38 protein-coding genes, 1 other RNA gene and 13 pseudogenes (2 of these 52 cut by a window edge) are annotated in these 57,671 nt (G+C 60.9%); 40 read left to right on the top strand and 12 right to left on the bottom strand.

From position 1 onward, the window contains the following. Window positions 1-780: the 5' portion of an alpha/beta hydrolase gene (locus P6U16_RS19470; RefSeq protein ID WP_277701855.1), read on the bottom strand. 168 nt of this gene lie to the left of the window's left edge; only the first 780 of its 948 coding nucleotides appear in the window; it begins with the start codon at window positions 778-780; the stop codon falls past the left edge of the window. Between the two features lie 168 nt (window positions 781-948). On the opposite strand from P6U16_RS19470, the gene P6U16_RS19475 reads away from it, so the two are divergent. The 4 genes from P6U16_RS19475 to metF all read left to right on the top strand — a co-directional run bounded on the left by P6U16_RS19475 (window position 949) and on the right by metF (window position 5,578). Next, window positions 949-1,734 carry a ribonuclease gene (locus P6U16_RS19475; RefSeq protein ID WP_277701856.1) on the top strand — a complete coding sequence of 262 codons (786 nt, stop codon included), beginning with the start codon at window positions 949-951 and terminating at the stop codon, window positions 1,732-1,734. Between the two features lie 92 nt (window positions 1,735-1,826). Next, on the top strand, window positions 1,827-3,476 hold the full coding sequence (gene ettA / locus P6U16_RS19480) for an energy-dependent translational throttle protein EttA (RefSeq protein ID WP_277701857.1): 1,650 nt from the start codon (window positions 1,827-1,829) through the stop codon (window positions 3,474-3,476). 145 nt (window positions 3,477-3,621) lie between these two features. Continuing rightward, window positions 3,622-4,650, top strand: coding sequence for a metalloregulator ArsR/SmtB family transcription factor (locus tag P6U16_RS19485; RefSeq protein ID WP_277701858.1), 1,029 nt, complete (start codon window positions 3,622-3,624; stop codon window positions 4,648-4,650). A gap of 1 nt (window position 4,651) precedes the next feature. Then, entirely contained in the window at window positions 4,652-5,578 is a 927-nt protein-coding gene (metF, locus tag P6U16_RS19490) for a methylenetetrahydrofolate reductase [NAD(P)H] (RefSeq protein ID WP_277701859.1), read from the top strand. Between the two features lie 521 nt (window positions 5,579-6,099). On the opposite strand, the pseudogene P6U16_RS19495 reads toward metF, so the two are convergent. Next, window positions 6,100-7,046 (bottom strand): annotated as a pseudogene (locus P6U16_RS19495) (DMT family transporter). A gap of 193 nt (window positions 7,047-7,239) precedes the next feature. On the opposite strand from P6U16_RS19495, the gene P6U16_RS19500 reads away from it, so the two are divergent. Beyond that, complete coding sequence (locus P6U16_RS19500; RefSeq protein ID WP_277701860.1) at window positions 7,240-8,550, top strand: cation:proton antiporter; 1,311 nt, start codon at window positions 7,240-7,242, stop codon at window positions 8,548-8,550. Here P6U16_RS19500 and P6U16_RS19505 read toward each other — a convergent pair. The 4 genes and pseudogenes from P6U16_RS19505 to P6U16_RS19520 all read right to left on the bottom strand — a co-directional run bounded on the left by P6U16_RS19505 (window position 8,537) and on the right by P6U16_RS19520 (window position 12,740). After that, window positions 8,537-9,757, bottom strand: coding sequence for a lytic murein transglycosylase (locus tag P6U16_RS19505; RefSeq protein WP_277701861.1), 1,221 nt, complete (start codon window positions 9,755-9,757; stop codon window positions 8,537-8,539). The genes P6U16_RS19500 and P6U16_RS19505 overlap by 14 nt on opposite strands. 151 nt (window positions 9,758-9,908) lie before the next feature. Further along, a complete protein-coding gene (locus tag P6U16_RS19510) occupies window positions 9,909-10,688 on the bottom strand; it encodes a GH25 family lysozyme (protein WP_277701862.1) in 780 nt (259 codons plus the stop codon). A 134-nt stretch (window positions 10,689-10,822) separates the two neighbouring features. Further along, complete coding sequence (locus tag P6U16_RS19515; RefSeq protein ID WP_277701863.1) at window positions 10,823-11,494, bottom strand: class I SAM-dependent methyltransferase; 672 nt, start codon at window positions 11,492-11,494, stop codon at window positions 10,823-10,825. Continuing rightward, window positions 11,491-12,740: pseudogene (locus P6U16_RS19520) on the bottom strand (DUF3419 family protein). Before P6U16_RS19520 ends, P6U16_RS19515 begins: the two are co-directional and overlap by 4 nt. Window positions 12,741-12,886: 146 nt before the next feature. On the opposite strand from P6U16_RS19520, the gene P6U16_RS19525 reads away from it, so the two are divergent. The 3 genes from P6U16_RS19525 to P6U16_RS19535 all read left to right on the top strand — a co-directional run bounded on the left by P6U16_RS19525 (window position 12,887) and on the right by P6U16_RS19535 (window position 15,955). Beyond that, a complete protein-coding gene (locus P6U16_RS19525; protein WP_277701864.1) occupies window positions 12,887-13,309 on the top strand; it encodes a hypothetical protein in 423 nt (140 codons plus the stop codon). Then, entirely contained in the window at window positions 13,230-14,462 is a 1,233-nt protein-coding gene (locus P6U16_RS19530) for a bifunctional diguanylate cyclase/phosphodiesterase (RefSeq protein ID WP_277701865.1), read from the top strand. The genes P6U16_RS19525 and P6U16_RS19530 overlap by 80 nt, the downstream gene beginning before the upstream one ends. A 125-nt stretch (window positions 14,463-14,587) precedes the next feature. Then, on the top strand, window positions 14,588-15,955 hold the full coding sequence (locus P6U16_RS19535; protein ID WP_277701866.1) for a serine hydrolase: 1,368 nt from the start codon (window positions 14,588-14,590) through the stop codon (window positions 15,953-15,955). A gap of 42 nt (window positions 15,956-15,997) precedes the next feature. Here the strand turns inward: P6U16_RS19535 and P6U16_RS19540 are convergent, their stop codons facing one another. From P6U16_RS19540 to P6U16_RS19555, 4 genes and pseudogenes are all read right to left on the bottom strand, one after another. Next, window positions 15,998-16,924, bottom strand: a complete 927-nt coding sequence (locus tag P6U16_RS19540) for a transglycosylase SLT domain-containing protein (protein ID WP_277701867.1) — start codon at window positions 16,922-16,924, stop codon at window positions 15,998-16,000. 116 nt (window positions 16,925-17,040) lie between these two features. Further along, entirely contained in the window at window positions 17,041-17,676 is a 636-nt protein-coding gene (locus P6U16_RS19545) for a LysE family translocator (protein ID WP_277701868.1), read from the bottom strand. 93 nt (window positions 17,677-17,769) lie between these two features. Next, window positions 17,770-18,982: pseudogene (locus tag P6U16_RS19550) on the bottom strand (pyrophosphate--fructose-6-phosphate 1-phosphotransferase). Window positions 18,983-19,083: 101 nt separating this feature from the next. After that, complete coding sequence (locus P6U16_RS19555; RefSeq protein ID WP_277701869.1) at window positions 19,084-19,959, bottom strand: DMT family transporter; 876 nt, start codon at window positions 19,957-19,959, stop codon at window positions 19,084-19,086. A 434-nt stretch (window positions 19,960-20,393) separates the two neighbouring features. Here P6U16_RS19555 and P6U16_RS19560 point away from each other — a divergent pair, with 434 nt between their 5' ends. The 26 genes and pseudogenes from P6U16_RS19560 (at window position 20,394) to recN (ending at window position 49,926) form a co-directional block, all read left to right on the top strand. Further along, window positions 20,394-20,882 (top strand): hypothetical protein, encoded by a 489-nt coding sequence (locus P6U16_RS19560; protein WP_277701870.1) that lies wholly within the window; start codon window positions 20,394-20,396, stop codon window positions 20,880-20,882. A gap of 247 nt (window positions 20,883-21,129) precedes the next feature. Beyond that, window positions 21,130-21,837 (top strand): DnaJ family molecular chaperone, encoded by a 708-nt coding sequence (locus tag P6U16_RS19565; protein WP_277701871.1) that lies wholly within the window; start codon window positions 21,130-21,132, stop codon window positions 21,835-21,837. Beyond that, window positions 21,834-22,598: an N-acetylmuramoyl-L-alanine amidase gene (locus P6U16_RS19570; RefSeq protein ID WP_277701872.1), complete on the top strand. Its 765-nt coding sequence runs from the start codon at window positions 21,834-21,836 to the stop codon at window positions 22,596-22,598. Before P6U16_RS19565 ends, P6U16_RS19570 begins: the two co-directional genes overlap by 4 nt. Window positions 22,599-22,825: 227 nt before the next feature. After that, window positions 22,826-23,356, top strand: coding sequence for a lytic transglycosylase domain-containing protein (locus tag P6U16_RS19575; RefSeq protein ID WP_277701873.1), 531 nt, complete (start codon window positions 22,826-22,828; stop codon window positions 23,354-23,356). A gap of 136 nt (window positions 23,357-23,492) precedes the next feature. Continuing rightward, complete coding sequence (locus P6U16_RS19580; protein ID WP_277701874.1) at window positions 23,493-24,683, top strand: FAD-dependent oxidoreductase; 1,191 nt, start codon at window positions 23,493-23,495, stop codon at window positions 24,681-24,683. Window positions 24,684-24,754: 71 nt separating this feature from the next. Continuing rightward, window positions 24,755-25,154: RNase P RNA component class A (gene rnpB / locus P6U16_RS19585), an RNA gene on the top strand. Between the two features lie 419 nt (window positions 25,155-25,573). After that, complete coding sequence (gene mraZ / locus P6U16_RS19590; RefSeq protein ID WP_277701875.1) at window positions 25,574-26,014, top strand: division/cell wall cluster transcriptional repressor MraZ; 441 nt, start codon at window positions 25,574-25,576, stop codon at window positions 26,012-26,014. A 14-nt stretch (window positions 26,015-26,028) separates the two neighbouring features. Next, window positions 26,029-27,084, top strand: a complete 1,056-nt coding sequence (gene rsmH / locus P6U16_RS19595; RefSeq protein ID WP_277701876.1) for a 16S rRNA (cytosine(1402)-N(4))-methyltransferase RsmH — start codon at window positions 26,029-26,031, stop codon at window positions 27,082-27,084. Beyond that, window positions 27,057-27,440, top strand: coding sequence for a hypothetical protein (locus P6U16_RS19600; RefSeq protein WP_277701877.1), 384 nt, complete (start codon window positions 27,057-27,059; stop codon window positions 27,438-27,440). Before rsmH ends, P6U16_RS19600 begins: the two co-directional genes overlap by 28 nt. After that, window positions 27,440-29,215, top strand: coding sequence for a penicillin-binding protein 2 (locus P6U16_RS19605; protein ID WP_277701878.1), 1,776 nt, complete (start codon window positions 27,440-27,442; stop codon window positions 29,213-29,215). The genes P6U16_RS19600 and P6U16_RS19605 overlap by 1 nt, the downstream gene beginning before the upstream one ends. Window positions 29,216-29,281: 66 nt before the next feature. Further along, window positions 29,282-30,742, top strand: a complete 1,461-nt coding sequence (locus P6U16_RS19610) for a UDP-N-acetylmuramoyl-L-alanyl-D-glutamate--2,6-diaminopimelate ligase (protein WP_277701879.1) — start codon at window positions 29,282-29,284, stop codon at window positions 30,740-30,742. 1 nt (window position 30,743) lies between these two features. Continuing rightward, a pseudogene (locus P6U16_RS19615) lies at window positions 30,744-32,176 on the top strand (UDP-N-acetylmuramoylalanyl-D-glutamyl-2,6-diaminopimelate--D-alanyl-D-alanine ligase). Window positions 32,177-32,299: 123 nt separating this feature from the next. After that, a complete protein-coding gene (gene mraY, locus P6U16_RS19620; RefSeq protein WP_277701880.1) occupies window positions 32,300-33,400 on the top strand; it encodes a phospho-N-acetylmuramoyl-pentapeptide-transferase in 1,101 nt (366 codons plus the stop codon). A gap of 7 nt (window positions 33,401-33,407) precedes the next feature. After that, entirely contained in the window at window positions 33,408-34,799 is a 1,392-nt protein-coding gene (gene murD / locus P6U16_RS19625; protein ID WP_277701881.1) for a UDP-N-acetylmuramoyl-L-alanine--D-glutamate ligase, read from the top strand. A 95-nt stretch (window positions 34,800-34,894) separates the two neighbouring features. Next, window positions 34,895-36,049 (top strand): putative lipid II flippase FtsW, encoded by a 1,155-nt coding sequence (ftsW, locus tag P6U16_RS19630; protein ID WP_277703913.1) that lies wholly within the window; start codon window positions 34,895-34,897, stop codon window positions 36,047-36,049. A 3-nt stretch (window positions 36,050-36,052) separates the two neighbouring features. Next, window positions 36,053-37,177 (top strand): undecaprenyldiphospho-muramoylpentapeptide beta-N-acetylglucosaminyltransferase, encoded by a 1,125-nt coding sequence (gene murG / locus P6U16_RS19635; protein ID WP_277701882.1) that lies wholly within the window; start codon window positions 36,053-36,055, stop codon window positions 37,175-37,177. Further along, window positions 37,174-38,588 (top strand): annotated as a pseudogene (murC, locus tag P6U16_RS19640) (UDP-N-acetylmuramate--L-alanine ligase). Before murG ends, murC begins: the two are co-directional and overlap by 4 nt. Beyond that, a pseudogene (gene murB / locus P6U16_RS19645) lies at window positions 38,585-39,560 on the top strand (UDP-N-acetylmuramate dehydrogenase). The pseudogenes murC and murB overlap by 4 nt, the downstream one beginning before the upstream one ends. Before the next feature lie 210 nt (window positions 39,561-39,770). After that, a pseudogene (gene aqpZ / locus P6U16_RS19650) lies at window positions 39,771-40,455 on the top strand (aquaporin Z). 338 nt (window positions 40,456-40,793) lie between these two features. Then, window positions 40,794-41,720, top strand: a complete 927-nt coding sequence (locus tag P6U16_RS19655; RefSeq protein WP_277703914.1) for a D-alanine--D-alanine ligase — start codon at window positions 40,794-40,796, stop codon at window positions 41,718-41,720. A gap of 20 nt (window positions 41,721-41,740) precedes the next feature. Next, window positions 41,741-42,655 carry a cell division protein FtsQ/DivIB gene (locus P6U16_RS19660; protein WP_277703915.1) on the top strand — a complete coding sequence of 305 codons (915 nt, stop codon included), beginning with the start codon at window positions 41,741-41,743 and terminating at the stop codon, window positions 42,653-42,655. After that, window positions 42,652-43,980, top strand: a pseudogene (ftsA, locus tag P6U16_RS19665) (cell division protein FtsA); the annotation flags it as partial. The gene P6U16_RS19660 and the pseudogene ftsA, both read left to right, overlap by 4 nt. Window positions 43,981-44,094: 114 nt before the next feature. Next, the gene (gene ftsZ, locus P6U16_RS19670; RefSeq protein ID WP_277701883.1) at window positions 44,095-45,900 is read left to right on the top strand and encodes a cell division protein FtsZ; all 1,806 of its coding nucleotides are present in this window, start codon (window positions 44,095-44,097) and stop codon (window positions 45,898-45,900) included. 325 nt (window positions 45,901-46,225) lie between these two features. Next, window positions 46,226-47,188 (top strand): UDP-3-O-acyl-N-acetylglucosamine deacetylase, encoded by a 963-nt coding sequence (gene lpxC, locus P6U16_RS19675; protein WP_277703916.1) that lies wholly within the window; start codon window positions 46,226-46,228, stop codon window positions 47,186-47,188. Window positions 47,189-47,371: 183 nt separating this feature from the next. Further along, window positions 47,372-48,233: pseudogene (locus P6U16_RS19680) on the top strand (outer membrane protein assembly factor BamD). A gap of 20 nt (window positions 48,234-48,253) precedes the next feature. Then, window positions 48,254-49,926, top strand: a pseudogene (recN, locus tag P6U16_RS19685) (DNA repair protein RecN). Here the strand turns inward: recN and P6U16_RS19690 are convergent. Then, entirely contained in the window at window positions 49,923-50,639 is a 717-nt protein-coding gene (locus P6U16_RS19690) for a hypothetical protein (protein WP_277701884.1), read from the bottom strand. The pseudogene recN and the gene P6U16_RS19690 overlap by 4 nt on opposite strands. 150 nt (window positions 50,640-50,789) lie before the next feature. Here P6U16_RS19690 and ligA point away from each other — a divergent pair. The 3 pseudogenes from ligA (at window position 50,790) to P6U16_RS19705 (ending at window position 54,699) form a co-directional block, all read left to right on the top strand. Continuing rightward, a pseudogene (gene ligA, locus P6U16_RS19695) lies at window positions 50,790-52,948 on the top strand (NAD-dependent DNA ligase LigA). 107 nt (window positions 52,949-53,055) lie between these two features. After that, window positions 53,056-53,699 (top strand): annotated as a pseudogene (locus tag P6U16_RS19700) (DUF47 family protein). Continuing rightward, a pseudogene (locus P6U16_RS19705) lies at window positions 53,699-54,699 on the top strand (inorganic phosphate transporter). The pseudogenes P6U16_RS19700 and P6U16_RS19705 overlap by 1 nt, the downstream one beginning before the upstream one ends. A gap of 19 nt (window positions 54,700-54,718) precedes the next feature. On the opposite strand, the gene P6U16_RS19710 reads toward P6U16_RS19705, so the two are convergent. After that, a complete protein-coding gene (locus tag P6U16_RS19710; RefSeq protein WP_277701885.1) occupies window positions 54,719-55,648 on the bottom strand; it encodes a LysR family transcriptional regulator in 930 nt (309 codons plus the stop codon). Between the two features lie 268 nt (window positions 55,649-55,916). On the opposite strand from P6U16_RS19710, the gene P6U16_RS19715 reads away from it, so the two are divergent. The 3 genes from P6U16_RS19715 to panC all read left to right on the top strand — a co-directional run. Next, window positions 55,917-56,516 (top strand): NAD(P)-binding domain-containing protein, encoded by a 600-nt coding sequence (locus P6U16_RS19715; protein WP_277701886.1) that lies wholly within the window; start codon window positions 55,917-55,919, stop codon window positions 56,514-56,516. Between the two features lie 184 nt (window positions 56,517-56,700). Beyond that, complete coding sequence (locus tag P6U16_RS19720) at window positions 56,701-57,429, top strand: 2-keto-4-pentenoate hydratase (protein ID WP_277701887.1); 729 nt, start codon at window positions 56,701-56,703, stop codon at window positions 57,427-57,429. Between the two features lie 181 nt (window positions 57,430-57,610). Next, on the top strand, window positions 57,611-57,671 hold the start of the coding sequence (gene panC / locus P6U16_RS19725; RefSeq protein WP_277701888.1) for a pantoate--beta-alanine ligase. The gene runs 815 nt beyond the window's last position; only the first 61 of its 876 coding nucleotides appear in the window; it begins with the start codon at window positions 57,611-57,613; the stop codon falls past the right edge of the window.

The following is a 57,671-nucleotide window of genomic DNA, read 5'->3' on the forward strand; positions in this document are numbered from 1 at the left end:
GCGGGTTTCGCGCGCGCGGTTCGTCGCCGGATCCTCTCCGCCGCCGACCAGATGGATGGGGAGCGACGGCGAGAGTTTTGCCAGTTGCACCCGGCTTGCCCCGCGATAGGCCATGTGAAAAAGGTCGATCCACAGCGAGACGCTCGATTCGAAGCCGCAGAGGGGATCGGCGATATATTTCGCGACCCCGGCCTCATCATGCGACAGCCAGTCGAAATCGGTCTTTCGGTCGGGGATCGATTTGCCCCAGGCCGCAAAGGTCAATTGCGACAGCAGGCCGCTCGGCACGTCCGAGCCCTTCAGCATCTTCTCGATGGCAAGGATGGCCTGTCCACCGCGACCTGCAATGCCGGGGTTGAAGTTCGAGTTCCAGACGGCAAGACCGTCGAACAGAGCGGGCATGGCTTCCGCGGCATTCAATGCAATCAGCCCGCCCATGGAATGGCCAAACAGGATGACAGGCAGGCCCGGATGCTCAGTGATGGCGAGGGCGCGGATCGTGCCGACATCATCAAGCACTTTTGCAACGCCGTTGCGCGCTGCAAACCTTCCAAGCGGCGCATCCGGGGCTTTCGTCAGTCCATGCCCGCGATGATCATGGGCGTAGACGTGAAAGCCGCGGCCGGCCATGAAAATGGCAAAGCGGCCATAACGCCCCGCATGTTCCCCCAGTCCGTGACTGATCAGCAGGATGCCCTTTTCCGGCACTGACGCCGGCAGATGCCGAAGCGCAAGTCTCGCCCCGGTCGGGCTCGCCACCGGCCTGAATTCTTCGAACATCTCGCCCTGCCTCCCGTGTGGCCTCTCCGTTATGAACTTGATTTGTCAGCGAAAGGCAATTGGCGGCTGATGATGCTTTTGCATGGGTTCAGAAAAAGATCTCGCAGGATCTCGATTCAGGGTTGCATTTTTCCCGCTTATGTTGGTTAATATTCTTGTTTTGTTCTCTTGTGGAGAAGGGCGATGAAAGCAAATGCAGGAAGAGTGCAAAGGCTGATCCTTGGTCTGGCGACCATGATCTTCTGTAGTTTTGGCGTGATGATCGCACAGGCGGCGGAGGACACGAAGGTGAGCCCGGGCAAGGGCAAGACCGAATATATCCTGGCCGTCAGCTGGCAGCCGGGCTTTTGCGAAACGCGGCCCAGTCGCAAGGAGTGCGCCAGCCAGACCACTGACCGGTTCGATGCCACGCATTTCTCGCTGCATGGGCTCTGGCCGGTGAAGAAGAGCTATTGCGGTGTTTCCGCCGATATCAAGGCGCGCGCCCAGAAGGGCAACTGGCTCGACCTGCCGCAGCTTGCGGTCGCCCAGGAAACAGCCGACCGCCTCATGGTCGCGATGCCGGGAACCCAGTCCGGCCTCGACCGCCATCAATGGCTGCGCAGCGGCACCTGCCAGTCCGGCACGGCGCAGGACTACTTCTCGATGCAGCTTTCCTTTCTCGACCGGCTGAATGCGTCTTCCGTTCGTACGCTGTTTGCCGGGCGGCTGGGCAAAACGGTCACAGAGACCGAGATCAAGCAGGCTTTCGACGAGGGCTTTGGAAAAGGCGCCGGAGACAGGGTGCGTATGCGGTGCGAGAAGGACGGCGATCGCAGCGTCATCACAGGGCTCACCATCGGCCTGTCGGGTACGCTTGCGGGTGGGAGCGATCTTGCCGCGCTCATTCAGGCAGCCGCGCCTACGGATTTCAAATGCGCCAGCGGCGTTGTCGATGTGGCCGGCATTCAGTGAATGAACGCGGAAATACCGGTTTCTTCATTGCTCCGACGGGATAATTCGCCTACATAGCGGGCAAAATCCCATTCCGTCGGAGCAGTCTCTCTATGGCACGTCAATTCATCTATCATATGTCGGGGCTGAGCAAGTCCTACGGCGCAAAGAAGGTTCTCGACAACGTCAACCTGTCTTTCTACCCGGATGCCAAGATCGGTATTCTCGGCCCGAACGGTGCCGGTAAGTCGACCGTGTTGCGCATCATGGCTGGCCTCGACAAGGAATATACCGGTGAAGCCTGGGTCGCCGAAGGTGCGACTGTCGGCTATCTGGCGCAGGAGCCGCAGCTCGACCCGACCAAGACGGCGCTCGAGAACGTCATGGAAGGCGTTGCCGACAAGACGGCGGTGCTTGAACGCTACAACGAACTGATGATGAACTATTCCGACGAGACCGCCGAGGAAGGCGCCAAGCTCCAGGATATCATCGATGGCCAGAACCTCTGGGATCTGGAAAGCCAGGTTGAGATGGCGATGGATGCGCTGCGCTGCCCGCCGGGCGACTCAGACGTCACGACCCTTTCAGGCGGTGAGCGTCGCCGTATCGCGCTCTGCAAGCTGCTTCTGTCGAAGCCGGACCTGCTGCTGCTCGACGAACCGACCAACCATCTGGATGCCGAAACGATCGCCTGGCTCGAAAATCATCTGCGCCAGTATGCCGGCGCCGTGATGATGATCACCCACGATCGCTACTTCCTCGACAATGTCACCGGCTGGATTCTCGAACTCGACCGCGGCCGCAGCATTCCCTATGAAGGCAATTATTCGGCCTACCTACTTGCCAAGGCCAAGCGCATGCAGCAGGAAAATCGCGAGGATGCATCTCGCCAGAAGGCGATCAGCCGCGAACAGGAATGGATTGCTTCCAGCCCGAAGGCCCGTCAGTCGAAATCGAAGGCCCGCATCAAGGCTTATGACGAGCTGGTGGAAGCAGCCGACAAGATGCGTCCGGGCGATGCCCAGATCATCATTCCGGTCGGCGAGCGTCTCGGCCAGGTGGTCATCGAGATGGACAACATCACCAAGGGTTACGACGATCGCCTGTTGATCGACGGCCTGACGCTGAAACTGCCGCCGGGCGGCATTGTCGGTGTCATCGGCCCGAACGGCGCCGGCAAGACGACGCTGTTCCGGATGATCACCGGCCAGGAAACACCGGACAGCGGTGCATTCCGCATCGGCGATTCCGTGCATCTCGGTTACGTCGACCAGAGCCGCGATGCGCTGGATGGGAACAAGACCGTCTGGGAAGAAATTTCCGGCGGTGCCGAAATCATCAAGCTCGGCAAGTTCGACATGAACAGCCGCGCCTATTGCGGTGCCTTCAATTTCAAGGGTGGCGATCAGCAGCAGAAGGTTGGCAATCTCTCCGGCGGCCAGCGCAACCGCGTGCATCTGGCCAAGATGCTGAAGGCCGGCGGCAACGTGCTGCTGCTCGACGAACCGACCAACGACCTCGATACCGAGACACTGGCGGCTCTCGAAATCGCGCTGGAAAATTTTGCCGGCTGCGCGGTCATTATCAGCCACGATCGCATGTTCCTCGACCGGCTGGCGACCCACATCCTGGCCTTTGAAGGCGATAGCCACGTCGAGTGGTTCGAGGGCAACTTCGAGGATTACGAAAAGGACAAGATCCGTCGTCTCGGCGCCGAATCGGTCAATCCGAGCCGCGTCAGCTTCAAGCGTTTGACGCGCTGACCCCACTGTCACGATTTTAGAAAGAAGCGGCTTCCGGGCCGCTTTTTTATGCATTGCGCCGTAGCTAGAGCCGTGTCGCGATTTGACACTTGCGTGCCGCCTGCAAATCACATAAAGATATCTTTATGTGTTGATGGGGTTTTGAATGGCAGACGCGCGCGGCCTAGGTCTGGAAGAATTGGTGGATGTGCTGAAGGCTGCAGGTGAGCCGACGCGCATGCGTCTGCTGGCTTTGCTTGCAGCCGGAGACCTTACCGTTACCGATCTTACCGAAATTCTCGGTCAGTCCCAACCCCGTATTTCCCGCCATCTCAAGCTTCTCGGCGAGGTTTCGCTGATCGATCGTTATCAGGAAGGGGCCTGGGCCTATTTCCGTCTGCGTGGCGAGGGCGAAGGTGTGGCGCTGGTTCGTAAACTCCTGTCTTCTTCTGCTGCCGGCGATGCCGTTCTTCAGAGGGATGGCGAACGGTTGCGGGCCTTGAAACAGGCGCGCTCGGAAAAGGCGCAGGCCTATTTCAGCCGCAACGCCGCCGAGTGGGACGCCCTGCGCCAGCTGCATGTCAGCGAGGCGGATGTCGAGGCGGCCCTGAAAGCGCTGGTCGGCGACGACGCGGTCGATGGTCTGCTTGATCTCGGCACCGGAACCGGCCGCATCCTGCAATTGTTCGAGCCGATCTATCGGCGCGGTGTCGGCGTCGATGCCAGCCGCGACATGCTCGCGGTTGCGCGCGCCAATCTCGACCGGTCGGGCATCACCAAGGCGTCGATCCGCCATGGCGACATTTTCAACCTGCCGCTCGACGGTCAGGTCTTTGATCTCGTGACGATCCACCAGGTTCTGCACTTTCTGGAGCAGCCCGAGGCGGCGATCGCCGAGGCGGCGCGCATGCTGTCGCCGGGCGGGCGGCTGGTCATCATCGATCTGGCGCCGCACACGCTCGAACATCTGCGTGATGATCACGCCCACGTACGCCTGGGCTTCTCGCGACAGACGATGAAGGATTGGCTGGAAAAGGCCGGACTTGCCGTCGAGCAGGTCGTCGATCTCGCGCCGGATACGGCCGCAAGCGGACAGTTGACCGTGACCCTTTGGCTTGCACGCGACCTGCGGCAGGCCGCCTGGGTCGGTGGACCTGAGAAAACACGCATCTTTGCCCAAGCCGGGAGGACATGACATGGCGATCCACACTCTTTACCCCGCCGAACGCGGCAATCTGAGCCTGTCCTACGAATATTTCCCGCCGAAGACGGACGAGATGGAAACGCAGCTTTTTCAGACCGTATCGGACCTCTCGGTCTTCTCGCCCTCCTTCGTGACAGTCACCTATGGTGCCGGCGGCTCAACCAAGGCGCGCTCACTGACGACCGTTCGCCGCATGATCCAGGAAACCGGCTTGAGCAATACCGCCGCGCATCTGACCTGCGTCGGTGCCACGCGCGCCGAGGTGGATGCCGTGGTCGCGGAGTTCGCAGCCATCGGCGTTCGTCATTTCGTCGCCCTGCGCGGCGATCCGCAAGGCGGCATCGGTTCGGCCTACACGCCGTTTCCGGGTGGCTACGACAATGCGGCAGCGCTGGTTGCCGGCATCAGGGCGGCGGGCGATTTCGAGATCTCCGTTTCGGCCTATCCGGAAAAACATCCCGAAAGCGCAGACGTGGATGCAGACATCGATACCTTGAAGCGCAAGGTAGACAATGGCGCGACACGCGCGCTGACGCAGTTCTTCTTCGACAATGACGATTTCGACCGTTATCTTGAGCGTGTTCGCCGTGCCGGGATCAATATTCCCGTTGTTCCCGGCATCCTGCCGATCAACAATCTCGCGCAGGTCCGCAAGTTTGCCGGTCTTTGCGGCGCCCGCGTGCCGGACGCCATCATCACCCGGCTCATCCATTTGGATGAGATGCCGGAAGAGCGCATCAAGGAAGCGACCCATATCGCGGCCGAACAGATCGTTGATCTTGCGCGTCGGGGGCACCGCAATTTCCATCTTTACACCATGAACCGCTCGCCCCTGATCGAAGCCGTCTGCGATCTGGTCGGTTTCGAGCGACAGGTATCAGCCAAGCAGGATAAAGTTCCGGCGGGCGCGGCGGCCTGAACCATCGCCCCGCAGACAAAGAAAAGCCCGTGGCTCCTTATTGAGGCACGGGCTTTTTCATTCTCCTGGCAGCTTATAGGCCTTGGCCGCTCATCCGAGCGTTTTTACCTTTTTCGTCATGCTGCAATTGCTTTGCGGTATTAAAGTCCGATTTCACCGTCTGGACTGCTCGGTTCCTGATGCTAGATGAAAAGCATTGTCGCCACAAACACGAACGCTGCACTGATCATGAGGACATTCAACGAATGTGTAAGTCCCATAACTGACCCTCCTTGCCGCTAACGGTTAAAAAGATAGGACCAAAATGCCACGCACGAAAGGAAAAATTGTGCTGCGCTGCGGCAAAGATTGCCGTCAAAAGGGTTATGCACAGGCCTAACCAGATGAATAATAACTGTTTTCAGCTTGCCACAATTTTTTCACAATCGATTAAGACTGGTTAATGTGACGTGGTGAAATAGCGCGTGATGTGACCGTAAAGACACAAGATGTGGGGCGGTTCTCCCTTGCGCCCGATTCTGTCAGCCGCGACTATCGCGCCGTTGTCCCAGAATGCGCCCGTCCAGAACGATAAGCCCCGCCGCGATCAGCAGCATGCCGGCAATGTCCGTTGGTTCGAGCGTTTCGCCGAGGAACAGGAAACCGAGAAGGATGGCGCTTGGCGGCACCAGCAGCGTCACGAGCGAGGTGTTGGTGGCGCCGGCCAGCGTCATGATGCGGAAATAAAGAATATATCCATAGGCGGTGGAAATGAGCGCCAGCGCAAGGATCGCAAGAATGGCCGATGTCGGCGGCATGGGCAGGTGCCAGGGTGTATCGGCCATCAGCGAAACGGGCAGCATGATCAGCGTCGATGCCGTCAATTGGCCTGCCGCCGTCACAGGTGCTGCCAGCCCTTTGAAGCGCTTGCCATAGGTTCCTGCAAAACCATAGGAGATCGCGGCGGCGACCGGGAAGGCCAAGGCCCAAGGGGAATGGCGGCCGTGCCCTGGGCGAACAATCCGGGCAAGGCGCTAGGGCCGATCAGCACGATGGTGCCGGCAAGGCCGAGCAGGCAGCCGGCAATCTTTATGGCGCTCAGCTTTTCATCCTGCGTCAGCGCATTGGCGATCAAGACGGTCCAGACCGGCGTGGTGGCATTCAGGATCGCCGCCAGCCCGGCGCCGATCTCCGTCTGGCCGAGAAAGATGAAGGTGTGCGGAATGGCGTTGTTGAGCAGGCCGAGAAGCAGGAATTGCCGCCAGCGGCTGCGCAATTGCCGGTAGATGTCGTAGCGCCCGAAGACATAGAGATGCAGGGCAAGCGCCGCCAGCGCGACACGCAGGAAAACCAGCGTGAAGGGCGGTACATGGGGAATGGCGACACGCGCGAAAAAGAAAGATCCGCCCCAGATCAGCCCCAGAAGCACCAGCAATCCCCAAGTCTTGATCGTCATGCGGTTTGCATCGTCCGTGGTTTTTCCCTGCATGTGCCTTGACCTATCCCGCCGCATTTGGATCATGCACCAGGGGTAGGATGATTGCGTCGAATGATCCACCCGATTCTTGGCACGTGTTGCGTTCATCCGAAGGAAAGTCTGCTGGAGCCGTTGATTGTTCATTCCACTACCGAGGCCGCCCATCACGGGCAGGGGCTTGTTTCTATCGCGGTGGTTATCGCAGTTGCCGCCATTCTCGGGCTCGGTTTTCTGCGTTTGCGCCAGCCCCCTCGTCGGCTTCATCCTTGCAGGCGTGGCGCTGGGGCCGACCGGTTTCGGACTGATTTCCAACAGCGGTAATGTCACCCTGCTGGCCGAAATGGGCGTCGTCGTCCTGCTTTTCTTCGTTGGCATGGAACTGTCCATCAAGGCCTTCGTGCTCAGCCTGCGCCAGGCGCTGCTGGTTGCCGGCAGCCAGGTGGTTGCGGCTCTTATGGCCGCAGCGCTGATCGCGCTCATCACCGGCGCCACCATGGCAGAGGGACTGATCCTCGGTTTCGTCATTGCCATGTCGTCAACGGTGGTCGCCATGAAGATGCTCGACGACATGGGCGAGCTTCGCAGCGAGACCGGCCGCATTGCCGTCGGTGTGCTGATCGCGCAGGACATCGCCGTCGTGCCGATGCTGATCCTCGTTTCCAGCCTCGGCGGCGAAGAGCTGCACATGGGCACGATCCTGTTCAAGATGGTAATCGCCATCGGCATTCTCGCCGGCCTGCTCTGGTGGTTCGGCCGTCACGGCAAGCTGCGCATTCCGTTCAGCGAGGATGTCGAGGACAAGGTCGAGATCCTGGCGCTTGGGGCGCTGGGACTGTGTTTCGCGGCGGCTGCGATCTCTGGCCTTGCCGGCATGTCGCCAGCTTACGGTGCCTTCCTGTCGGGCATTGTGCTGGGCAATTCGACGCTGCGCAGCCGGATCATTCCGGTGATCGAGCCCATCCAGAGCGTCCTTCTGGTCGTCTTTTTCCTGTCGATCGGCCTTCTGATCGATCTCAATTTCATCGGCGAAAATGTCTGGTCGGTGCTCAGCGCGGCGATCATCGTCATCGCCGCCAAGACGGTGCTCAACATTTTTCTCCTGCGCAAGACGGGGTCATCGCCCCAGACCGCGTTGATCGCCGGCCTGTCCATGGCGCAGGTCGGCGAGTTCTCGTTCGTGCTGGCGGCAGCGGGTTTAAGTGCCGGGGCACTCGATCTCGATATCTACCGCGTGGCGATCGCGGTCACCGCGGTCTCGCTTCTGGTGTCGCCGATTTGGGTCAGCCTGATGCACCGGCTGGAGAATATCGCCTCGGAGCATCTCTACAGCTATCGCCAGGCCTTTGCCGTGGCCTATGCGCGGGAGCTGCAGGAAGTGTCGAAGCAGGGGGCCGCCCTTGCCGGGGCACGCTGGTCGATCAGATTGCGCTACCGCGCGTTGCGGCTTGCCCGCCACCACCGGCGGCGGGTCAAGGCCGAAGCTGACGCGGCCAAATCAACGCCTAGAGAGCATTGAGAACGGCCGGTGTCGCCCAGCCGTCCGCCGGCATGCCCAGCCGCAGCTGTTCCTTCTGGAGTGCGGCGCGTGTGCCTGATCCGAGAATGCCGTCGATCTTTCCGACATCATGGCCAAGCCCCTGAAGCTTGGTCTGCAGCGCCTTCATCTCGTCGTCGCTGAGACCCTGTTCCGGGTTGCCGCCTTCATAGGGCGGTGCGCCGTTGAGGCGGGTCGCGAAATAGGCGGCAGAGGTCGTGTAGATGAACGACTGGTTCCATTCGAGATAGATGTTGAAGTTCGGATAGGTCAGGAAGGCCACGCCCTTGCGCCCCTGCGGAATGACCACGGAAGCCGCAAGCTGCGGGAAGGCGGTATTGCCGTCACGCGGCGTGACGCCGAGCGCAAACCAGTCGCCGGCGGTCATGCCCGGTTGGAGACCGGTCTTTTCCCAGGGCAGATTTTCCGGCAGCGAGACTTCCTGGATCCAGGGTTCGCCGGCCTTGAAGCCGAGGCTCTGGATGAACTTTGCCGCGGTCAGGATCGCATCCGGCGAGCTTTCCTTGAGCTTTACATGGCCGTCGCCATCACCATCGACGCCGAAGGCGATGATGTCCTCGGGCAGCATCTGGACCTGGCCGATTTCACCGGCCCAGGCACCGGTCGTGCTGGCCGGATCCAGATCGCCGTGCTGGACCATTTCGATGGCTGCAATCAGCTGCGGGCGGAAAAGCTCCGGCCGGCGACAGTCATGGGCGAGCGTTACCAGCGCGTTGCGTGTGTTGAAATCGCCCTGGACCGCGCCGAAATCGGTTTCCAGTGCCCAGAAGGCGGTGATGACGGCCGCAGGCACACCGAATTCAGACTGCGCCCGATCGAAAACTGCCGCATATTCCTGCATTTTCTTTGCCCCGATATCGAGGCGGGCCTTGCTGACCGTGCGCTTGGAAAATTCGGCGAAGGTCTGCTTGAACACGCCCTGGGCACGGTCGCGACTTAGCACCTTCTCATCGATCGCCGCGCCGGCCAGCGCGCGGTCGACAGCATCAGCCGGAATGCCCTTGGCAAGCGCCTCGGCTTTCACGCCTTCCAGAAAGGCGCCGAGATCGCCGCCGCAGGTAACGGTCGGCGCCGCCGCCTGGGGTGTCGTTTCCTGTGCAAGCGCCGTGGACGCCAGAAGCGTGAAAAGACCGAACGAAAGCAGGGAGTGCCGTGTGCCGCGTGTCATCGCAAATCCTTGTTGTCATGCCGATTGCGGCCATCCTCCTGGTCAGGCGGCGCAATCCTTGAAGATCGGAAATTAGGAAAGCTGCTGTCTCAGAGCAATGGGGCGGAATGAAGAAGAGCGGCGCAACCGCCGCCATCCTTTTCGTGCCTGACTATTTCGAAACGGCCGCGACCCATTTTTTCCAGTTCTTGGCGGATCCGGCAAAAACATTGATGTCCGTGTCGCCCGTGATGCCAGGGATTGTTCCCGTGCTTGTATATTGCCAAAAGGCCCAACGGCGATCGGGATAGATTTCGAGCGGGTGCTGGGCGACCGCACGCACCCAGTAGTGGTAGTCGTTGAACTGGCCGACGAGATTGTCACGGTGGAAATCCACGGAAGTATAGATGATCGGCCGCTTGCCGTAGTGTTTCTCCAGCCGGTCCATGAAAACCTTCATTTCCGACTGCACGGTGAGCGGCGAGGGGCGATACGTGCAGGTCTTGGATTCGCCGTTCCATTCGACGTCGAGAACGGGCGGAAGCATGACTGCGCTTTTCGGCACGTTGGCGATGAACCAGTCGGCCTGCTGGTCGGCCGTCGAGCAGAAATAGTAGAAATGATAGGGCGCATAGGGCAGGCCCACGGCCCGCGCGCCCTGCCAGTAGTCCTGGAAGCGCCTATCGACAATGTCCTTGCCTTCGGTCGCCTTGATAAAGGCGAAGGAGACGCCGGATGTGCGCACCGTCTGCCAGTCGATATCGCCATTCCATTTGGATACGTCGATGCCGTGTACATTGTGGTGATGCGGCGTGCGCGCACCGAAATCCTGCGGATCCTTGTCATGGAAGCGCGGCGGGATGGACGCCGTCTTGACGAGGTCGTAGTCGGTCGAGGTGCAGGCGGATATAAGCGTCAAGAGTGGCATAAGAGCCAGGAAAAGCCGGCGCATGGAATATCCGTTTCGAACCGATCTAACGTCCTGCCTCACACGATGATGTCCGTAAAAGTGCTGACCCCCGGGAGGCGTGAACCTCCTTTTCACCATATCATCGTAAAAATTGCGTTAGTTTCAAGCAGGAATTGCTAATTCGGCGATATTCGCCGGTAAATCGCGATCCAGGCATAACCTCGGCCGATGGACGAAAGCTTGGCTTCAGCACCCGTTTCCCGCGCTTTTACTTGGATAACCTCGAAAAGCCTTGCACGCGGGCTGACATGGAAACGCCGAAGCCATCCCTGCAAAGCCCGATGAAAGCCCCGTGGCAGGCCTTCCTGCTGGCCGAAATCGGCGATGTGCAGCGAGCCGCCTGGGTTGAGTGCGGCGATAGCCGAATCGATTGCCTTCTCCCAATCGGGGATCATCGACAGCGCGTAGGAAATGACGATCCGATCAAAGCCCTTTTGTCCACACAGCTCCGGCGTGAAATCTGTGGCGTCGGCAACGCGCAGGACGGCCCGGCTCTCACCCTTGCCGGAAAGCTTGGCCTCCGCTGAGATCAGCATTTCCTCCGAGATGTCGAAGCCGAACAGCCGCGCATTGGGATAGCATTTGCGGATGAGCGCAAGGTTGCGCCCGGTGCCGCAGCCGACTTCGAGAACGCTGCCACCCTTCGGCACATCGAGTTCGCGGATCAGCGTGTCACGGCCAAAGAGGTAATATTTGCGCGTCAGGTCGTAGACGTGCCGCTGGTAGCGGTACATCCGGTCCATGCGCCGGGCGTGGCTGTTGTCGGTGATCGGGCTTGCAGAAATCATGCCGTCTTCCTGTAGATGTGGAAGCCGCCGTAGATCGCCGAGCGATCCTTCCGCCCAAGTTCGCTCGATTGATGAGCGTCGTAGCTCCACTGGTCGAGCAGGATCGGGGAAACGCGCCCTTCGAGAATGCTGGCCTCGGCTGCTGTGCGGAAGATGACCACGGCATCATCGGCAGCTGTGCGGGTAATCTCGCTCCAGAGATCGTTGAGCTGGCGGTCGTTCATCCAGTCTTGCGCATCGAGCAGCACATAGCGATCGACCGAGCCTGCCGTCTTGCGGGCCAGAAGCTCAGTAAAGCTTGCATGATGCACGTGGACGCGCTCCGCATTGGAGCGGATCGCTTCATGGCGGCCAGCCTGCAGATAGACCGGCAGGTCGCCTTCATGCGGGAGCGGGTAGCGGCGGGCGAAGGCCTGCCAGGCGAAATAGTTCTCCCGCAGGGGAAAATGACAGGTCAGCTTTTCCAGGCGCTGGCGCAAAACGCCGGCAAGCGATTTTTCAGCGCTCAGGCTCGCCAGTTCGTCGAATTGCTGCGGCGGGATACCGAGGCCAAACAGCGAGCTCTTGCGGCTGGTGATCCAGCGGATGAACGGCCGGTCGAACAGCGGCGCCAGGCGCTCGTCGAAGAACTGCCGTTGTTCGCGCATCGAGCGGGTCTTGGCGAAGTCTGCCGGATTGACCCCGTGCAGGCGTGCAAGAAGGTGACCCGCCGTGATGAAGCGGCCGAGCAGGCCGGTGCGGTAGATGTTCTTGCCGAAGACCGAAATACGACGGCGGCCGGTGGCGGTGCGCGCATTCCAGTAGGCGCGGGTCGCGGCGTCGAGCTTCGGCGCGATGAACAGGTCATAGGCCCGGACATTGGTGGCGGTATCGGGGCGGGCTAGAAAGCGCACGATGTCGGCATGGCCGGGCAGGTACCGGAATGCGGCAAGCTTCAAGCGGTTCAGCGCCACGTGATGCCGGTTGAGGTCCACGACATCGATCCGCTCGGGCCGGGCCGAGAGATAGGCGAGCATATTGCAGCCGCCGGATGCAATCGTGACGATGTGATGTTCGGGCTTGATCTGCATCGCGGCCATATCGACATCAGGGTCTTCCCAGATCTGCGGATAGACGAGGCCGGAAAAAGCAGTCCGAACAGCCGTTCCGAAAGACCCTCGGCGGTGAACGGCTTGTGCTGGATCAGCGCGGTTTTCAGTTTGGCGTTCTTTTTGCCGTAGGTGGCATTCGGTGCAAGATCGGTCATGTCAGCCTGTCGTCCGTTGCAAACTGGGACGCTTCTAGGAGGTGACCGCAACACTTTGATGACGGGCGATTTCTATGATTTCTCATCCATAAGAATTGATTAAGTTTGTCCATGTTAGGTAGAGGCTTCTTTCAGGGGCGGCTAACATGATGTTAAATGCATTTCTGCCGAAATCGGAGCAGCGGTATGCTGTTGCCGGTATGGCGTTCGGTGTTGTTTTTTCAGTAATCTGCTTATCGATTGATCGGTTTTTCGATAACAAGAACAGCCTCTTGGACGATGCACTGGTTGCGCCGACCTCTGCTGCCGTGCTGCTGATGCCGTTGGTCTGCGGCATGCTGTTTTATCAATGGGGCCGGTCGCGCAGCCGCCTTGTCTCCGAGCTACAATTGCGTCAGCGGACAGAAACCCAACTGATCATGGCCGTGCATCACGACCGGCTGACCGGGCTTTCCAACCGATTCTGCGCTGGAGCGAGACATCCGCTCTTTGTTGCCGCAGGACGGCACCGCAGGCGATCGTGGCGCGCTGTTGCTGCTCGATCTCGACCGCTTCAAGTTCGTCAATGATACGATGGGTCACGATGCCGGCGACCAGTTGCTTGTGGCGCTCGGGCAAAGACTGAAACATTCACTTTCAAGCACAGCCAGTGTCTACCGGCTGGGCGGTGACGAATTCGTCATACTGGTTGCCGGCTCGCCATCGCACGGCAAGGTCGAGGATATCTGTCTGACTGTTCTTTCGTTGTTCGCCGAGCCATTCCAGCTTTTCGAGGGACAATTCTGGACCGGTGGCAGTATCGGCGTCACCTTTATCGAGCCGGACGACCGGTCGATGTCAACAGTGCTGAAGCGTGCTGACCTTGCGCTGTACAAGGCCAAGGACGTGCCCGGCAACAGCCATCGATTTTATGAGCTGGAAATGGCCACGGAAGCCTGTGTCAAGAGCGAGATCGAACACGATCTGAGCCGGGCGCTGGAACAAGGGCAGTTCTATCTGGAATATCAGCCGATCGTCGGGATCGAGAGCCGGGCAATCCGCTCGTTCGAGGCGTTGATCCGATGGAACCACCCATCCAAGGGGATCATACAGCCCGATCTGTTTATCGCGGCGGCCGAAAAGACCGGCCTCATCCTGCCGATCGGCAACTGGGTCGTTAAAACCGCTTGTCTGGAGGCCGCCCGCTGGCCGGCGCCGACAGGCGTCGCCGTTAATGTCGCCGGTGATCAATTCAAGGACCGGGCGTTTGTCGGCTACATCAAGGCCTGTCTGGCAGAGGCCGGCCTGGCACCCGGACGATTGACGATCGAGGTGACGGAATCAATATTTTCCATTGATCCGCTGATCATCTGCGAGAGCCTTACCGAACTGCGTGCCCACGGCATCCGGATTGCGCTTGATGATTTCGGGATTGGATTTTCCTCGATCAACAATCTGCGGCGCTTTCCGCTCGATCAGCTGAAGGTCGACCGGTCGTTCACGCAGGCGATGCTTGGCAACCAGCGCGATGCAGATCTGGTCGATATCATCCTGAAACTCGGCACGACGTTCCAGGTCGCCACTACGATCGAAGGCATCGAAACCGAGGGTCAACTGGAGTTCGTACGGGCATTGGGGGCCTCGGAGGCCCAAGGCTTCCTGATTTCCCGTCCGGTGTCCGCGCGGGATGTAATGGGTATTCTGGCGCGGGAGACGGTACAGGCCGGATCGCTCTCGGCCTGACGTTTTGCACGCGCGGTAGGTCTGCGGCGTTTTGGAAGGCTGCTCTAAACAAATCGTGTCGTTACAAGCCCTTCCAAAAACGATGGAATCCTGTTTCTCTCAAGTCGCGAAGCAGGAGTTACTGAATGCGTAGAGTTCTGATCTGGCTGCTCGGCCTGGTGACCGCCGGCATAGCCGCGATCGTCGCATGGCTTGCCGTCGCGCCGCCCGAGCTTCTGCGCGTCGGTGACGGCTATGCCGCAAAGATCGTCTGTTCCAATGTCTTCATCGCCGGGCGGGATGCCGACGTCGTGCTGGCGCAGGATGTGCAGGCGCCGGGACATCCACTTTTGCGTTTCGTCCGCGTCAATGTCGATGAGGTCCGCAAGACGGTCACTGCCCGTATGTTCGGCTTTGCAGCGCCCGGTCACGCCGTCTACCGCGAGGGCCTTGGCTGCACGACACTGAGCGACGACAGGTTTGCGGCCTTTCCAGGCATACAGCGCGAACGGCGACGGCTCGCGCCGGCGGAAGACGCGATGTTCTGGCCCGAAGGTGCTGGCATCGTCAGGAATGCCGCAGTCCAGGCACTGATCGAGGATCCCGCGTTAACCGGTCCGGGAATGCGGGCAACCGTTGTCGTCAGGCGCGGGCGCATCATTGCCGAAACCTATGGTGAGGGCTTTTCACAGTGGACCCCGCTTCTCGGCTGGTCGATGACCAAGTCCGTGACGGCGGCGCTTGTCGGGCTGCGGATCAAGGACGGCCGCATGGCGCTCGATGCCACCGATCTTGTTGCGGAATGGCGCGATGACCCGCGCAGCGGGATCACGCTTGCCGACCTGCTCGGCATGCAGAGCGGTCTGGAATTCAACGAGGACTACGGCGCCGTCGCCGACGTGACGCGGATGCTCTATCTGGAGAGCGATATGGCCGGCTTTGTGGCCGACAAGCCGCTTGTCGCAAAGCCCGGCGAACGCTTCAGCTATTCCAGTGGTACATCAACGCTTCTGTCGCGCCTGTGGATGGACACGTTTTCCAGCCAGCGCACCGCCCTGACATTTCCGCGGGCCGCACTTTTCCGGCCCTTGGGCATGTCCAGTGCGGTTCTGGAGACCGATGCCCACGGAACCTTCGTCGGCTCCTCCTATATGTATGCGACGGCGCGCGACTGGGCCCGGTTCAGCCTGTTCCTGCTGCAGGGCGGACGCTGGAACGACGCCCAATTGCTGCCCGATGGCTTCGTGTCCTACATGGCAAAGCCGACCGCGGCGTCCGGTCGGCGCTACGGTTCAGGGCAGGTGTGGACGGAGGCGGGCAGGGCAGCTGTCGCGCAAGCAGACGGCGAGGTGGCTTTGCCGGACGACGCATTCTGGATGCAAGGCCATGACGGCCAGATGGCCTTGATAGTGCCGTCGCTTGAGTTAGCCGTGCTGCGCATGGGGCTCACCCCGTCGCGGCTCGGCTATGATGTGCGGCAACTGCAAGCCAAAATAATTGAGGCGGTCCGATGACGGCCTCTGAAATCGACTGATATCTGACCCGGCAGCGCCGCGTTAGCGCATGTCCAGCATGTCCAGCATGCCCTTGCGCTTGGCGTGGTAATAATAGCCGCTGGCATAGAGCTTGACCGCATTGTCGTTCTGGTTGTCTGCTACCATCCAGGCGCCACGCAGATATTTGGTCGCATACTTCAGGTTGGTTTCCGCATCGAACAGACCTTCCGCCGGGCCTTGATAACCAAGACCCTTGGCCGTGTTGTAGCGGATCTGCATCAGGCCGTAATTGCCCTTGCTGTAAGCTTTGGGATTGTACGTGCTTTCACGCTTGACGACGCGGTGGACGAGCGCTTCCGGAATGCCGTTGAGCTTGGCGTAAAAGCTGATGAGACGGTCGAGTTCCGGGCGGGAGCTTGTCAGCTTTTGCGTGACGCCGAAGGCTGCGGGCGTTGCAACAGCGCTGGCATAGGCAACGGCGCCGCTTTCCGGCTTCGGCATCGGTACGATCATGCGCTTGGCGACGAGCGTTTCAAGGCCAACCGGCTCGCCCGTATCGAAGTCTGAATCCATCGCCGCCATTGAAACCATGGTTGTCGACATCTGCGGTATACGTGCGGTCTTGGTTTCGACCATCGCATTGGCAGTGACCGGCAGGGCGGATGACGCAGTCGTTGCCGCCACTTCAGCATTCCCTGGCTGAAGCTGTACCGTTGCAACGCCGTTTGCAGTGTTTTCTGCGGGCTGCATCATCGCCGTTTCGGCAGCAAGAGCTGCGACGGTCGCGGTCGGTGTGCCATCCGGTGTCGGAAGGGCATAGGCGGTGAGTTCTGTTCCGGGCTTCGGCAGGGGCGTGACAGTCTGTGCGGCCATCAGTTGTTCCAGCGGTGTACGTTCGACGCTCGAGCAACCGGTGCCGAGCGCGGCCGCGATCAAAGCACACGCGGTAAGCGTATGTTTCGGATTGGAAAAACCGATTTTAGCCATGCTGTCGCTTTCGTGCTTTCAGGCCCCGCAGCCCCCGCAAATCAGCAGCGCGAAGCTGCCGGATGTGAAACTCCATTAACCTATTGGCCATTCGATCGCAAGCGCGTAGCGCCTTTTCAGGCACCGCTTCGGCGCAGGCCTGCTGTCAGCAGGCCCGCACCGATGAGCAGCGAGCCGCCGGTGCGGTTGACGATCGTCTGGATTTTCGGCTTGCGGATCGTCGTCCGGGCTGCCGATGCCATCAACGCATAGGCGGTCGCGTTCAGCGTCGCGAGCACCAGAAACGTCGTTTCGAAAATCAGCATCTGCGAAAACAGCGGGCGCGTCAGGTCGAGGAACTGCGGCAGGAAGGCCACGAAGAAGACGATGCTTTTCGGGTTCAGCGCCGTCACCACATAGGTGTGAAGAAAGATGTGTATCGGTCGTTCCGTCGGTGCCTCGCCCGCGTCCCGCGTCGTTGCATCCAGCACCGGAGCGCGCCAGAGCTTCACGCCAAGCCAGACGAGATAGGCCGCGCCAACCCATTTGAGCACGGTGAAGATCGCAGCGGACGTCGCGAGCAGGGCGCCAAGGCCGAGCATGGAGGCCGTCATGGCGGTAAAATCGCCCAGTGCAACCCCGGCAACGGTTGCCGCCGTGGTGCGGCGGCCATGGCCGAGCGCGTAGGAAATCACGAGAAGAATTGTCGGTCCTGGAATAGCCAGCATGATGGCCGATGCGGCGACAAAAGCCAGCCAGTGTTCAATTGACATAAAAACGGCTCCGTGTGCTCTGGTTTCCAAGGGAGGAAGCCATGGGTACGCGGAGCCGTCAAGATGTCGTTTAATGGAGCCTTAGGCCGACGATCAGTCGGCTGCCGACCATTTCTGGCCGATGACATCCATCATCTCGCCAAACCATTTGACAGACGTATCGAAATGCTTGCCCCCGCTGATGCGCGGGAATTCGATCGTGCGCAGCTTGCCGCCCTTGGCCTCGTCATGGCCGGTAACGCCGGAGACCTTGTTAAGCGCGCTTTCGACGGCAAGATCGACCATGCCCTGGATGAGGCGCAGGTCATCGGCATTGGCCGGCGCAGAGCGGGCATAATAGCCGGATTTCTGCACCATGGAGCGTTCGGCGCCGAGAAGAGCCGCAAACTGCTTGGTAAACCAGTTGCCGACATTGATCGTGTCGATCTTGACGTGGCCGAAGGCATCGCGCTTGACGCTTTCGCCGGCGGCTTCACGTTCGGCAACGATGGCATCAAGGCAGGCGCCTTCGCTGACGAACAGCGTGACGAAGCCGCTCTTGTCCATGACGCTGCGCAGACGTTCGGCTTCCTTTTGCAGGTCGAAACTGGTTTCCGGCAGGTAGAGCCCGTCGATGTTCTTCAGTCGCTCGTTCATCATGAAGCCATCGACGAACTCCTTGTCTTCGGTCATCTGGATGTAGGAGCGGGCGGTCGCAGCGGTCAGCCAGCCGCAATGGCGGCCCATGACCTCGTGCACGACGAGTGCGTGGCGCTGCGCTCTGCTCGTTGCTGACGTGATCGAAGAATTTTGCGCCATATTCGGCGGCCGTCCAGGCGCCGAGCGACTGGCGGATCGGGACGACATCGTTGTCGACGGTCTTCGGCAGGCCGACAACGGTGAGGTCATAGCCATTGGCGCCGAGATAGGCGGCAAGATCGGCTGCGGTCGTGTTGGTATCGTCGCCGCCGATCGTGTGCAGGATGGTGATGCCGTCCGACGCGAGCCGCTCGGCCGCCACCCGCAGCGGGTTTTCGCCTTCTTTGACGAGGCCGCGCTTGACGCAATCTGCAGCATTCGTCAGCTTGACGCGGCTGTTGCCGATCGGCGATCCGCCGTGGCGATGCAGCACGTGGGCCTTCTCGCGCATCTCCGGGGTGATCGGAATACGGTCGGCCAGCAAGAGGCCCTGATAGCCGGATCGATAGGCGACCAGCTCGATTTCCGGCGCAATGTCCGTATAGCGTTCGATCAGCCCGCCAACCGCGGAAGAAAGGCAGGGCGCGAGCCCGCCTGCGGTCAGCATTGCGACTTTCTGTTTGGCCATGGTTCCTCCTCAGGGGTTATCGCCAGAATAGAGCGAGGCCTCTCTAGCGCAAGTCCCATGGAAGTTAAATGACAGAGCGGCACAGGATCAAAAGAACTGTGTCAGGCGATCCGCGCCTTGCGTCCGAGCCAGACGATCAGCGCGACGGCGGCGGCAAAGGCGATCGTCGTGGCATCGACGATCTCTCCGAGCAGAACGGCCGAAACAGCGAGTGTGACGAAGGTTTGCAGAAGCTGGACCTGCGCCACTCTGCCGATCCCGCCGAGCGCCAGGCCGGCGTTCCAGAACATGAAGCCACCGAACATGGACATCAGTCCGAGATAGGCGAAGGCGCCAAGTTCGGCGGCATTCGGTGCATAAATACCGCTTCTGGCAACGAGCGCGGTCGCAACGAGCGACAAGGGGGCCGTCACGATGAGGGCCCAGGAAATCGCTTCCCAGCCGGAGACGTCGCGGGAAATCCTGGCCAGCAGCACGTAACCGAGGGACGCGGAGACGGCGGCGACGAAAAGCCAGACATCGCCCATCTCCAGATGGAAGCCGTTGCCCCTGACTGCGAAATAGACCACCAGCGCTGCGCCGGCGATGCCATAGGCCCAGAAGGCCGGGCCGGGCCGCTCGCCATCGACAAGGGCCGCGAAGATCGAGGTCAAAAGCGGCAGGAGACCAAGCACGACGCCGCCGTGACTGGCGGGGATCGTCTGCATTGCGACCGAGGAAAAGATCGGAAAGCCATATACGACACAGATGCCGGCGCCGACCAGCATAAGACCCTGGCCCTTCGGCCAGCGTCTGCGCAATGCGATCAGCAGGATGGCGGCCGCGGCCGAGGCAAGGACGGCGCGGCCGAAGGTGATGAACAAGGGCGAGAATCCGCCGAGCGCGATATGCGTCATCGGCAAGGTTGCCCCGAAGATCGTGACGCCGATGAGGCCGAGAATCATGCCCATGGCCTGGGTGTGGCTGGTCGTCGTCATGCAGGTTCCGATTCATACGAGGCCCGCAACCTCTGCCGCTCGGTCGCATCCAAGTCAAATTCATATGGGTGATCGAGAAATCACGTGCTGGAATGAATAATGGCCTGTTGCCGCTCGTTCTATGGTCGACCGTGGCTGTTGCATCGACCCTGGATAGCCGGATTTTTATATTGCGGAGGCGAGAAAAAATATCTCTTTACGATGAAAAATGAATGTGCTTAAAATCTAATCAAAGAAGATAAGTTCATTTTTTAACTGGTGACGTCATTTTTTACTTATAGTATCTGGGGAGAGATCAGATGAGTGTTAAAGTTTTAACCGGCAAGTTCCGGAATGTTGCCTTGCGTCTTGTTGTATCTGCTTCTATTTCTGCAGTTTCGGTTGTGACGCCGGCGTCCGCTATACCCATCATGCCGGCCGCGGGTCTTTCTGACATGGATACGCTGCTTCAGCACATCAGTGAGGAGACGAGCGTTTCCAAAAAGGCGACGGATGCCATCGTCGCGGATATCCGCAGTATTGTTGCGGAGTGCGGGCGCTACGATCCCGTGTACCGGGTGGATTGCCTGGCGCAGGGCCTGAAAGAGGTTTCCCGCCGCATGCCGGCCGGGCAATACCTGGGGGCCCGCATGATCATTTCCAAGGCCGCCGGCAAGCTCTCCTCGCTCGCGCGTGCCAATGCCGATTCGGCACAGCCGAAACTGGATTCCCCGAGCGGGACCAATCCGCGGCTGAAGGGCAAGAAGCGCTATACTGCAATCAAGAAGGAAGCGCTGGCAAAGGTCATGAAGGAGGCGCAGGCGATCATCCAGGAAGCCGAGACCCAGTTGCTGCGCTCGGCGGAAAATTCGGCCAAGCGTCAGGCGCATTATCAGCAGATTGCTACTGCCATCAGTTCGACCAAGGTCCTGCTGCGGTCCTGATCTGTTCATTTAGGCAAAACCGGACGCTGGCAACCCAGCGTCCGGTTTTGTTGCGTCAGGATATTGCGCGATACGCAATGTCCCTGCCGGCTTGACCGCCATCAGAATATTGTGCATCAACATAGTGAGGGCCATCACAATTTCGTCATGACGGCCTCTGCAGGGCCCTCGCGGCTGGTGCGCGGCTTGCAATGTCCGGCCACATCTGGTCATGCTGCAGCGTAGCAACACACGAAAGAACGTGCCTATGTCTTTCTGGGAGAGTATCCTCGGAATCATCAATGCGACCGGCAACGCCCTTGCGGGGGTGGTGGAAGCCGTGCGCACCCTGTTCGAGGGCGACCCGGAGACACGACGCAAGGTTGCCTTTTCGGTCGCGATGATTGCGCTCTCGGCGAAGATGGCGAAGGCAGACGGGATCGTGACCGAGGCCGAGGTGTCGGCGTTTCGCGATATCTTCAAGTTTCCCGACGATCAGGCGCACAATGTTGCGCGCCTCTATAATCTTGCCCGTCAGGACGTGGCCGGTTACGAGGCCTATGCCGAGAAGATGGCAGCGCTTTGTGTTTCCTGCGAACGCGATTGCCCGATCCTCGAGGACATCATCGACGGCCTGTTCCATATCGCCAAGGCCGACGGCGCCATTCATGACAAGGAACTGGCCTATCTGATGCGCGTCGCGGAAATCTTCCGCATGGACGAGGTTCATTTCCAGCAGATCATGGCCCGCCATGTCCACGCCAGCGGAGTGGATCCCTACAAGATCCTCGGCGTTTCGCCGAAGGATGATTTTTCGACGATCCGCAAGCAGTACCGGGTTCTGGTCTCTGAAAACCATCCGGATCGCCTGGTTGCCCGCGGTGTGCCGGAAGAATTTCACGCCATCGCCAATGATCGCATGGCCGCGCTCAACGCCGCCTATGAAGCGATCGAGAAAGAACGCCGCGCTGCATGATGCTGTTCGACTGCGACTATGCCGCGGCGCGTTGCGTGCCATCGCCCAATCATGGCGAGCGGGCAGGCGGGCGAAACCCGGACATCATCATCCTGCATTACACCGGCATGGAAACGGCCGACGCGGCCCTTGATTGGCTTTGTCGAGAGGAGAGCCAGGTCTCCTGCCACTACTTCGTCCATGAGGACGGGCGCATCGACCAGCTTGTTTCCGAAAGCCGCCGCGCCTGGCATGCCGGGCGCAGCAGCTGGAAGGGCGAGACGGACATCAATTCCGCCTCCATCGGCGTCGAGATCGCCAATGCCGGTCACCCAGGCGGGCTCCCCGATTTCCCGAATGCACAGATCGAAGCAGTCATTGAACTGTGTCGGGATTGCGGCAAACGCTGGTCTGTCGCCCCCGAAAGGGTGCTTGCCCATAGCGATGTTGCCCCTATTCGCAAGGTCGATCCGGGTGAAAAATTCCCTTGGAAACGTTTGCACGAACACGGCGTCGGGCACTGGGTTAATCCGACCGCGATCAGCGGTGGTCGATTCTTCCAGCGCGGTGACGAGGGGCAACCGGTGGCGGCTCTTCAGTCGATGCTCTCGCTCTATGGCTATAGCACTGAAATAAGTGGCGTTTTCAGCGAAAAGACCGAGGGCGACGTGGCTGCTTTCCAGCGGCATTTTCGACCCGCCCGGGTGGACGGCATCGCGGATATGTCGACCATCGACACGCTGCATCGCCTGCTTTCGGCGCTGTCGTCATTCAGTGCCTGACCGCTCTTGAAACCTTGTCCTGAACGGCTGCCTCTCTTCCCCAAAAACGAAAAAATGCTGCGCTGCCACATGATGACCATGTTACGCGGGTCTTTTGCCGCCGTACAGAACCGCGGGGGAAACGAGCCGAAAGGGCCTTCTTCTGCCAGTGAAAAGATCGGGATGCAGACGGCAAGGGCGGGGTGCGCCCTGGCTGCGCTACCCTGAAAGCGGAGACTTCAAGCTAAATGAGAATATCGTCAGTTGCTGCTGCGGCGGCATGCTTCTGCATGTTTTTCGCCGGGGTGGAATCGTCGTTTGCCGGGGGCATCGATAGAACCATCAAGACATCATCCATTCCCCAGGTGACTCGAACCACGGGCTATGCCAAGCCGGATCAAGTGCTGCCGACGTCGCAATATTCGCCGTTTATCGTCGCCTATGCCAAGGAATATGGCGTTCCCGTCGATCTTGCTCACGCGGTCGTCAAGGTGGAAAGCAATTTCAATCCGCGTGCCCGCGGCAGTGCCGGCGAAGTCGGTCTGATGCAGATCAAGCCGGCCACGGCGCGTATGATGGGCTATTCCGGCTCGAAGAAGGGTCTGTTCGATCCGGAAACCAACATCAAGTTCGGCATGAAATATCTTGCTGTCGCCCACCAGCTTTCGGGTGGTGCGACCTGCGGAACCATTTTGCGCTACAATGCGGGCCATGGGGCAAAGCGCATGAACCCGGTGTCGCGCCGTTATTGCGGCAAGGTGCAAAGCATCCTCAACTGAGTGCCTTGATCGGCGGACAATGATACGGCCGGATGTGTTTTGCGTTCCGGCCGTCCTCCGTTTCCGGGCGTCGGGACGGCTGGCAAAATGTCTTTCTCATGCTATTCGTCCACTGTAATTCAGATGGATGGGTGGAATGGCTGAAACCTTTGATTTCGTTGTCGTCGGCAAGGGCATGATGGGAGCTGCGGCAGCGCGCTACCTGGCGCTTTCCGGTGCGCGCGTCGCTCTTGTCGGGCCGGACGAACCGGCGGATCGCACCACCCATGACGGCGTTTTCGCCAGCCACTACGACAATGGCCGTATCACGCGGACAATCGACATAAATCGCGACTGGGCGCTTCTCGCCCGCCGCTCGATAGACCGCTATGCGCAGATCGAAGCCACGAGCGGCATCACCTTCTACAGCGAAGCGGGGTGCCTGATCGCAGCACCCGCACCCGGCCATGCCTATGACTACCTCGAGCAGGTCATGCATGCCCGCGACACGCTCGGTGTCGATGCGCCTTTCCTGACCGCCGCGGAAATGAAAACGCGGTTTCCGTGGTTCGAATTCCCGGCAGGTTTCGGCGGCGTCTTCGAAGCCCACGGTGCCGGCCACATCAACCCGCGAGCGCTGGTTGCGGCGCAAACGCGGATCGCGGCTCAAAACGGCGCAACGGTCATCTCCAGCGAAGTCGCGTCTGTAACGGAGCATGCCGGACACGTCTCTGTCACCACGGTCGAAGGTCTGGTTTTAACCGCCGGGCGCGTGCTTGTCGCTGCCGGCGGATTTTCGATCGCCGCATCGCTCCTGCCGCGACCGCTGGATCTGGTGGTCAAGGCAAGGACAGTGCTGTTTGCCGAAATCGACGATGCGCAACGGGCGGACTATGCGGCCATGCCGTCGCTGATCGGCTCCTCGTCGACGCAGGAGGAAAGCTATTATCTCCTTCCGCCCGTGCTTTATCCCGATGGCAAATTCTATCTCAAGATCGGCGGCGATCCGAGCGATCTCGTGTTGGACACCGAGGCGGATATCCGCGCCTGGTTTCGCCGCGGTGAAAATCCTGATGCGGCCGATCACCTGCTTGCCGTATTGCGCCGGGTCATTCCCCGAATTGAGCCGACCTGTATTCACTCCGCCCCTTGCGTCACCACTTTTACGCGGCACGGATACCCCTATATCGGTTTCGTCGGCGAAGGTCGCATCGCGGCGCTCACCGGCGGCAATGGTGCTGCTGCCAAAAGCTCCGATGAAATCGGCCGCCTGGGTGCGTCTCTGCTTCTCGACGGCGCGCTCGATGCGCCGGAATATGCGACCGACTTTGCCGTCTGCACCCGCTGAAATGCGTCTCGGCCGGTTTTGCGGGCGATTGCCTCTGGCAATTGCGCCGACCCTCGTTTATGCACCGCTTGCCAGTTGGCCGGGCAGCCGCGCTCCGCTAGGGCCGAAAGGCTGCGGGGGAGGAAAGTCCGGGCTCCATGAAAACACGGTGCCGGATAACGTCCGGCGGGGGCGACCCTAGGGAAAGTGCCACAGAAAGCAAACCGCCTGTCCTTGCGACAGGTCAGGGTGAAAGGGTGGGGTAAGAGCCCACCGCACGCATGGCAACATGGGTGGCAGGGCAAACCCCACCGGGAGCAAAACCGAATAGGGACGACGCGGATCGCGCAAGCGCTCCGGCCGGTTTTCAGGCCAGTCGTCCGGGTGGGTTGCACGAGGTTGCGCGTAAGCGCCGCCCCAGATGAATGGCTGCCACGTTCCGGTCTCAAAGCCGGAGCCATACAGAACCCGGCTTACAGGCCAACTGGCAATTTCTCTTTTTCCGATAGTTCGGGACGGCCTTTTTGCAGGGGCTGTATCCCGTTGAATAGCCGTTTGTTTTAGAGGTTAGTGATGTTTGATGTCGCTTTTTCCGGTCTCTCTTTTTCCTTTGATTCCAAAGTCTTGCGCTCTGTTCGGTAACCATTTGTTAAACTTAACAGACTATCAATATTTGATCATGCCGCATGCCGAAAACCAGCATTTCCCATTGACGCCCATATGGTCCCATGCTATCCCAATCATGCACTGCACAAGAGCCTTTTAAGGCCCGTTCATCGCTAAAATCCGGTCGCCCGCAGGCGGGTCCTGGTATCGGGCATTTCGCCCGACGGTGGAGTTCTGTGCTTTTTTTGATGGCGTGAGCAGGCCCGTGCCGGTGCCCTGTTCATCGGAATCGGCTGTATCGCGTTATGAACCGCTTCCTTTCACATGCGACAAACCGGATCGATGCAAAGGGGCGGGTTTCCGTTCCCTCGATGTTTCGTGCTGTCTTGTCGTCTCTGGATATACGGGAGCTTTATTGCTTTCAGGATTTTGTCTTTCCGGCTATCAGCGCCGGCGGTCCGGATTTGCTGGATCGGTTCGAAAGGCAGATTGCCAGCGAGGATCCGTTCTCGCCGCAGGCCAATCAGATGTCGCTCCTGGTTCATGGGGGCGGGGTCTTCATGAAGCTCGACCAGGAGGGGCGGTTGATGATCTCGGATTTCATCCGGGACTTCACCGGCATCACCACGGACGTGACGTTCGTCGGTCGGGCGGATCACTTTCAGTTATGGGCACCGCAGGCATTCACGGAATTGCAGGCGGCGGCTCGCGAGGGGCAAAGATTGCGAGGTCTGCGCCCGACCTAGAATGGAGAATCGGAATGGTGACGGATCAAGGCGGAGGTTTTTCTGATGCCGATGGCGGACCGGTCCGTCACATTCCGGTTCTTCTCCAGGAGGTTCTTGAGAGCCTCGAGCCCGGTCCGGGCAAGATCATTCTCGATGGTACGTTCGGTGCAGGCGGTTACAGTTCGGCCCTGCTGGATGCCGGCGCCGACGTGATCGCGCTTGATCGCGATCCCGCCGCCATTGCGGCCGGTCAGGCCATGGTTGCGGCGCGCAGTGGTCATCTGACGCTGATCCATTCTCAGTTTTCCGATCTGGCAAGTCACGTGCCCGAAGGCGGGCTGGACGGCGTTGTCCTCGATATCGGGGTGTCCTCGATGCAGATCGACGAAGCCGATCGCGGCTTCTCGTTCCAGCGCAAGGGGCCGCTCGACATGCGTATGTCATCCCACGGCGTTTCGGCGGCCGACGTCGTCAATCGGGCCAAGGTCTCGGATCTGACGCGGATTTTCGGCTTTCTTGGCGAGGAGCCGCAGTCCGGGCGCATCGCCCGCGCCATCGAGAAGCGTCGGCTGGAAGAGCCCTTCGTCACGACACGTGATCTTGCAGGCCTGATCGAAGTCGTCACGCCGCGCAAGATGAAGGACAAGATTCATCCGGCGACCCGTGTCTTCCAGGCACTGCGTATTTTCGTCAATGACGAACTCGGCGAACTCGCAAAGGCGCTGTTTGCCGCCGAGCGTGCCCTGAAGCCCGGCGGGCGGCTGACGGTTGTGACGTTTCACTCACTGGAAGATCGGATCGTCAAGAAATTCTTCCAGGATCGTTCGGGAAAGGCCTCGGGCTCGCGTCACATGCCGCTGGCCCATGAGCGGGCCGCAACCTTCGCACCAGTTGGTAAGTCTATGGTAACGGCCAGTGAAGAAGAAGCGGACCGCAATCCCCGCGCCCGGTCCGCCAAGATGCGTGTCGGAGCGCGCACCGGGGTGCCGCCAGAGGCAGATGATCTGTCGATCTTTGATTTGCCGAACCTTGCGAGCCTTGGAAAGATGGGGGCTGAAATATGCTGCGTAGCTTTGACATCGTTCTGATCGTCGTGATGACGGCGGCCGCCACGGTCACCTACACGATCAAGCATCGGGCAGAAAACAAGCTTGAGGACGTGCGCAAGCTCGACGCGGAAATCCGTCTCGAGGAAGATACGATCGACCTTCTGCGTGCCGACTGGGCGCTGCTGACGCAGCCGAACCGTCTGGAACGGCTTGTCGAGGCCTACGACAAGGATCTGCAACTCGTGCCGACGCTGTCGACGCAACTGGCGCAACCTGAAGAGCTGCCGATGCTCAAGGCCGATGTTCCCGTTCCGGAAGAGGTTGCGGGCGCCGACAAGAAAAAGAAAACCGCTCCGGCAACGGATGACATGGCAACGGGTTCGGTGGCGCGCTGATGTCTTTTCTCTCTCGCATCATGGTCATCAAGAGCCGCGCGCATTTTTCCGCCGGCGGCAACAATCATCCCGGCGGCAATGTCAGGGGCGTATCGTTCGAGGGAACGCGCAAGAAAAGCAGCAATCAGGCAAGAAGCCGCGTCGGCATCATCATCGCCGGCTTCACGGTCGCCTATTGCATCATTGGCGGGCGACTGGTGCAGTATGGGCTTGAACTGCCCGAAGCCGTTTCCAGCATCGGACGCGCCGACAATCTGATGGCGTCGCGCCCGGATATTCTCGACCGCAACGGCGAAATCCTGGCCACCGACATCCGCACCGTGTCGCTGTATGCCGAGCCGCACAAGATCGTCGATGCCGACGAAGCGGTTGAGCAGCTCTCGACCGTCTTGCCCAATCTCAATCATTCGGAAATCTACAACAAGCTGCGCTCGAAATCGCGCTTCCAGTGGCTTCGCCGGCAATTGACGCCGAAGCAGCAGAGCCAGATCCTGGCTTTGGGCATTCCCGGTATCGGCTTTCGCCCGGAGAAACGCCGCTTCTATCCAGGCGGCGCGACCGCTTCGCATATTCTTGGCCATGTGAACATCGACAATCGCGGCATTGCCGGCATGGAGCGCTATATCGACAGCCAGGGGCTTGCCGATCTGGCCGCGACCGGCATGACCAGCGATGCGAGGCTGGAGCCGGTCAAGCTTTCCATCGATCTGCGTGTGCAGAACATCGTTCACGATGTAGTCGTCAATGCGATGGTCGACTACAAGGCTCAGGCCGCGGGCGCGGTCATCCTTGATGCCTACACCGGCGAGGTGCTCGCCATGGCATCAGCGCCTGACTACGACCCCAACCAGCCGTCCCGGACGCTTGCCGATGGAACCATCGATAAGAAATACGAGGAAGGCTGGTTCAGCCGGATGAGCAACGGCACGTTCGAGATGGGTTCGACCTTCAAAAGCTTCACGCTCGCCATGGGCCTCGATTCCGGCAAGATGACGCTGAAGGACAGTTTTGACGCGCGCAATCCGATCCGGATGGGTGGCTTTACGATCAAGGACTTCCACGGAAAACACCGCATCCTGACGGTGCCGGAAATCTTCCAGTATTCGTCGAATATCGGGACGGCCAAGGTCGCCGATCTGGTCGGCGTCGACGGCCACAAGGAATTTCTGACAAGGCTCGGTCTGCTCACCAAGATGCAGACCGAATTGCCGGAGGTGGCGACGCCGTCGCAGCCACGCACCTGGAAGAAGATCAATTCCGTGACCATCTCGTTCGGCCACGGCGTCTCGACGACACCGTTGCAGACGGCGGTTGCCGGTGCGGCGCTGATGAATGGCGGCTACCTGCTGGAGCCGACATTTCTGCCGCGCACGGAGGAGCAGGCGGCTCCCTTCCGTCATAAGGTGATCAAGGACACCACCAGCGCCGACATGCGCTATCTTTTCAACTGGAACGGCATCGCCGGCTCCGGCAAGAATGCGCAGGTTGCGGGCTTCAACGTCGGCGGCAAGACCGGCACGGCCGACAAGGTCATCAATGGTCGTTATTCCAACGATTTGAACTTCAATTCGTTCATCGCCGGTTTCCCGATGGACAATCCGCGCTACATCGTGCTGACCGTGATCGACGCCCCGTTGACGGGCGAAAGCGGCGGCCGCATTGCCGGCTACACCGCGGCGCCGATGGTACAGAAGATCATCGCCCGCACAGCGCCGCTCCTGGGCATAAAGCCGAAGTTCGGACCCGATGGCTCTGCCTTGCTTGTGTCTTATTGACCATAGAAGGACAATCGGGACGATTCGCCGTCCGGCGTGTCGATGTAGATTTGAAAAGTGCCGTCCATGAAGCTCAATGACCTGATCGGGAGTGATTTCCCGGAAATCGCAGCGCAACTGCCCCCGCAGGCCGGGGAAATCGAAATCGAGGCAATCACCGCCGATAGCCGGCAGGTCGTGCCGGGCTCGCTGTTCGTGGCGCTGGCCGGTTCAAAGGCCGATGGCGCCGGTTTCATCAGCGATGCGATTGCCCGCGGCGCGGCTGCCGTGATCGCCGGCACAGGTGTTTCCTCATCCTCTGCCATTCCCGTGCTGCAGGCCGATAGCCCGCGCCGCGTTCTGGCGCTTGCCGCGGCCCGCTTCTTCGGTCGTCAGCCGGAAACCATGGTTGCAGTCACCGGAACAGCCGGAAAGACCTCCGTCGCATCCTTCGTCAGGCAGATCTGGGCGCATGGCGGCCTTGCGGCGGCCATGATCGGCACGACGGGCGTGATTGCGCCGGGTCGCAACGACTACGGCTCGCTGACCACGCCCGATCCCGTTTCGCTGCACAGGCTTCTTGCCGAGCTTGCCGATGCCGGCGTGACCCATGCGGCGATGGAGGCCTCAAGCCACGGTCTCGATCAGAACCGGCTGGACGGCGTGCGCCTTAAGGCTGCCGGTTTCACCAATCTCGGTCGCGATCACATGGACTATCATCCGACGGTCGAAGATTACATGGCCGCCAAGATGCGGCTGTTCGATGGCGTGCTTCCCAAAGGTTCACCTGCCGTGATTTTTGCCGATGATGCCTGGTCCGCGCAGGCGATAGCCGCCGCGCAAAAGGGCGGTCACGATGTCCGCACCGTCGGCCGCAAGGGCGACTATCTCGCGCTGAAGCGCGTCGAGCATTTCCGCCACAAGCAGATCGCAGAAGTGCATGTCGGCGACGAGATTTTCGAGGTACACATCCCGCTGGCCGGGGATTTTCAGATTTCGAATGCGCTGGTCGCGGCAGGTCTTGCCATGTCCACCGGTGTTTCGGCCAAGGCCGCCATGGCGGCGCTGGAAAAACTGCAGGGTGCGTCCGGACGACTGGAACTGGTCGGGCACACGAAAAGCGGTGCGCTCGCCTATGTCGATTACGCCCACAAGCCGGATGCCCTGGAAAACGTCCTGTCTTCGGTGCGCCCCTTCACCACCGGTCGCGTGATCGTCGTCTTCGGTTGCGGCGGCGATCGCGACAAGGGCAAGCGCCCAATCATGGGCGAAATCGCCACGCGTCTCGCCGACGTCGTCATCGTTACGGACGACAATCCGCGCTCCGAGGTTCCGGCCACCATCCGCGCCGAGATCATGGCGGCGGCCCGAGGCGCAACCGAGATCGGCGACCGCGCGGCGGCCATCCATGCCGCCGTCGCCATGCTGCAGTCCGGCGATACGCTGATCGTTGCCGGCAAGGGACACGAAGAGGGCCAGACCATCGGCTCCGTGACCCTGCCGTTCTCGGATCATGTCGAACTCAGAAACGCATTGGGAGGTGCCTGATTTGAGCTGGCTCTGGACAAGCGCTGATCTTCTCGCGGCCCTGAACGGTCGTCCTGTCGGAAACCTGCCCGAGGGCATTACCGGAATTTCGATCGATAGCCGCTCCCTCGGCAAGGGCGAGGCCTTCTTCGCCATCAAGGGCGACCGCGTCGATGGCCATGACTATGCCGGCGTGGCCATTGCAAACGGCGCCGCCTTGCTTGTCGTCAGCGAGGCCAAGCTGCCGGCGCTTGGCCGGCTGATTGCCCCGATGATCGTCGTCGACGACGTCCTGGAAGCGATGATCAGGCTCGGCTGTGCCGCGCGCGATCGCAGCGCCGCCAAGATCATTGCCGTCACCGGGTCCGTCGGCAAGACGACGACCAAGGAGATGCTACGCCATGTGCTCGAGCCGCTCGGCCGGGTGCATGCCTCCGTCGCATCCTTCAATAATCACTGGGGCGTGCCGCTGACGCTCTCCCGCATGCCTGAGAACACCGATTACGGCGTCTTCGAAATCGGCATGAACCATCCGGACGAAATCCGTCCGCTGGTCAAGATGGTGCGCCCGCATGTGGCTGTCGTCACCAGTGTTGCCGCCGCCCATCTCGGCAACTTCAAGGACCTGACGGAGATCGCCGCCGCCAAGGCCGAGATTTTCGAAGGTCTGGTTGAGGGTGGCCACGCCATACTCAATCGCGACAATGACAGCTTCAAGCAGTTGGAAAAGGCGGCAATTGCGACCGGCGTATCGCATATTCACAGCTTCGGCAGCGGCGCCAAGGCCGATTTCCGCATGGTCGAATTCGCCAATGGCGCCGAGGGGGCCGTTCTTTGGGCGTCGATCGACAACCGGACGCTGGAGATACCGATGGGGGCTCCGGGACGCCACATTGCCGAAAATGCGCTTGCGGTGCTTGGAGCAGCGTCCCTCGTCGGCGCCGATATCGATAGCGTTGCGGCGTCGCTTGCCACGCTTCAGCCGGAAAAAGGTCGTGGCGAACGCCATAGGCGCGCCATTGGCTCCGGTTATTTGACGCTGATCGACGAGAGCTACAATGCCAACCCGGCGTCCATGCGCGCGGCCATCGCCCTTTTGCGCGATACACCGCCGCAGGAGGGGCCCGACGCATCGCCATCCTCGGCGACATGCTGGAAATGGGCGAGTTCGCGGCGGATGTCCACGCCAAGCTCGCCGGTCCCTTGACCGAGGCGGGTATTACCGATGTCTGGCTTACCGGCCCGGAAATGACGCATCTGCGCGATGCCTTGCCGGAGGATTGCAAGGTCGAATATCGCGAGACTGTCGCTGACCTGAATGCCTTCGCCCTGGATGCGGTTTCTGCCGGCGATGTGGTGATGATCAAGTCGTCCAAGGGTACGGGCTGCGGCAAGATCGTTGCGGCTCTGCTTGACAAATATCCGGCATTTTCCGACACGGAGCCGACCATCTAGGCGGGCAGGGCAACTTATAACGGGTCTTTGCAGGCCTAACACTTTCGAATGCGTGCGGTTATCCTTAGCTCAGTTGATTCTGATGCGCGGAATTCGCAACAAACCTTTGGGGAAAGGTCCCTTATGCTGCTCTGGCTTGTCGAACTGTCGGATCATTTTCAATTTTTCAATCTGTTCCGATACATCACGTTCCGGACCGGTGCTGCGCTCTTCACGTCCGCGATGATCGTGTTTCTCTTCGGGCCGCGCATGATTTCATCGCTGCGTGTCCGTCAGGGCCGAGGCCAGCCGATCCGGGCCGACGGGCCGCAGACCCATTTCAAGAAGGCCGGTACGCCGACCATGGGTGGTCTGATGATCCTGGCCGGCATTGTCGGCAGCGCATTGCTCTGGGCCGACCTCTCCAGCGTCTATGTCGTCTCGACGCTGCTCGTCACGCTCGGCTTCGGCGCCATCGGCTTCTACGACGATTATCTCAAGGTCACCAAACAGTCTGACAAGGGCTTTTCCGGCAAGGCGCGTCTGGGATTTGAGTTTATTATCGCCGCCATCGCTGTCTTCTTCATGATGCGCACCGCGCTTTCGGCGGGCGTGACCGGCTCGACGTTCGGCTCCTCGCTCACTTTTCCATTCCTGAAGGACTTCACCCTCAATCTCGGCTATTTCTTCATCCTGTTCGGCGGCTTCGTCATCGTTGGCGCCGGCAATGCGGTGAACCTGACGGACGGTCTCGACGGTCTTGCCATCGTGCCTGTCATGATTGCCGCCGCCTCCTTCGGGGTGATCGCCTATCTTGCGGGCAATGCGGTGTTTGCAAATTACCTGCAGATCCATTTCGTGCCGGGCACGGGTGAACTGGCGGTCATTCTGGGCGCCGTTATCGGCGCCGGTCTGGGTTTCCTCTGGTTCAATGCGCCGCCCGCCGCCATTTTCATGGGCGACACGGGATCGCTGGCGCTGGGCGGCCTGATCGGCACTGTCGCCGTTGCCACCAAACACGAGATCGTCATGGTCATCATCGGCGGCCTGTTCGTCATGGAAACCCTGTCGGTCATCATCCAGGTCTTCTGGTTCAAGCGCACCGGCAAGCGCGTTTTCCTGATGGCGCCGATCCATCACCATTTCGAAAAGCTCGGCTGGACGGAAAGCCAGGTCGTCATCCGCTTCTGGATCATCGCCGTCATCCTCGCCATGGTCGGCCTGTCCACCCTGAAACTGCGGTGATCCGACGATGATCCCGGTCACCACCTTCAGCGGCAAGAATGTAGCGCTTTTCGGCCTCGGCGGCTCGGGCCTTGCCACGGCCCGAGCCCTGGTTGCCGGCGGCGCGACCGTGACCGCGTGGGACGACAACCCCGACAGCGTCGCCAAGGCGTCGGCGGAGGGCATCGGAACCGGCGATCTGCGTCAGGTCGATTGGAAGGGCTTTTCCGCTTTCGTCCTGTCGCCTGGCGTGCCGCTCACCCATCCGAAACCGCACTGGACCGTCGATCTTGCCGGCGCTGCAGGCGTCGAGGTCATCGGCGACGTCGAACTCTTCGTCCGCGAACGTCGCGCGCATGCGCCGGATTGCCCGTTCATCGCCATCACCGGCACGAACGGCAAATCGACGACGACGGCGCTGATCGCCCACATCCTGAAGTCGAGCGGCCGCGACACGCAGCTCGGCGGCAATATCGGCACGGCCGTGATGACGCTCGATCCGCCTGCCGACGATCGCTTCTATGTCGTCGAATGCTCGTCCTACCAGATCGATCTTGCGCCTTCGCTCGATCCGTCCGCTGGCATCCTGCTCAACCTGACGCCTGATCATCTCGACCGCCACGGCAGCATGCAGCATTATGCAGATATCAAGGAACGGCTCGTTGCCGGCAGCGATACAGCGATCGTCGGTGTTGACGATGCGTTTTGCGAGGCGATTGCCGACCGTGTTGCGCTGCTTGGCAAGTCTGTTATCCGCATCGCCCGCCACAGGACGCTGGGCGAGGGCTTTTATGCCGACGGGGCGAAGATCATGCGGGCGGAGGGCGGTCAGGCCGAACTCTTTGCCGATCTCGACGGCATTCAGACCCTGCGGGGCAGTCACAATGCGCAGAATGCTGCCGCTGCGATTGCGGCCTGCCTGGCTGTGGGTGTTTCGCCGAACGAGATCCGCGCCGGCCTCACATCCTTTCCCGGCCTGAAACACCGCATGCAGCCGGTTGGGCGCAGGGGCGATACGGTCTTCGTCAACGACAGCAAGGCCACAAATGCGGAGGCTGCCGCACCGGCGCTGTCGAGCTACGAGCGGATTTACTGGATCGCCGGCGGTCTGCCGAAAGAGGGCGGCATCACGACGCTTTCGCCCTTCTTCCCGAAGATTGCCAAGGCCTATCTGATCGGCGAGGCGGCACCGGCCTTTGCCGCGACGCTCAGTGATACCGTCGCCTTTGAAATTTCAGGCACGCTCGATCAGGCTGTGGCCCATGCGGCGGCCGATGCGGCGCGGGACAATGCCGGTCCGGCTGCCGTAATGCTGTCACCGGCTTGCGCAAGCTTCGACCAGTACAAGAATTTTGAAGTCAGGGGCGATGCCTTCGTCGGACATGTTGCCGCGATCGATGGCGTCACCATGCTGGTCTAGGCGATCTGACGGCCCTTTCGGGCAGAGTGCGGGGCTGAGCCGCCCTGTTGGATATTCCGGTGCGGTCTTCCGCACCACAAGAGGGGACGATGAATATGGTAAGCCGTGCCGAGCGTGGCCCCGTGGCCGACTGGTTCTGGACAATCGACCGGGTTTTCCTGGCGACCTTCGTCCTCTTGATGGGGATCGGCTTCATGCTGTCCTTCGCCGCAAGCCCGGCCGTTGCCGAACGTCTCAATCTCGACAGCTTCCATTTCGTCAAGCGGCACGCCGCTTTCCTTTTGCCGTCACTGGCGGTTATGATAGGCATTTCATTCCTGACGCCGAGGCAGGTGCGTCGTGCGGCGATGATCCTGCTTCTGGTGTCGCTGGCGATGATGGTTCTGGCGCTGTTTTTCGGCCAGGAAGTCAAGGGTTCGCGGCGCTGGATTTCGCTGGCCGGCCTGTCCGTGCAGCCGTCCGAATTCATGAAGCCGGCCTTCGTCGTCGTCTGCGCCTGGCTGTTTTCCGAACACGCCCGCCAGCCCGAAATCCCCGGTAATCTCTTTGCCATATTGCTCTTCGGCATTGTTGGCGCGCTGCTCGTGGCGCAGCCCGATCTCGGCCAGACGATCCTGACGACGGCAGTCTGGGGCGGCATGTTCTTCATGGCCGGCATGCCCTGGCTGTGGATCATCGTGCTCGGCGGTTCCGCCGTCGGCGGTCTCGTCGTCGCCTATACGGTGCTGCCGCACGTGGCGGGCCGTATCGACCGGTTTTTGACCGGCGAAGGCGATACGTTCCAGGTCGATACGGCGCTTCAGGCGATCGTGCGCGGTGACTGGTTCGGGCAGGGACCGGGAGAGGGCATCGTCAAGCGGATCATCCCGGACAGCCACACCGACTTCATCTTTTCGGTCGCGGCCGAAGAATTCGGCATCGTCTTTTGCATGTTGATCGTTCTGATCTTCGCCTTTCTCGTCATGCGGGGGCTGACCCATGCTTTCCGCGAGCGCAACGATTTCACGCGCTTTGCCGTTGCCGGCCTGGTTCTGCAGATCGGCATCCAGTCTATGATCAATATCGGCGTCAACCTTCAGCTTCTGCCGGCCAAGGGCATGACCCTGCCGCTGATTTCCTATGGCGGTTCATCCATGGTCGCAATCTGCGTCACGGCCGGTTTCATCCTGGCGCTCACCCGCCACCGTCCGGAAAAGCGCGCCGTCGAGCGCAGCCTGTTCCGGTCCGGCATGGGCGTTCCCGCGGAGTAAGACATGACCAAAGGTATCATTTTGCTCGCCGCCGGTGGTACCGGCGGCCATCTGTTTCCGGCCGAAGCGCTTGCGCACGAGCTGAAAACGCTGGGCTATTCCGTACATCTCGTCACCGACAGCCGCGCCGAGCGTTACGCCGGCAAGTTTCCGGCTGACGAGATCCATGTCGTCGCATCCGCCACCATCGGCTCGAAAAACCCATTGAAGGTCGCGGGATCGCTGTGGAAGCTGTGGACCGGCATGCGTACCGCGCGCCGCCTGATCGCGCGGCTGAAGCCGAAGGTCGTGGTCGGTTTCGGCGGCTATCCGACCGTGCCGCCGCTTCTGGCAGCAACCGGCATGGGCGTGCCGTCTGTCATCCACGAACAGAACGCCGTGATGGGCCGCGCCAACAAGGCGCTCGCCGGTCGCGTCAAGGCAATCGCCGGTGGCTTCCTACCCGAGACCGACGGGCCTTATGCGACAAAAACCGTGACAACAGGCAATCCGGTTCGCCCCGCCGTGCTGGAGGCGGCGAAGGTGCCCTATCAGCCCTCCAACGAGGGCGACGCGTTCCGCCTTGTCGTCTTCGGCGGAAGCCAGGGTGCCCAGTATTTTTCCAAGACCGTACCGACCGCGATCAGCCTTCTCGACGATGGTTTGCGCAAACGGCTGAAAGTCACGCAGCAGGCGCGGCCGGAAGACATGGAAATGGTTCAGGGCTGCATCAGCAAGCTCGACCTCGGCGCCGAGATCGCACCGTTCTTCAACGACATGGCCGAACGCATCGCCAACGCCCATCTCGTGATCTGCCGCTCGGGCGCATCGACGGTGTCCGAAATTGCCGTGATCGGCCGTCCGGCGATCCTCGTGCCGTATCCTTACGCGCTCGATCATGATCAGGCAGCCAATGCGGCGGCGCTTGCTGCAAACGGTGGCGCCAAGGTCATTGCCCAGGCTGATCTTTCCGCCGAGAAGCTGGCGACAATCCTGACCCACGCCATGAACAACCCGGCCAAGCTTGCCGATATGGCGGAAAAGGCGCGCCAGACCGGCAAGCCGGATGCCACGCGCTTGCTTGGCGCCATGGTTGACGCTATTGCCAGCGGCTCGACAATTGCTGACTTCAAGGAAAAACGCTCATGAAAATGCCGCAGACGATCGGTCTCGTCCACTTCATCGGTATCGGCGGTATCGGCATGAGCGGCATTGCCGAAGTGCTGCACAATCTCGGCCACAAGGTGCAGGGCTCCGACCAGTCCGACAGCGCCAATGTGCAGCGCCTGCGCGAAAAGGGTATTTCGGTTTTCGTCGGCCATGAGGCCGGCAATCTCGGCGAGGCCGAAGTCGTCGTCGTCTCCACGGCGATCAAGAAGACCAATCCGGAACTGATCGCCGCGCGCGAAAACTTCTGCCCGTCGTGCGCCGCGCCGAAATGCTGGCCGAACTCATGCGCTTCCGCAACGCCATCGCCATCGGTGGCACCCATGGCAAGACGACCACCACGTCGATGGTGGCAGCCCTTCTCGATGCAGGCAATCTCGATCCGACCGTCATCAATGGCGGCATCATCAATGCCTATGGCACCAATGCGCGCATGGGCGAGGGCGAGTGGATGGTGGTCGAGGCCGACGAATCCGACGGCACCTTCCTGAAGCTGCCGGCCGATATCGCCGTCGTCACCAATATCGATCCGGAACATCTCGATCACTACGGCAATTTCGATGCCGTGCGCGCCGCCTTCCGGCAGTTTGTCGAGAATGTGCCGTTCTACGGCTTCGGCGTCATGTGCCTCGACCATCCCGAGGTCCAGACGATGGTGTCCAAGATCGAGGACCGCAAGGTCATCACCTATGGCGAAAATCCGCAGGCCGATGTGCGCTTCTTCAATATGCACATGGACGGCGCGACATCGGTGTTCGACGTCGAGATCCGCCGCCGCCGCACCGGCCAGGTGATTACCATGAAGGACCTGCGCCTGCCGATGCCCGGTCGGCACAACGTCTCCAACGCCACGGCGGCGATCGCGGTTGCCCAGCGTCTCGGCATCTCTCCTGAAGATATCGCCAAGGGGCTTGCCTCCTTCGGCGGTGTCAAGCGCCGGTTCACCTTCACCGGCGAGTGGAACAATGTCCGCATCTACGACGATTACGGCCATCATCCCGTCGAGATCAAGGCCGTGTTGCGCGCGGCGCGCGAGGCCTGCCAGGGCCGCATCATCGCCGTGCACCAGCCGCACCGCTACAGCCGTCTCGAAAGCCTGTTCGAGGATTTTTCCGCCTGCTTCAACGATGCCGATACCATTCTGCTCGCGCCGGTCTATTCGGCCGGCGAAGAGGCGATCGAAGGCATCAACTCGGTTGAACTTGTCTCCCGCATCAAGGCCGGCGGTCATCGCGATGCGCGCTATGTCGAGGGACCGGAGGCGCTGGCGCCTGTTATCTCCACCATTGCGCAGCCTGGCGATTTCGTGGTTCTCTTGGGAGCTGGCAGCATCACATACTGGGCTGCCGCACTTCCTCAGGAACTCGCAGGCATTTCAGGACATCAGGCATGAAGCAGGTAAACGGCGAAAAACTTCTGGCCTCCCTTGGGGAGGGCGTGAAAGATATTCGTGGGCGCCTGACCCCGGATGCGCCGATGGACCGCGTCACCTGGTTTCGCGCCGGCGGACTTGCCGAACTGATGTTCCAGCCGCACGACACCGATGATCTCGTGACCTTCCTTAAGCTCGTGCCGGAGAGCGTGCCGGTCATGGTCGTCGGCGTCGGCTCCAATCTGCTCGTTCGGGATGGAGGCATTCCGGGTGTGGTCATCCGGCTGTCGGCCAAGGGCTTCGGTGATCTCGAACTTGCCGGCGAAAACCGCATAAGGGCAGGCGCCATTTGCCCGGACAAGAACATTGCCGCTATGGCGCTCGATCACGGCATCGGCGGCTTCCATTTCTACTATGGCATTCCCGGTGCCATCGGCGGTGCCTTGCGCATGAATGCCGGTGCCAATGGCGGCGAGACCAAGGATCGCGTGGTCGAGGTGCATGCCGTCGATCGGCAGGGCAACCGGCACGTCCTGTCGAATGCCGATATGGGCTATACCTATCGCCACTCCGAAGCGCCCAAGGATCTGATTTTTACCCATGGCGTTTTCGAAGGTTATGCCGAGGACAAGGCGAAGATCTCGCGCCGACATGGACGCCGTGCGCCAGCACCGCGAAACGGTCCAGCCGATTCGCGAAAAGACCGGCGGCTCGACCTTCAAGAACCCGGACGGTCATTCCGCCTGGAAGCTGATCGACGAAGCCGGCTGCCGCGGCATGATGATCGGCGGCGCGCAGATGTCGCCGATGCACTGCAATTTCATGATCAACACAGGGCAGGCCAGCGGCTATGAGCTGGAATATCTCGGCGAGACCGTGCGTCAGCGTGTCATGGAGAATTCCGGCATCCTGCTCGAGTGGGAAATCAAGCGCATCGGTACGTTCATGCCGGGCTACGAGGTCAAGGAGTTTCTGGGGCGGATGACGGCCTGACCGTGTCTGTCGATCGAATCAAAAGCCCGCGAAATCAACGATTTCGCGGGCTTTTTGTCTGTTCTGATTCCGCTTCAATTTAAACATTACGTCTGCCCGAGGCAGAGTGCCGATCTCAAACCGGTGTCGACATCCCTTGACCGGAGTCAGAATGTCGAGAATTCTGGTACAGTTGTGCATGGAGCGTCCGCTCCATTTATGGGGGTTTTAATGGTCAATAAGTTGTCTGCTGAGTTTCTGGGTACGTTCTGGCTGGTTTTGGGGGATGCGGCAGTGCGGTGCTGGCTGCTGCGTTTCCGGAGGTCGGAATCGGCCTTATGGGTGTGTCGTTTGCCTTCGGATTGACGGTACTGACAATGGCCTATGCCGTGGGCGGCGTCTCCGGCGGGCATTTCAATCCTGCCGTTTCCGTAGGGCTTTTCGCAGCGGGCAAATTTCCGGCGTCTTCTCTCATTCCCTATGTCCTGGCCCAGCTTGCCGGTGCGATCGCTGCTGCGGCGGCGCTCTACGTCGTGGCGAGCGGCAAGGCCGACTTCCAGCTCGGGGGTTTGCCGCCAATGGCTATGGCGAGCATTCGCCGGGCGGTTACGGGTTGATGTCCGCACTTCTCATCGAGGTGCTGCTGACGGCGTTTTTCCTGTTTATCATCCTTGGCTCAACACATGGCCGCGTTCCCACGGGTTTCGCACCGATCGCCATCGGTCTTGCCCTGACGTTGATCCACCTGATTTCCATCCCGGTCACTAACACTTCGGTCAACCCGGCCCGCTCGACGGGGCAGGCCCTGTTCGTTGGCGGATGGGCCCTGCAGCAACTCTGGTTGTTCTGGCTGGCGCCGATCGCCGGAGCGGTCATTGGTGCCATTGCCTGGAAGGCGGTCGGCGAAAAGGATTGATGCTCCGGCCATCTCGCCGGCAAAGACAGGTGCTTGTCAAAGAAGAAGGTCCCGCACAGCTAGCGCCGTGCGGGACCTTCGCGTTTTGTCCGCCTGTCCGTCGTATTCTGTTGCGTGAAAGATAACTCTCTGATTCTAAGCCATGAATCTCCGGTAGATCGGTGATTCGAGCGCAAATTTTTTTACGCTGATGCCGTAGCGGTTAACCAAAGTAAACGGTTCATTAACCATAATGCGGCTCTATGGAGAGCGTGGATGGCAGCGCTGACTCGGGGTTACGAGGCGGCCAGCCAGACGCAAGCGAAATTTGTAAGGGTAGCGTATTGTCGGGGGTTTTTATGAGCAGCAAGCATGTGGCTGTCCTGATGGGCGGATTTTCCTCGGAGCGACCGGTCAGCCTGTCGTCCGGGACCGCCTGCGCGGATACGCTGGAAGCGGAAGGTTTCCGGGTTAGTCGCATCGATGTGGATCGCAACGTTGCGTCCGTGCTTGCAGAACTGCGCCCCGATGTCGTCTTCAATGCGTTGCACGGCCCCTTCGGCGAAGATGGTACGATCCAGGGCATCCTCGAATATCTCGAAATTCCCTATACTCATTCCGGCGTGCTGGCCTCGGCGCTCGCAATGGACAAGGCGCAGGCGAAGCATGTGGCCGCGGCTGCCGGTATTCCGGTCGCCGATGCGCGGATCATGGATCGTCGCGATTTTACCTCCGAGCATCCGATGAAGCCGCCTTATGTGGTCAAGCCGGTGTCAGAGGGGTCGAGCTTCGGTGTTGTCATCGTCAAGGAATACCAGTCGCACGCACCCCAGATATTGACCTCCAGTGAGTGGCGTTATGGCTACCGCGTGATGGTCGAGCGTTATGTCCACGGGCGGGAGCTGACCTGCGGCGTCATGGGCGATACGGCACTTGGCGTGACAGAGATCATCCCGCAGGGGCATTCCTTCTACGATTATGATTCGAAGTATGTGAAAGGCGGTTCGAAACACGTCATTCCAGCAAATATTTCACCAAATATTTACCAAAAAATACAAACACTCGCGGTCAAGGCGCATCAGGCGATCGGCTGCCGCGGCGTGAGTCGCTCCGACTTCCGCTATGACGACCGTTTCTCGGAAGATGGAGAACTCATCTGGCTGGAGGTCAACACTCAGCCGGGCATGACTCCGACCTCCTTGGTGCCCGAAATGGCCGTTCATGCCGGCCATACGTTTGGTGAATTCCTCAAGTGGATCGTGGAGGACGCGTCGTGTTTGCGTTAAGGGGCAGAAAGTCCAAAAGGCTGCGCGCATCCTTCGAGCGCGAGAATGTCGATCTCGACGGGCAGTTCGTGCTGCCGCGTCCGCTGCGCCGCGTCTTTCGCCTTTTCATGAGCCTCGGTACCGGCCGCATCCATTTTGCGCCGCATACCGGCTCGGTCGCGGCTGTGGCGTTTCTCGCTGCAACCGGTTTTTACGGCATGTCGCTCGGCGGCCATTCCCAGAATTTCGCGCAGACGACGACGTCGGCGGCGGGTTTCGCCATCGAGGACGTCAAGGTCTCCGGTAACGACCAGACGTCTGAAATCGACATCCTGCAGCAACTCGGCCTTGATGGTGCGACATCGCTCGTCGCGCTTGATATCGGTGAAGCGCGCAAGCTGATCAGCGAAATGCCCTGGGTCGAGGATGTTGCCGTACGCAAGGTCTATCCCGGGACGATCGAGGTCAATCTGACGGAGCGCAAGGCCTTTGCCATATGGCAGCACGGGTCCGACCTGTCGCTCATCGAAAAAAGCGGCAGCGTGATTGCGCCGCTGCGCGACAACAAGTTTTCCAGCCTGCCGCTGTTCGTCGGCCGTGATGCCGAAACTGCAGCGGCCACCTTCTACGAGCGCTTCAGCGACTGGCCCGAAATTCGCGACCGGGTGAAAGCCTATGTCCGCGTCGCCGGCCGTCGCTGGGATCTGATGCTTGACAACGGCATCACCATCAAGTTGCCGGAGCAGGACCTTGAGCGCGCCATGCAGGTGCTGTCAACCATGGAAGAGGGGCATCAGCTTCTGGAACGTGACATTGCCGCCGTGGATTTAAGGCTTGAGGATCGCACCACTGTCCAGTTGACCCCGGAAGCCGTGGAGCGCCGGACCCTCGTTCTGGAGGCGCGCACCAAGGCTCTGAAGAAGCAGGAAAAGATCGACGTGGAGAAACGGATATGAGCCTGTTCGGTTCGTCGCATTTCGGTCTGCCTCGCCTGAAGCCGCTGTCTTCCAAGCGCTCGCACGTCGTGTCCGTGCTCGATATCGGCTCGACCAAGGTCGTCTGCATGATCGGCCGGCTGACGCCGCGCGGCGAGAGCCAGATCCTGCCGGGTCGCACCCATTCGATCGAGGTTATCGGCATCGGCCACCACAAGTCGCGCGGCATGAAGAACGGCGTCATTGCCGATCTCGATGCCTGCGAGAGCGTTGTTCGCCTGGCGGTCGATGCCGCTGAGCGCATGGCCGGCCTCACCATCGACAGCCTGATCGTCAATATTTCCGCCGGCCGTCTGCAGAGCGACATTTATACCGCGACCATTGATCTCGGTGGTCAGGAAGTCGATGCGGCTGACCTCAAGAGGGTTCTTTCCGCTGCCGGCCAACAGTCGCTTCGCCAGGATCGCGTCATCCTGCATTCGCTGCCGACAGGCTTTTCGCTGGATGGCGAGCGCGGCATCCGCGATCCGCTGGCGATGTTCGGCGACGTGCTGGGCGTCGACATGCACGTGCTGACGGCCGAACGCGCTGCGCTCAAGAACCTCGAGCTTTGCATCAACCGGGCGCATCTCTCGGTCGAAGGCATTGTGGCGACACCCTATGCCAGCGGCCTTGCGGCACTCGTCGATGATGAGGTCGAACTGGGCTGTGCAGCGATCGACATGGGCGGTGGCACCACGACGATTTCCGTCTTCGCCGAAGGCAAGCTCGTGCATGCCGATGCGGTCTCGCTCGGCGGCCACCACGTCACCACGGATTTGGCGCGCGGTCTTTCGACCCGCATCGAGGATGCGGAGCGTCTCAAGGTCGTGCATGGCTCGGCCCTGCCGAACAGCACCGACGAGCGCGACATCGTTTCGGTTCCGCCGATCGGCGAGGACGACCGCGACCAGCCGACGCATGTGCCGCGGGCGCTTGTCTCGCGCATCGTGCGGGCCCGCATCGAGGAGACCCTCGAACTCATTCGCGACCGAATCCAGCGCTCGGGCTTCAGCCCGATCGTGGGCAAGCGCATCGTGCTCACCGGCGGCGCCAGCCAGTTGACGGGCCTGCCGGAAGCAGCCCGCCGCATCCTGGCGCGCAACGTGCGCATCGGCCGTCCGCTCGGCGTCTCCGGATTGCCGGCGGCGGCCAAGGGCCCGGCCTTTTCGACGGCCGTCGGTCTGATGATCTATCCGCAGGTCGCGGAGATGGAAACCCATGCGGCGCAGGGCGGCCTGCTCTCGTCGCTGGCAGGAAACAACAGCCGGATCGCCCGTATGGGCCAATGGCTGAAGGAAAGTTTTGAGACTTGTGATCGCGAAAGAACAGGAAACTTTCGCGATCGCTGGAAATCTGAAGAGTTTTAGAGATTTGGCCGGCTCGGCAAGGCGGCCAGAAACCAGGAAGGAACGGGTACTATGACGATCAATTTGCAAAAGCCGGACATCACCGAGCTGAAGCCGCGCATTACCGTGTTCGGTGTCGGCGGCGGCGGCGGCAACGCTGTCAACAACATGATCACCGCAGGTCTCCAGGGCGTCGATTTCGTCGTCGCCAACACGGACGCCCAGGCGCTGACCATGACCAAGGCAGAACGCATCATCCAGATGGGCGTTGCTGTCACCGAAGGCCTCGGCGCCGGTTCGCAGCCGGAAGTCGGCCGCGCGGCTGCTGAAGAGTGCATCGATGAGATCATCGATCACCTCAACGGCACGCACATGTGCTTCGTCACCGCCGGCATGGGCGGCGGCACCGGTACCGGTGCTGCTCCTGTCGTCGCCCAGGCGGCCCGCAACAAGGGCATCCTGACCGTCGGCGTGGTCACCAAGCCGTTCCACTTCGAAGGCCAGCGCCGCATGCGCCTTGCCGATATGGGCATCTCCGAGCTGCAGAAGTCGGTTGATACCCTCATCGTCATCCCGAACCAGAACCTGTTCCGGATCGCCAATGACAAGACCACGTTTGCCGACGCCTTTGCGATGGCCGACCAGGTCCTCTACTCCGGTGTTGCCTGCATCACCGACCTGATGGTCAAGGAAGGCCTGATCAACCTCGACTTCGCGGACGTTCGTTCCGTGATGCGCGAGATGGGCCGCGCCATGATGGGCACCGGCGAAGCCTCCGGCGAAGGCCGCGCAATGGCCGCCGCCGAAGCTGCGATCGCCAACCCGCTGCTTGATGAAACCTCGATGAAGGGTGCCCAGGGCCTCCTGATCTCGATCACCGGTGGCCGCGACCTCACGCTGTTCGAAGTCGACGAAGCTGCGACCCGCATCCGTGAGGAAGTGGATCCGGATGCGAACATCATCCTGGGTGCGACCTTCGATGAAGAACTGGAAGGCCTGATCCGCGTGTCGGTCGTCGCCACGGGTATCGACCGCACAGCCGCGGAGGTGGCCGACAGGAATGCCAGCTTTCGCCCGGTAGCCAAGCCGATTATTCGCCCGTCCATCGCCATCCCGGCTGCCCAGCCGCAGACCGTTGCCGTCCAGCAGCCGGCCCCGGCCCAGGTCGCCGTACAGCCGGCCCCGGTTGCTCAGCAGCCGGCAAGCCAGTCGGTTTCGCAGGCCGACGCGATTGCGGAAGCCATCCGTCAGGCGGAACTGGAACGCGAGTTGTTCCTGTCGATGCCACGCGGTGGTGCGGCCCCGGTCCACCAGGCATCTGTCCAGCAGATGCCGGCACAGCCAGCCCAGGACGATTTCCGTCCGCAGAGCAAGCTGTTCGGTGGCTCGAGCCCGGCAGAGCAGCCGGTCGCCCAGGCGACCGTACCTGTTCAGCGTGCCGTCGAAAGCCCGATCGCCCAGGCTCCGCAGCCTGTTACTGCCGTCCGTCAGGAGCCGATCGCACCGGTCATCCGTCAGCAGGCCGAACAGGTTCGTATGCCCAAGGTGGAAGACTTTCCGCCGCTGGTGAAGGCCGAAGTCGATCACCGCGCCCAGCCTGCAGCCGTGCCGCAGGAAGAACGCGGTCCGATGGGCCTTCTGAAGCGCATCACCAATTCTCTGGGTCGTCGTGACGAGGAAGACCATAACGTCACGGCAGACATGACTGCGGCCGCGCCGAGCGCCGCGTCCCAGCAGCGCCGTCCGCTGTCGCCGGAAGCGAGCCTTTATGCGCCGCGCCGGGGCCAGCTCGACGATCATGGTCGCGTGACTCCGTCTCGCGCCCAGGATGACGACCAGCTCGAGATCCCGGCGTTCCTGCGCCGTCAGTCGAGCTGAGATTTTACCCGCCTTCTACCTTGCCGAAATGCCCGGGATAAAACCCGGGCATTTTTCATTTTATCACGGCTTATCAATGGGCTGCCAAAGTTTTTGTGCAGCGTAACAAACCGAAAGAAACAGTGATTTGGAATGACGGCGCCCTGCAATTATCTTGCAGCCTGGGACTGACGGGGCAGCATGCGATTCTGACACATCGCCGACGTTCAAGTTTGACGGATAACGCGACGGGATTGTCGCGATCCGAAGGTGGTCGTTTTGCCGCCCGTCAAGGGTCCAAAAATATGTGGCAGCAGATGCCAACTGATAGTGAAAGTGAATGAGCATGGGACTTGGTGTTGGACTGCTGGGGTTTCAGACGACGATTGCAAATGCAGTAACGCTCAGCGGAACGGGCGTTCATTCCGGCTCCGAGGTGGCGATCACCTTCCATCCGGCCGATGCCGATAGCGGCATCGTCTTCCAGCGGGTCGTCGACGAGACCGTCATCAGCGAATACAAGGCCGTGTCTTCTCAGGTCGGCAATACCGATCTGTGCACAGTGCTCGGCTTTTCGCCCGCGACCTCGATTGCCACGATCGAGCATGTCATGGCTGCGATCTATGCGCTTGGCCTCGATAATCTCTTGGTCGAAGTGCACGGCGCTGAAATGCCGATCATGGACGGAAGCTCCGAGCCCTTCATCGAGGCGATCGAGCAGAGCGGCATCAAGGCGCTGGCCGTCAAGCGCCGCTATATCCGCATCATCAAGCCGGTCCGCATCGAATCGGGTGCCTCCTGGTCGGAATTCGTGCCCTATGACGGCATGCGCTTCGAGGTGGAGATCGATTTCGATTGCCCGCTGATCGGCCGGCAGTCCTGGAAGGGCGATATGACGCCGTCCGTCTTCAAGAAGGAGCTTTCGCGCGCCCGGACCTTCGGCTTCATGCGCGATGTCGAGCGGCTCTGGGCATCCGGTCATGCGCTGGGGTCGTCGCTGGAAAATTCCGTGGTGATCTCCGATGACAATACGGTCATCAATGTCGAAGGCCTGCGCTACGCCAAGGACGAGTTCGTTCGCCACAAGACGCTGGACGCCGTTGGCGACCTTGCCTTGGCCGGCGCGCCGTTCATCGGCTGCTACCGCTCCTATCGCGGTGGCCACAAGATGAACTCCCATGCGCTAAAGGCGCTTTTGAGTGATCGCAGCGCCTATGAGGTTGTCGAAACGGCAACGCCGCGCCAGCGTGTCGGTGCCCGCGATGTCGTCGCCATTCACGCGCCGGAATTCGCACCCTGGTCGGCATGAGCCTGTTTGCACAGTAGTTTATGGGACGAGCCGGTCTTTTGGCCGGCTTTTTCGTGATCAACCTGCCACAAAATTGCGTTAATCCATCCGCATGACGTTGCGGTCTTGTTGCATCTTGCACTAAAACGCGGTTGATAAGCGACGTTAGCGTTACTGACGCACGATTTGGGATTGTCTTATGGTATTTGCAGGTTCCGTCGATATGAAAAAACAGCGCGCGTTCTGTTGGTTACGCTTGCTGCCTGCACGGCCAGTGTGCTCGTCACCGGTTGCCAGAACGACCCGGACATCGACATCACCAAGCTAACGGTCGAGACCGATCCGCCGGAGGTCCTCTACAATCAGGGACTTGCAAACCTCAGTGCGGGCAAGACGACGGAAGCGGGCCGCAAGTTTGACGCGATCGACAAGCAGCATCCCTTTTCCGAATATGCGCGCAAGGCGCTGGTGATGAATGCCTTCGTTAGCTATCGCCAGGGTCAGAATTCCGAGGCAATAACGGCTGCCAGTCGCTACCTCAATCTCTATCCGCAGTCGGAAGACGCGGCCTATGCGCAATATATCATCGGCCTTGCCTATTCCCGCCAGATTCCCGGCGTGACGCAGGACCAGCGCCCGGCGGTGAAGACCATCGAGGCGATGCAGGCTGTGGTCGATAACTATCCCGATTCTGGAATATGTCGAGGACGCGCAGGCGAAGATCCGCTTTGCCCGCGACCAGCTTTCCGGCAAGGAAATGCAGGTCGGTCGCTACTATCTGGAACGCAAGGAATATCTTGCGGCGCTGACGCGTTTCCGCACCGTCGTCGAGACCTATCCGAACACCAACCAGGTCGAGGAAGCGCTCGCCCGCCTGGTCGAGACCTATTATGCTATGGGCATCGTCAGCGAGGCGCAGACGGCTGCCGCCGTGCTGGGGCACAACTATCCGGACAGCCAGTGGTACGCCGACAGCTACAAGCTTTTGCAGACCGGTGGTCTGGAACCGCGTGAAAACAACGGTTCCTGGATTTCACGCGCCGGCAAGAAGCTGCTGGGCGCCTGACCTCAAGAGATTAAGAACGCATGCTGGCACAGCTCTCGATCCGCGATATCGTCCTGATCGAACGGCTTGATCTTTCCTTCGAGGCCGGCCTTTCCGTGCTCACAGGTGAAACCGGTGCCGGCAAGTCCATCCTGCTCGACAGCCTGTCGCTGGCGCTGGGTGGCCGCGGCGATGGCTCGCTGGTGCGCCACGGTTCCGACAAGGGGCAGGTGACGGCGGTCTTTGACGTGCCGATGAGCCATGCCGCCCGGCTGCTCGTCCGTGAAAACGGTATCGATGATGACGGCGAACTGATTTTTCGCCGTGTGCAGTCTGCTGATGGTCGCACCCGCGCCTATGTCAACGACCAGCCTGTCTCCGTGCAACTGATGCGCCAGGCCGGCCAACTTCTGGTCGAGATCCACGGTCAGCACGATGATCGCGCGCTTGTTGATACCGATGCCCACCGCACGCTTCTTGATGCCTTTGGCGGACTGACCGAGGAGGCGCTGGCCGTTGCCGGGCTCTATCGGACGTGGCGCGAGGCCGAGCGCACGCTGAAAAAGCACCGGGATAAGGTCGAGGCCGCCGCGCGCGAAGCCGATTATCTTCGTTCCTCCGTCGAGGAACTGGAAATTCTGTCGCCGCAGGATGGCGAGGAGGACGCCCTTGCCGAACGCCGCTCGCGCATGATGAAGGCCGAGCGCATCGCCGTCGATATCAATGAGGCGAGCGAATTCCTCAATGGCAATGCGTCGCCCGTGCCGCTGATCGCCTCGTTGGTCCGCCGTCTGGAGCGCAAGAGCCACGAGGCGCCGGGCCTTTGGAGGAAACCGTCGAGCGGCTGGATACGGCGCTCAACCATTTGTCGGACGCGCAGATGGCCGTGGAAGCCGCCCTGCGCAAGACGGAATACGACCCGAAGGAACTGGAGCGGGTCGAGGAACGGCTGTTTGCGCTGCGTGCCGCCGCCCGCAAATATTCGGTTCCGGTGACCGAGCTTCCGGCCCTTGCGGTGCGGATGATTTCCGATCTGGCCGATCTCGATGCGGGCGAGGAGAAGCTGAAGCAGTTGCAGCAACAACTGGGCCTCACCAAGGCTGCCTTCGATGCCGCAGCCTCCAGCCTGTCAGCGAAACGCCACAACACGGCCGACGCACTGTCCGAAGCCGTCATGGCGGAACTGCCGGCGCTGAAGCTTGAGCGTGCGCGTTTCATGGCGCAGGTTACGACCGGCCCGGATGCGGCAAGCGCCGACGGCATCGATATCGTCGAGTTCCATGTTCAGACAAACCCCGGCACGCGGCCGGGCCCCATCATGAAGGTCGCCTCCGGCGGCGAACTGTCGCGTTTTCTCTTGGCGCTCAAGGTGGCGCTGGCCGACCGCGGCTCGGCGCCGACGCTGGTCTTCGATGAAATCGACACCGGTGTCGGCGGGGCGGTTGCCGATGCCATCGGCCAGCGGCTGAAGCGTTTGTCCGCGACGGTGCAGGTTCTCTCGGTCACCCATGCGCCGCAGGTCGCTGCCCGCGCCGCCACGCATCTGCTGATCTCCAAGGGGCCGACATCGGAAAAATCCGAAACCATCTCCACCCGCGTCGCCCGCATGGACGACAAGGCGCGCACGGAAGAAATCGCCCGCATGCTCGCCGGCGCGTCGGTGACGGAAGAGGCGAGGGCGGCTGCAACCCGCCTGCTGGCGGGAAATGGCTAGAGGAGCAGGCGGAGCGCTGTTGCCGAATCGGACGCGCTGGCGATACCGCCGCTGCCGGAAAACACCTGATCGACGCCTTCAAGCGCCCTTTTGCCCTGATCGATGAACAGCGGCACGCTGCCATTTTTCTCCATGGCCTGCCCGGCCCATTCGAGCATCATTTTCAGCTGGGATGCTGCCGTGCGGAATTCGCCGATCGTGCTCGCATCCCCCGTCGATCCCTCATCGTCCGCGCGGCCATAGTCCAGGGCGTCGCGATAGGCTTGCGGAAGGTCGTCCTGCTCCGGCAGGACGCGGTCTGTGGAGGCGGGCGTCTCGGCTCCGTCCGTCGTGGCAGACGAGGCGGACATGCGCTTGTCATCCGACAGGGCTGCGGAAAACTGTCTGGCGGCCGATCCGAGTTCCTTGGCAAGCTGCGCCGACCGCCCCGCGATGACCTCCGGGGCGAAGCCGAAGCGTATCATGTCGGACAGCTCTTCCTTCAACCGTTTCAGCCGCTCCTCGGCAAGCGCCTTGCGTTCCTTCGGGCCGTTCTCGACCATGCTGCGCAGCGCCGACAAGGCCTCGTCCGCCTGCTTCTGGCGTTCTGTTACCGGCTCATCAACCTGTCCGGACGTCGAGCCGCTGTTTGCAGCCGCAATCGTCGGCTCAGGGGTCGTGCGCTGTGCAAGCGGGCGCTGGACGGGCGCAAGGGATGCGATGGTCGAAATCAAGTCTGCTCCTTGTCGCCGACCGAAAGCGCGGCTGGGCGATTTTTCCTGCGCAGCATAAGGCAGAGGGATTAATCGAGCCTTGATGCCGGCCCAGTCTTTCCATTCGCGTGATTTTCTCTAAAACGGTCGGACTTGCCGGAGACTGCAGTCATGACCATCGAAAAACCGCCCGTCGAAACCCTGACCGAAGCTGATGCTGCCGAGGAGCTGGCGCTTCTCGCTGCGGAACTGGCGCACCACGATACGCTCTATCATGCCAAGGATGCTCCGGAGATTTCCGATGCGGACTACGACGCACTGAAGCGCCGCAACGAAGAGATCGAGGCACGGTTTCCAGCGCTGGTGCGCGAAGACAGCCTGTCCCGCAAGGTCGGTGCGGCACCGTCCGGAATTTTCAAGGCGGTCGTCCATTCCCGCCCGATGCTTTCGCTCGACAATACGTTTTCCGATGAGGACGTGCGCGATTTCGTCCATTCCGTCTATCGCTTCCTCGGCGTGCTGCCAGATGAATCGATTGCCTTTACCGCCGAGCCGAAGATCGACGGCCTGTCGATGTCGCTGCGCTACGAGGCGGGCAAGCTGGTCAGTGCGGCAACCCGCGGCGACGGAACGACCGGCGAAAACGTTACCGCCAACATCCGCACCATCCCGGATATCCCCCAGACCCTGCCATCAGGCGTTCCTGAAATCGTCGAGGTGCGCGGCGAGGTCTATATGGGCAAGAGCGACTTTCTGGCGCTGAACGAGCAGATGCTGGCGCTTGGCAAGCAGACCTATGTCAACCCGCGCAACACGGCAGCCGGCAGCTTGCGCCAACTTGACCCGACAGTGACGGCGACGCGCAAGCTACGCTTCTTCGCCTATGCCTGGGGAGAGATGTCGGAGATGCCGGCCGACACACAGCTGGGCATGGTCAAGGCGTTCGAAGGTTGGGGCTTCCCGGTCAATCCGCTGATGCAGCGTTTCTCCTCGATCGAGGCGATCATCGCGCATTACCGGGATATCGGCCTCAACCGCCCCGATCTCGATTATGACATCGACGGCGTCGTCTACAAGGTCGATCGGCTCGATCTGCAGGCGCGCCTCGGCTTCCGCTCGCGCTCGCCGCGCTGGGCGACGGCCCACAAGTTCCCGGCCGAACAGGCGTTCACGACCGTCGAGAAGATCGACATCCAGGTCGGCCGCACCGGCGCCTTGACCCCAGTTGCACGGTTGACGCCGATCACCGTCGGTGGTGTCGTCGTCACCAATGCGACCCTGCACAATGCCGATTATATCGAGGGCATCGGCAATGGCGGCGAGCGCATCCGCGAGCCGGACCATGATATCCGCATCGGCGATACCGTGATCGTGCAGCGGGCAGGGGATGTCATCCCGCAGGTTCTCGACGTGGTGATGGAAAAGCGCGAACCGGGCTCCGTGCGTTATGAATTTCCCAAAACCTGCCCGGTCTGCGGGAGCCATGCGGTGCGCGAGCGCAACGAGAAGACCGGCAAGCTTGATTCGGTGACGCGCTGCACCGGCGGTTTCGTCTGCCGGGCGCAGGCCGTCGAGCATTTGAAGCACTTCGTCTCGCGCAACGCCTTCGACATCGAGGGCTTGGCGCCAAGCAGGTGGATTTCTTCTTCGAAGCGGAGGATGACAAGCTCTGGATCAAGACCGCGCCGGATATCTTCACGCTGGAAAAGCGCCAGAGCGAGTCCGTACTGACCAAGCTCGAAAACATCGACGGTTTCGGCAAGGTCAGCGTCAAAAAGCTCTATGATGCGATCAATGGTCGCCGCGAGGTCTCCCTGCAGCGTTTCATCTATGCGCTCGGCATCCGCCATGTCGGCGAGACCACGGCCAAGCTGCTCGCCCGGCATTACGGCAGCTATGCGACCTTTGCGGAGGCCATGCAGGCCGCTGGCGATCTTTCAAGCGAAACCTGGGGTGATCTTATCAGCATTGACGGGATCGGCGAGGTCGTCGCCCGCGCCATCGTCGAGTTCTACAAGGAACCGCGCAATCTGGAGGTTGTCGGGCGGCTTCTGGCGGAAGTCACGCCGCAAGACGCAGAAGCGCCGGTCGTGTCATCAAGCCCGGTCGTCGGCAAGACCGTGGTCTTCACCGGTTCGCTCGAAAAGATGACGCGCGATGAAGCCAAGGCGAAGGCGGAGAGCCTCGGTGCCAAGGTCGCCGGCTCCGTGTCCAAGAAGACCGATATCGTCGTTGCCGGCCCGGGCGCCGGCTCCAAGCTCGACAAGGCGCGCGAACTCGGCGTCCAGACCATGGATGAAGACGAATGGCTTGCCTTGATCGCTGGGTAAGCTTGATTCTTACCGCCAGCACCACTTTTCTTGCCGCCTTGTCTCGTCTATGACACCCGCGTGATTATGACAGTTTCGTGACAACGACGAAAATGGGTGGATGTGCAATGCTAGGTTGGTTTCGCAAGCTCCTGCCGCGGGAAGACAAGTTCTTTGAGCTTTTCGAGGCACATTCACAGACGGTTCTGGGCGCTGCGGACGCGTTAAAGGCGCTTCTGGCCGGCGAGGGCGATGCCGCCGCCCATTGCGACCGGATCGTCGCGCTCGAGGATCGGGCCGACGACATCACCCGCGACGTGATGCTGGCCGTGCGCCGCAGCTTCATCACGCCGTTCGACCGGGGCGACATCAAGGACCTGATCCAGTCGATGGATGATGCCATCGACATGATGCACAAGACCGTCAAGACCGTCCGCCTTTACGAGCAGACGAGCTTCGACCCCGGCATGCGGGAAATGGGGGCCTCGTCGTCGATGCCGCTCGGCTGATCGCGGAAGCGATCCCGCTTCTGGCCAAGGTCAATGCCAATTCGACGCGTCTCACCGCGATTGCCGAAGAGGTGACGCGGGTTGAAGGGCGTTCGGACGACCTGCATGAGGCCGGCCTGAAAGACCTGTTCAAGCGTCACGGCGCCTCCAACCCCATGGCTTATATCATCGGTAGCGAAATCTACGGCGAACTGGAAAAGGTCGTTGATCGTTTCGAGGACGTTGCCAATGAAATCAGCGGCATCGTGATCGAGAACGTCTGATGGAGCCGACGCTCGCCTTTCCGCTGCTCGTCGCGCTTATCGGCTTTGCACTGTTTTTCGATTTCCTCAATGGCCTGCACGACGCGGCCAATTCGATTGCGACGATCGTATCGACTCGCGTCTTGCGGCCGCAATATGCCGTCATGTGGGCGGCGTTCTTCAATTTCATTGCCTTCCTGTTCTTTGGCCTGCATGTCGCGGAAACGCTGGGCAAGGGGATCATCGATCCGGCAATCGTCACACCGCAGGTGATCTTTTCGGCGCTGATGGGCGCGATCGTCTGGAACATCATCACCTGGATTTACGGCATTCCGTCCAGTTCATCGCATGCGCTGGTCGGCGGCCTGGTTGGAGCCGGGCTCGCGGCTACGGGTGGCGATGCGATCGTGCTGAGCGGTCTTGCCAAGACCGTGGGCGCCATCTTCCTGTCACCCATGATCGGTTTCATTTTGGCGCTCACGCTCGTGCTTGTGGTGTCCTGGCTGTTCGTGCGTCAGACCCCTTTGCGGTCGATAAAACCTTCAGGGTCATGCAATTCGTCTCGGCGTCGCTCTATTCGCTCGGCCATGGCGGCAATGATGCGCAAAAAACCATGGGCATCATTGCCGTGCTTCTGTTCAGCCAGGGCTATCTCGGCGCCGAATTCAGCGTTCCCTTCTGGGTGGTCATCAGCTGCCAGTCAGCGATGGCGCTGGGAACCCTGTTCGGCGGCTGGCGTATCGTGCATACGATGGGCTCCAAGATCACGCGTCTCAACCCGATGCAGGGTTTCTGCGCCGAAACCGGCGGGGCGATCACGCTCTTTGCCGCCACCTGGCTCGGCATTCCGGTCTCGACGACCCACACGATCACCGGCGCGATCATCGGCGTCGGTGCCGCCCGGCGCGTCTCTGCCGTGCGCTGGGGTCTGGCCGGCAATATCGTCATCGCCTGGTTCATCACGCTGCCGGCTGCTGCGCTGATCTCAGCAATCACCTTCTTCCTTTCCGGCCTCCTGTAGAGGCCGACGGGAACATGCCTCAGCCGAGACTGCCGGCGAAACGTTCCGCCAGTCTTTCGCGGCGGAAATGCTCGGCGATGAAATCGATAAAGACCCGGGTTTTTGTCGGCAGCAGGGTCCGGTTGGCGTAGTAGATCGAAATCGGCCCGGCATCGGCGTACCAGAGCGGCAGGAGCCGCACCAGTCGGCCGCTTTCCAGATGGGACAGCACGTCCGGCATGGCCAGTACGCTGACGCCAAGCCCGAGCAGCGCTGCGCCGACCATCATGGCCGGATCGTTGAAAATCACCGTCTCCTTGAGTTCCGTCGGTCTTTCCTCACAGGCCGCATTGCGCATCTGCCGCTGGCGAACGCGGCCCGTTGCCGTCGAGCGCATGACGATTCCCTCCAGGGTGGATAGATCGGCCGGATCGAGCAGCGGTCGGCGTCCTTTCATGTAATCCGGGGAGGCGACGGCAACGAGATGCACGGGCGCCAGCGTGCGCGAGACCACGCCCTGGGACAGCGGGAAGCCGCCGCCGATGGCGGCATCCAGCCCTTCGGCGATCAGGTCGCTTTGCCGGTTCTCGAACACCCAGTCCGCCCGTACACCGGGATAGCGGGCGAGGAATTCCGGAAGCGCCGGCAAAATATGGTTCGCGCCGATGCTCGGGCTGAGGCTGACGCGCAACATTCCGGCAGGTTCGCCACGGCTCGCGGCGACATTGGCGATGGCGGCCTGCAGACCGTCGAGATGCTCATCCACCGACGCCAGGAACCGCTCGCCATCCTCGGTCAGCGTCAGCTTGCGGGTGCTCCGCTGGAACAGACGGACGCCGAGATTTCGCTCCAGCACCGCGACGTTGCGGCTGACGGCAGCCGGCGTCAGCGCCAGCCTCCGCGCGGCGGACGAGAAGCCTCCGGTCTCGGCGCTGCGCACGAAGCACTCCAGGTTGGCAAGCGTTTCCATGATCAGTCCTTCAATAATTGCTTGAAAGTAATTACCGCAATTATCGGCTTATCCGAAGGGAATTTGAGAGCGATATTCCGGTCATCGAAACCACACGGAGTAAAGCCGATATCCAGCATCTCTCTTCGCTAGCCGGTGGATCGGGGTCGTGACCGGCGGTTTCCCCGCCTGACTCTGCGTCACCGCCTGCCGCGCCGGCAGACCTGACGTCGCGGCAGGCAATCTGAGCGCTTCCCCCAAAAAATCTTTCTTCAAAAGGAGACACATCATGTCCATAGGTATCCTCGGATCCGGCAATATCGGATCGGCTTTCGCCCGCGCCCTTGCCCGGGCTGAAATGTCCGCCGTTATAGCCAACAGCCGTGGCCCATCCTCGCTGCAGCCGCTGGAAATGGAATTGCAGCCGTTCATCAAGGCTGCGACGTTGGAAGACGCGGCTGCGGCCGACATCGTTCTCGTCGCTGTCAACTGGACCAAGCTGTCCGGCGCGCTTTCCGGCCGCAAGTCCTGGAACGGCCGCATCGTCATCGACGCGAACAATCCGATCGAGGCACCACTTTTCAAACCGGCAGAACTTGGCGGCCGTCTATCCAGCGAAGTCTTTGCCGATCTCGTTCCCGGTGCGCGCGTCGTCAAGGCATTCAATCATCTTGCCGCCAAGCTGATCTCGGATGATCCGCGCTCCGACGGTGGACGCCGCGTGCTGTTTTACTCCGGCGACGATGCTGCCGCCAAGGCCGAGGTCGGTGCCTTGATCGACCGTCTTGGCTTCGCCGGCGTCGATCTCGGCGCATTGTCGGTCGGTGGCAGGCTCGCGCAGTTCCCCGGCGGTCCTCTGCCGCTGCTTAATCTCGTCAAGATTGGCTAGCTGACGCCGATTCGGGCAAAAAGTAAGCCGGTGCCTTTGCGCCTGCCGCCGCGGGCGCAAAGGTGCATCTGCATCCTCGGGAAAGACAAATTCGTCGCGACATCGGGCATCAAATAGTGCCACTATGCGCAAAGGCGGGCGAAGAGCCGCCGGACACAATCAGAACCCGAGGAACACGCAAGCGATGAAACTGGCTACTCTGAAAGACTCGACCCGCGACGGAAAACTCGTCGTCGTCTCCAAGGATCTCACCCGTTGCTCCGAAGTCGGCCATATCGCCCGCACGCTGCAGGCGGCGCTGGACGATTGGGCGCATGTGGCACCACGCCTTCAGCGGGTGGCGATCGGGCTGGAAACCGGTTCGCAGCCGACGATGCGCTTTCATGAACATGACGCAGCCTCGCCGCTGCCACGCGCCTTTTCCTGGACGGGCGGCACCGGATTTTTCGATGGACCACGCGATGCCGTCAGTGTTGTCTCCAACGCGCCGCTGACCTCTTCGGTGCAAGCCGCTGTGATTGTCGACGATACGGAAGCCGGTTCCCAGGTCGGCGGAATTGTCCTCGTCATGCTCGCACACAGCGTTCTGGAGGACGGCGCACCGGTCGCCTCGACATTTTCACCAGTTGCCGTGACGCCCGATGAAATCGAAGGCTGGGACAAAGGCAATGCCGTCCTGCCGCTGATCGTCAGCCGCAACGGAACGGCCGAAAAGACGACGGAGACCATAGATTTCAACGCCGCCGTTACCGCTGCGGTTGGCGGGCGCGCTCTGGGTGCGGGCAGTGTTGTGGCGGCGGATACGGAGGTCGCGTCTGTTGTTGCTGTGGGTGACGTCGTTCGCGTCGAAATGAACGATCGCACCGGCCACAGCATCTTCGGCGCCATCGAGCAGACCATGCAAGCCAGATAACCGCTGAGAGCGGTTTCCCTTTCGAACATCTTTGCCAGGCGATTCTTGAATTGTCTTTTTGCACTGCACACGTTAGGGAAACCGCGCTGGTTTTCGCTCGCGTTTGCACGAAAGCCATCCTGAAGGCCTGTGACCGCCGCGATCAGACGGCGGCGGGCCGTGCGGATTGGAGGGTCCGGATATGGAAACGATCACCACCATCGCCGATTTGCGCGCCCGTCTTTCGGGCCATCGCCGCGCCG

The sequence above is a fragment of the Rhizobium sp. 32-5/1 genome (assembly GCF_029537235.1).
Lineage (GTDB): Bacteria > Pseudomonadota > Alphaproteobacteria > Rhizobiales > Rhizobiaceae > Pararhizobium.

Bases quoted from the DNA above. Each gene is read 5' to 3' on its own strand.
- rsmH (WP_277701876.1), top strand. From the start codon at position 26,029: ATGGTGACGGATCAAGGCGGAGGTTTTTCTGATGCCGATGGCGGACCG.
- P6U16_RS19505 (WP_277701861.1), bottom strand. From the start codon at position 9,757: ATGACACGCGGCACACGGCACTCCCTGCTTTCGTTCGGTCTTTTCACG.
- P6U16_RS19600 (WP_277701877.1), top strand. From the start codon at position 27,057: ATGCTGCGTAGCTTTGACATCGTTCTGATCGTCGTGATGACGGCGGCC.
- murG (WP_277701882.1), top strand. From the start codon at position 36,053: ATGACCAAAGGTATCATTTTGCTCGCCGCCGGTGGTACCGGCGGCCAT.
- metF (WP_277701859.1), top strand. From the start codon at position 4,652: ATGGCGATCCACACTCTTTACCCCGCCGAACGCGGCAATCTGAGCCTG.
- P6U16_RS19525 (WP_277701864.1), top strand. From the start codon at position 12,887: ATGATGTTAAATGCATTTCTGCCGAAATCGGAGCAGCGGTATGCTGTT.
- murD (WP_277701881.1), top strand. From the start codon at position 33,408: ATGATCCCGGTCACCACCTTCAGCGGCAAGAATGTAGCGCTTTTCGGC.
- P6U16_RS19510 (WP_277701862.1), bottom strand. From the start codon at position 10,688: ATGCGCCGGCTTTTCCTGGCTCTTATGCCACTCTTGACGCTTATATCC.
- P6U16_RS19540 (WP_277701867.1), bottom strand. From the start codon at position 16,924: ATGGCTAAAATCGGTTTTTCCAATCCGAAACATACGCTTACCGCGTGT.
- ettA (WP_277701857.1), top strand. From the start codon at position 1,827: ATGGCACGTCAATTCATCTATCATATGTCGGGGCTGAGCAAGTCCTAC.
- P6U16_RS19710 (WP_277701885.1), bottom strand. From the start codon at position 55,648: ATGGAAACGCTTGCCAACCTGGAGTGCTTCGTGCGCAGCGCCGAGACC.
- P6U16_RS19560 (WP_277701870.1), top strand. From the start codon at position 20,394: ATGGATACGCTGCTTCAGCACATCAGTGAGGAGACGAGCGTTTCCAAA.
- P6U16_RS19485 (WP_277701858.1), top strand. From the start codon at position 3,622: ATGGCAGACGCGCGCGGCCTAGGTCTGGAAGAATTGGTGGATGTGCTG.
- lpxC (WP_277703916.1), top strand. From the start codon at position 46,226: ATGGGACTTGGTGTTGGACTGCTGGGGTTTCAGACGACGATTGCAAAT.
- P6U16_RS19535 (WP_277701866.1), top strand. From the start codon at position 14,588: ATGCGTAGAGTTCTGATCTGGCTGCTCGGCCTGGTGACCGCCGGCATA.
- P6U16_RS19565 (WP_277701871.1), top strand. From the start codon at position 21,130: ATGTCTTTCTGGGAGAGTATCCTCGGAATCATCAATGCGACCGGCAAC.
- P6U16_RS19720 (WP_277701887.1), top strand. From the start codon at position 56,701: ATGAAACTGGCTACTCTGAAAGACTCGACCCGCGACGGAAAACTCGTC.
- P6U16_RS19570 (WP_277701872.1), top strand. From the start codon at position 21,834: ATGATGCTGTTCGACTGCGACTATGCCGCGGCGCGTTGCGTGCCATCG.
- mraZ (WP_277701875.1), top strand. From the start codon at position 25,574: ATGAACCGCTTCCTTTCACATGCGACAAACCGGATCGATGCAAAGGGG.
- ftsW (WP_277703913.1), top strand. From the start codon at position 34,895: ATGGTAAGCCGTGCCGAGCGTGGCCCCGTGGCCGACTGGTTCTGGACA.
- P6U16_RS19715 (WP_277701886.1), top strand. From the start codon at position 55,917: ATGTCCATAGGTATCCTCGGATCCGGCAATATCGGATCGGCTTTCGCC.
- P6U16_RS19555 (WP_277701869.1), bottom strand. From the start codon at position 19,959: ATGACGACGACCAGCCACACCCAGGCCATGGGCATGATTCTCGGCCTC.
- ftsZ (WP_277701883.1), top strand. From the start codon at position 44,095: ATGACGATCAATTTGCAAAAGCCGGACATCACCGAGCTGAAGCCGCGC.
- P6U16_RS19515 (WP_277701863.1), bottom strand. From the start codon at position 11,494: ATGATTTCTGCAAGCCCGATCACCGACAACAGCCACGCCCGGCGCATG.
- P6U16_RS19580 (WP_277701874.1), top strand. From the start codon at position 23,493: ATGGCTGAAACCTTTGATTTCGTTGTCGTCGGCAAGGGCATGATGGGA.
- P6U16_RS19605 (WP_277701878.1), top strand. From the start codon at position 27,440: ATGTCTTTTCTCTCTCGCATCATGGTCATCAAGAGCCGCGCGCATTTT.
- P6U16_RS19575 (WP_277701873.1), top strand. From the start codon at position 22,826: ATGAGAATATCGTCAGTTGCTGCTGCGGCGGCATGCTTCTGCATGTTT.
- P6U16_RS19655 (WP_277703914.1), top strand. From the start codon at position 40,794: ATGAGCAGCAAGCATGTGGCTGTCCTGATGGGCGGATTTTCCTCGGAG.
- P6U16_RS19545 (WP_277701868.1), bottom strand. From the start codon at position 17,676: ATGTCAATTGAACACTGGCTGGCTTTTGTCGCCGCATCGGCCATCATG.
- mraY (WP_277701880.1), top strand. From the start codon at position 32,300: ATGCTGCTCTGGCTTGTCGAACTGTCGGATCATTTTCAATTTTTCAAT.
- P6U16_RS19610 (WP_277701879.1), top strand. From the start codon at position 29,282: ATGAAGCTCAATGACCTGATCGGGAGTGATTTCCCGGAAATCGCAGCG.